The sequence below is a fragment of the Xanthomonas sp. NCPPB 2864 genome (assembly GCF_056675615.1).
In genome coordinates, this window is the sequence record NZ_JBWWVS010000003.1 from 230,687 (window position 1) to 288,357 (window position 57,671).

48 protein-coding genes (2 of these 48 running past the window's edge) are annotated in these 57,671 nt (G+C 66.4%); 30 read left to right on the top strand and 18 right to left on the bottom strand.

The features are described from left to right. Both AC1KVE_RS09305 and AC1KVE_RS09310 read right to left on the bottom strand, forming a co-directional pair. Positions 1-841: the 5' end (the start) of a TonB-dependent receptor gene (locus AC1KVE_RS09305; RefSeq protein ID WP_126965705.1), read on the bottom strand. The gene continues 1,850 nt to the left of window position 1, outside the view; the window shows 841 of its 2,691 coding nt (coding positions 1-841); its start codon is at positions 839-841; its stop codon lies beyond the left edge, outside the window. 362 nt (positions 842-1,203) lie between these two features. Next, entirely contained in the window at positions 1,204-2,589 is a 1,386-nt protein-coding gene (locus tag AC1KVE_RS09310) for a short-chain fatty acyl-CoA regulator family protein (protein ID WP_039520092.1), read from the bottom strand. A gap of 123 nt (positions 2,590-2,712) precedes the next feature. Between AC1KVE_RS09310 and AC1KVE_RS09315 the strand changes: the two genes are divergently transcribed. From AC1KVE_RS09315 to AC1KVE_RS09345, 7 genes are all read left to right on the top strand, one after another. Continuing rightward, the gene (locus AC1KVE_RS09315; protein WP_481092336.1) at positions 2,713-4,218 is read left to right on the top strand and encodes a CoA-acylating methylmalonate-semialdehyde dehydrogenase; all 1,506 of its coding nucleotides are present in this window, start codon (positions 2,713-2,715) and stop codon (positions 4,216-4,218) included. 10 nt (positions 4,219-4,228) lie between these two features. Beyond that, complete coding sequence (locus AC1KVE_RS09320; protein ID WP_481092337.1) at positions 4,229-5,410, top strand: acyl-CoA dehydrogenase family protein; 1,182 nt, start codon at positions 4,229-4,231, stop codon at positions 5,408-5,410. After that, positions 5,407-6,204: an enoyl-CoA hydratase gene (locus tag AC1KVE_RS09325; protein ID WP_184551570.1), complete on the top strand. Its 798-nt coding sequence runs from the start codon at positions 5,407-5,409 to the stop codon at positions 6,202-6,204. Before AC1KVE_RS09320 ends, AC1KVE_RS09325 begins: the two co-directional genes overlap by 4 nt. After that, a complete protein-coding gene (locus tag AC1KVE_RS09330) occupies positions 6,189-7,376 on the top strand; it encodes an enoyl-CoA hydratase/isomerase family protein (protein WP_481092338.1) in 1,188 nt (395 codons plus the stop codon). Before AC1KVE_RS09325 ends, AC1KVE_RS09330 begins: the two co-directional genes overlap by 16 nt. Before the next feature lie 158 nt (positions 7,377-7,534). Next, positions 7,535-8,437, top strand: a complete 903-nt coding sequence (gene mmsB, locus AC1KVE_RS09335) for a 3-hydroxyisobutyrate dehydrogenase (protein ID WP_184456463.1) — start codon at positions 7,535-7,537, stop codon at positions 8,435-8,437. A gap of 784 nt (positions 8,438-9,221) precedes the next feature. Then, positions 9,222-10,187 (top strand): cation diffusion facilitator family transporter, encoded by a 966-nt coding sequence (locus tag AC1KVE_RS09340; protein WP_102252403.1) that lies wholly within the window; start codon positions 9,222-9,224, stop codon positions 10,185-10,187. A gap of 171 nt (positions 10,188-10,358) precedes the next feature. Next, positions 10,359-11,642, top strand: a complete 1,284-nt coding sequence (locus AC1KVE_RS09345) for an aspartyl/asparaginyl beta-hydroxylase domain-containing protein (RefSeq protein WP_184455361.1) — start codon at positions 10,359-10,361, stop codon at positions 11,640-11,642. A 23-nt stretch (positions 11,643-11,665) separates the two neighbouring features. Here AC1KVE_RS09345 and AC1KVE_RS09350 read toward each other — a convergent pair whose 3' ends face one another. Continuing rightward, a complete protein-coding gene (locus AC1KVE_RS09350) occupies positions 11,666-13,168 on the bottom strand; it encodes a sulfotransferase family protein (protein ID WP_184455363.1) in 1,503 nt (500 codons plus the stop codon). Positions 13,169-13,329: 161 nt separating this feature from the next. Here AC1KVE_RS09350 and AC1KVE_RS09355 point away from each other — a divergent pair, with 161 nt between their 5' ends. From AC1KVE_RS09355 to AC1KVE_RS09365, 3 genes are all read left to right on the top strand, one after another. Beyond that, a complete protein-coding gene (locus tag AC1KVE_RS09355; RefSeq protein ID WP_046345877.1) occupies positions 13,330-13,788 on the top strand; it encodes a hypothetical protein in 459 nt (152 codons plus the stop codon). 40 nt (positions 13,789-13,828) lie between these two features. Beyond that, positions 13,829-15,412 (top strand): tetratricopeptide repeat-containing sulfotransferase family protein, encoded by a 1,584-nt coding sequence (locus AC1KVE_RS09360; protein WP_184455365.1) that lies wholly within the window; start codon positions 13,829-13,831, stop codon positions 15,410-15,412. 381 nt (positions 15,413-15,793) lie between these two features. Continuing rightward, positions 15,794-18,646 carry a TonB-dependent receptor gene (locus tag AC1KVE_RS09365; protein ID WP_184455366.1) on the top strand — a complete coding sequence of 951 codons (2,853 nt, stop codon included), beginning with the start codon at positions 15,794-15,796 and terminating at the stop codon, positions 18,644-18,646. 170 nt (positions 18,647-18,816) lie between these two features. On the opposite strand, the gene AC1KVE_RS09370 is transcribed toward AC1KVE_RS09365, so the two are convergent. After that, entirely contained in the window at positions 18,817-20,898 is a 2,082-nt protein-coding gene (locus AC1KVE_RS09370) for a 3-hydroxyacyl-CoA dehydrogenase NAD-binding domain-containing protein (protein WP_184455368.1), read from the bottom strand. A gap of 235 nt (positions 20,899-21,133) precedes the next feature. Between AC1KVE_RS09370 and rpoE the strand changes: the two genes are divergently transcribed. From rpoE to recO, 9 genes are all read left to right on the top strand, one after another. After that, positions 21,134-21,754, top strand: a complete 621-nt coding sequence (rpoE, locus tag AC1KVE_RS09375; protein ID WP_046342100.1) for an RNA polymerase sigma factor RpoE — start codon at positions 21,134-21,136, stop codon at positions 21,752-21,754. Further along, the gene (locus AC1KVE_RS09380; protein WP_481092339.1) at positions 21,751-22,641 is read left to right on the top strand and encodes a sigma-E factor negative regulatory protein; all 891 of its coding nucleotides are present in this window, start codon (positions 21,751-21,753) and stop codon (positions 22,639-22,641) included. Before rpoE ends, AC1KVE_RS09380 begins: the two co-directional genes overlap by 4 nt. A 109-nt stretch (positions 22,642-22,750) precedes the next feature. After that, on the top strand, positions 22,751-24,328 hold the full coding sequence (locus AC1KVE_RS09385; protein WP_184455372.1) for a DegQ family serine endoprotease: 1,578 nt from the start codon (positions 22,751-22,753) through the stop codon (positions 24,326-24,328). 489 nt (positions 24,329-24,817) lie between these two features. After that, the gene (lepA, locus tag AC1KVE_RS09390; protein WP_024938035.1) at positions 24,818-26,608 is read left to right on the top strand and encodes a translation elongation factor 4; all 1,791 of its coding nucleotides are present in this window, start codon (positions 24,818-24,820) and stop codon (positions 26,606-26,608) included. Positions 26,609-26,712: 104 nt separating this feature from the next. After that, positions 26,713-27,513: a signal peptidase I gene (lepB, locus tag AC1KVE_RS09395; protein WP_011036465.1), complete on the top strand. Its 801-nt coding sequence runs from the start codon at positions 26,713-26,715 to the stop codon at positions 27,511-27,513. After that, the gene (locus tag AC1KVE_RS09400) at positions 27,513-27,920 is read left to right on the top strand and encodes a DUF4845 domain-containing protein (protein WP_102581087.1); all 408 of its coding nucleotides are present in this window, start codon (positions 27,513-27,515) and stop codon (positions 27,918-27,920) included. Before lepB ends, AC1KVE_RS09400 begins: the two co-directional genes overlap by 1 nt. Beyond that, positions 27,910-28,590: a ribonuclease III gene (gene rnc, locus AC1KVE_RS09405; RefSeq protein WP_039511552.1), complete on the top strand. Its 681-nt coding sequence runs from the start codon at positions 27,910-27,912 to the stop codon at positions 28,588-28,590. The genes AC1KVE_RS09400 and rnc overlap by 11 nt, the downstream gene beginning before the upstream one ends. Further along, entirely contained in the window at positions 28,587-29,486 is a 900-nt protein-coding gene (gene era / locus AC1KVE_RS09410; protein WP_024938032.1) for a GTPase Era, read from the top strand. Before rnc ends, era begins: the two co-directional genes overlap by 4 nt. 247 nt (positions 29,487-29,733) lie before the next feature. Beyond that, entirely contained in the window at positions 29,734-30,456 is a 723-nt protein-coding gene (recO, locus tag AC1KVE_RS09415) for a DNA repair protein RecO (RefSeq protein WP_065031839.1), read from the top strand. A 185-nt stretch (positions 30,457-30,641) separates the two neighbouring features. On the opposite strand, the gene AC1KVE_RS09420 is transcribed toward recO, so the two are convergent. Continuing rightward, a complete protein-coding gene (locus tag AC1KVE_RS09420; RefSeq protein WP_104552925.1) occupies positions 30,642-31,364 on the bottom strand; it encodes a response regulator in 723 nt (240 codons plus the stop codon). Positions 31,365-31,521: 157 nt separating this feature from the next. On the opposite strand from AC1KVE_RS09420, the gene rlmD reads away from it, so the two are divergent. From rlmD to AC1KVE_RS09470, 10 genes are all read left to right on the top strand, one after another. Then, positions 31,522-32,856 carry a 23S rRNA (uracil(1939)-C(5))-methyltransferase RlmD gene (gene rlmD / locus AC1KVE_RS09425; protein ID WP_184455374.1) on the top strand — a complete coding sequence of 445 codons (1,335 nt, stop codon included), beginning with the start codon at positions 31,522-31,524 and terminating at the stop codon, positions 32,854-32,856. Between the two features lie 103 nt (positions 32,857-32,959). Further along, entirely contained in the window at positions 32,960-33,457 is a 498-nt protein-coding gene (locus AC1KVE_RS09430; protein ID WP_154831674.1) for a CYTH domain-containing protein, read from the top strand. A gap of 150 nt (positions 33,458-33,607) precedes the next feature. After that, on the top strand, positions 33,608-34,291 hold the full coding sequence (locus AC1KVE_RS09435; protein WP_024938026.1) for a DsbA family oxidoreductase: 684 nt from the start codon (positions 33,608-33,610) through the stop codon (positions 34,289-34,291). Between the two features lie 15 nt (positions 34,292-34,306). Further along, a complete protein-coding gene (locus AC1KVE_RS09440) occupies positions 34,307-35,347 on the top strand; it encodes an NAD(P)/FAD-dependent oxidoreductase (protein ID WP_456362933.1) in 1,041 nt (346 codons plus the stop codon). A gap of 186 nt (positions 35,348-35,533) precedes the next feature. Continuing rightward, positions 35,534-37,111, top strand: coding sequence for a cryptochrome/photolyase family protein (locus tag AC1KVE_RS09445; protein ID WP_481092340.1), 1,578 nt, complete (start codon positions 35,534-35,536; stop codon positions 37,109-37,111). Positions 37,112-37,250: 139 nt separating this feature from the next. Next, on the top strand, positions 37,251-38,255 hold the full coding sequence (gene nagZ / locus AC1KVE_RS09450; RefSeq protein WP_481092341.1) for a beta-N-acetylhexosaminidase: 1,005 nt from the start codon (positions 37,251-37,253) through the stop codon (positions 38,253-38,255). Beyond that, positions 38,255-38,809 carry a hypoxanthine-guanine phosphoribosyltransferase gene (locus tag AC1KVE_RS09455; RefSeq protein ID WP_016903731.1) on the top strand — a complete coding sequence of 185 codons (555 nt, stop codon included), beginning with the start codon at positions 38,255-38,257 and terminating at the stop codon, positions 38,807-38,809. The genes nagZ and AC1KVE_RS09455 overlap by 1 nt, the downstream gene beginning before the upstream one ends. An 86-nt stretch (positions 38,810-38,895) precedes the next feature. Next, positions 38,896-39,648, top strand: a complete 753-nt coding sequence (locus AC1KVE_RS09460) for an S-methyl-5'-thioinosine phosphorylase (RefSeq protein WP_039809937.1) — start codon at positions 38,896-38,898, stop codon at positions 39,646-39,648. An 87-nt stretch (positions 39,649-39,735) separates the two neighbouring features. Next, on the top strand, positions 39,736-39,942 hold the full coding sequence (gene cspE / locus AC1KVE_RS09465) for a transcription antiterminator/RNA stability regulator CspE (RefSeq protein ID WP_003488188.1): 207 nt from the start codon (positions 39,736-39,738) through the stop codon (positions 39,940-39,942). 94 nt (positions 39,943-40,036) lie between these two features. Further along, positions 40,037-41,302 (top strand): FAD-dependent oxidoreductase, encoded by a 1,266-nt coding sequence (locus AC1KVE_RS09470; protein ID WP_481092342.1) that lies wholly within the window; start codon positions 40,037-40,039, stop codon positions 41,300-41,302. Positions 41,303-41,334: 32 nt separating this feature from the next. Here AC1KVE_RS09470 and pdeM read toward each other — a convergent pair whose 3' ends face one another. The 11 genes from pdeM to AC1KVE_RS09525 all read right to left on the bottom strand — a co-directional run bounded on the left by pdeM (position 41,335) and on the right by AC1KVE_RS09525 (position 52,721). Further along, a complete protein-coding gene (gene pdeM / locus AC1KVE_RS09475) occupies positions 41,335-41,979 on the bottom strand; it encodes a ligase-associated DNA damage response endonuclease PdeM (protein WP_104576346.1) in 645 nt (214 codons plus the stop codon). Beyond that, positions 41,969-44,461, bottom strand: a complete 2,493-nt coding sequence (locus AC1KVE_RS09480; RefSeq protein ID WP_126965718.1) for a ligase-associated DNA damage response DEXH box helicase — start codon at positions 44,459-44,461, stop codon at positions 41,969-41,971. Before AC1KVE_RS09480 ends, pdeM begins: the two co-directional genes overlap by 11 nt. After that, on the bottom strand, positions 44,458-46,062 hold the full coding sequence (locus AC1KVE_RS09485) for an ATP-dependent DNA ligase (protein ID WP_481092343.1): 1,605 nt from the start codon (positions 46,060-46,062) through the stop codon (positions 44,458-44,460). Before AC1KVE_RS09485 ends, AC1KVE_RS09480 begins: the two co-directional genes overlap by 4 nt. Further along, positions 46,059-46,292, bottom strand: coding sequence for a hypothetical protein (locus AC1KVE_RS09490; protein ID WP_039528398.1), 234 nt, complete (start codon positions 46,290-46,292; stop codon positions 46,059-46,061). Before AC1KVE_RS09490 ends, AC1KVE_RS09485 begins: the two co-directional genes overlap by 4 nt. Beyond that, a complete protein-coding gene (locus AC1KVE_RS09495) occupies positions 46,289-47,299 on the bottom strand; it encodes a ligase-associated DNA damage response exonuclease (protein WP_046342116.1) in 1,011 nt (336 codons plus the stop codon). Before AC1KVE_RS09495 ends, AC1KVE_RS09490 begins: the two co-directional genes overlap by 4 nt. A 374-nt stretch (positions 47,300-47,673) precedes the next feature. After that, positions 47,674-48,039 carry a hypothetical protein gene (locus AC1KVE_RS09500; RefSeq protein ID WP_016903723.1) on the bottom strand — a complete coding sequence of 122 codons (366 nt, stop codon included), beginning with the start codon at positions 48,037-48,039 and terminating at the stop codon, positions 47,674-47,676. Continuing rightward, positions 48,036-48,593 (bottom strand): bactofilin family protein, encoded by a 558-nt coding sequence (locus AC1KVE_RS09505; RefSeq protein WP_039809913.1) that lies wholly within the window; start codon positions 48,591-48,593, stop codon positions 48,036-48,038. The genes AC1KVE_RS09500 and AC1KVE_RS09505 overlap by 4 nt, the downstream gene beginning before the upstream one ends. A 96-nt stretch (positions 48,594-48,689) precedes the next feature. Continuing rightward, on the bottom strand, positions 48,690-50,399 hold the full coding sequence (locus tag AC1KVE_RS09510; protein ID WP_481092344.1) for a diguanylate cyclase: 1,710 nt from the start codon (positions 50,397-50,399) through the stop codon (positions 48,690-48,692). Between the two features lie 116 nt (positions 50,400-50,515). Then, positions 50,516-50,842 (bottom strand): XAC1346 family secretion chaperone, encoded by a 327-nt coding sequence (locus AC1KVE_RS09515; protein ID WP_024938013.1) that lies wholly within the window; start codon positions 50,840-50,842, stop codon positions 50,516-50,518. Between the two features lie 239 nt (positions 50,843-51,081). Continuing rightward, complete coding sequence (locus tag AC1KVE_RS09520) at positions 51,082-51,423, bottom strand: hypothetical protein (protein ID WP_016904096.1); 342 nt, start codon at positions 51,421-51,423, stop codon at positions 51,082-51,084. A 122-nt stretch (positions 51,424-51,545) separates the two neighbouring features. Next, positions 51,546-52,721, bottom strand: a complete 1,176-nt coding sequence (locus AC1KVE_RS09525; RefSeq protein WP_024938012.1) for a thiolase family protein — start codon at positions 52,719-52,721, stop codon at positions 51,546-51,548. A 185-nt stretch (positions 52,722-52,906) separates the two neighbouring features. Between AC1KVE_RS09525 and AC1KVE_RS09530 the strand changes: the two genes are divergently transcribed. Beyond that, positions 52,907-55,762 carry a S8 family serine peptidase gene (locus tag AC1KVE_RS09530; RefSeq protein ID WP_481092345.1) on the top strand — a complete coding sequence of 952 codons (2,856 nt, stop codon included), beginning with the start codon at positions 52,907-52,909 and terminating at the stop codon, positions 55,760-55,762. 55 nt (positions 55,763-55,817) lie between these two features. Here the strand turns inward: AC1KVE_RS09530 and AC1KVE_RS09535 are convergent, their stop codons facing one another. Both AC1KVE_RS09535 and AC1KVE_RS09540 read right to left on the bottom strand, forming a co-directional pair. Continuing rightward, the gene (locus AC1KVE_RS09535) at positions 55,818-56,918 is read right to left on the bottom strand and encodes a Glu/Leu/Phe/Val dehydrogenase dimerization domain-containing protein (RefSeq protein WP_102581102.1); all 1,101 of its coding nucleotides are present in this window, start codon (positions 56,916-56,918) and stop codon (positions 55,818-55,820) included. A 155-nt stretch (positions 56,919-57,073) separates the two neighbouring features. Beyond that, positions 57,074-57,671, bottom strand: partial view of a 2OG-Fe(II) oxygenase gene (locus AC1KVE_RS09540; protein ID WP_481092346.1) — the end only. It continues 653 nt past the right edge of the window; the window shows 598 of its 1,251 coding nt (coding positions 654-1,251); its start codon lies off the right edge, out of view — the gene reads right to left on this strand; the stop codon is at positions 57,074-57,076.

Below are 57,671 nucleotides of genomic sequence, written 5' to 3' on the forward strand. Positions count from 1 at the left end.
TCGGGTCCACGCGGCCGTCGCCGTCCACATCGCGCGAGGTGGTGGCATCGGTATAGCCCCAGCTGCCGATCGAGGAGTTGGAGTTCTTCTGTTTCTGGTAGGTGGCACCCAGCGCAACCGCGAGGTTGTCGTTAATCTGGTGCACCCAGCTGGCACCGAAGCGGCTGCCCCACGGGGAATAGCCGTCCACGTCCTTGGCGTGGTCGTAGAACACCGGGCCGGCGGTGCCGACAAAGCCCGGGCCGGTGTAGTCCAGCGGGCTGATGGTGGAGATGTCCACCGTCGCGGCAAGGCCGCCGGCGACCAGGTCCGCCGACTGGGTCTTGTAGACCTTGACGGTGGAGACGATCTCGGTGGGAAACACTTCCCAGCGCACGGCGCGATTGGGCTCGGAGGAGGCGATTTCGCGCCCGTTGACGGTGCCCATGGTCATGCGCGGGCCAAGGCCACGCACGGTGGCCAGGCTCTCGTTGCCGCGGTCGCGGGTACCGTTGACGCCGGGCAGGCGCACCAGCGCTTCGGCGACGGTGACGTTGGGCATCTGGCCCATGTTGTCGGCGGAGATCACTTCCATGACGTGATCGGACATCTGCTTGGCCTGCACCGCCTGGTTCAGGCTGGCGCGCTGGCCGATCACGGTGATGTTGTCGAGCGTGACCGGCGGCGCAGCCGTGGTGGTGGCATCAGTGGCCGGCGGCGCGGCAGGCGCGCTGTCCTGTGCGTGCGCACTGAACGCGGTGGCCAGCACACAGGCGATGGTGGTGCAGAGAACGTCGCGCACGGGGGTGCGGCGCAGGCGCATGCGCCGGCTGGCCGGGTGGCCGGTGTGGTGAACGGGCATCGTTTGATCCCTCCCAGGACAAAGTTACCGAATGGACTAGTGGCCGCTGGTGCGGCGCTGTGGCGCGGCTGCGCGTTGGCGTGTCCAACGCGGGCATGGCGGTTGCTGCGGTGTGGAGCTGATTGATCGCTTGCGTGACGCTGCGACGATGGTCGATCGCCTTGACGTCCCCCTGTCCTGCATGTGTCCGCTTCAGGGTAGAAGCGCAAGTCATTCCATTCCAATGAAGCATTTTGCGGGAGCTATCTCGCGTTGGAATGCTGCAGTGCAGCGGTAGCGTCTGCCCGGTCACAGTTGCGGTGTGCGTGGCCTGTACCGCGGACCAAGGTTGCCTGGTCGGCGCGACGGAACGGGGTCTCGGCCTAGCGCGCGTTGGCAGATAATCGGGGCAAGGCCGGAAAGGCGCGCTGCACGCAGTCGTTGCGTTCGCAGGTCAGGCAGCCGGGGCCGATCGGCACCGCATCGTCCACCGCGTCCAGGTCCCAGCCGCGCGCATACACCAGTTGATCGGCATGGCGCAGGTCGCAGCCCATCGCTAACGCGAAGGTCTTGCGCGGGCGGCCGTAGCCGGGCGCGCCGCTGCTGACCTGGCGCGCCAGCCAGAAGTAGCGCCGGCCATCGGGCATGCGCGCGATCTGGGTCAGGATGCGGTCGGGCTGGTTGAAGGCCTCGTAGACGATCCACAGCGGGCAGGCGCCGCCGACATGCGAGAAGTGGAAATCGGTGGCCGAGTGGCGCTTGGACACGTTGCCGGCACGATCGACCCGCATGAAGAAGATCGGCAGCCCGGCGGCACCGCGCCGCTGCAAGGTGCTGAGGCGGTGGCAGACCGCCTCGAAGCCGACGCCGAAGCGATCGGCCAGCCATTCGATGTCGTAGCGCGAGCGCTGGGCGCTGCGCAGGAATTGGCCATACGGCATCACCAGTGCGCCGGCGAAATAGTTCGACAGCCCGATCCGTGACAACGCGATACGCTCGGCATCTTCGAAGCCGGCATCGGCGATGCGTGCGTCGAGCAAGGGCGCGCATTCCAGCAAGGCCAGTTGCGCGGCCATCTGGAAGGCCTGCTGGCCAGGGCGCAGATGCGCGGGCAGCCACAGCACGCGCGCCTGCGTATCCACACTGCGCTTGTCGCTGTGCAGATCGGGCGCGTCCTGCACCAGCAGGCCGTGGCGATCGGCCAGGCGTTGGCGCAGCCGCAGCGGCAGGTTGTCCGAGGTCAGGCCGAGTTCGGCATACAGCGCCTCGGCGCGCTCATCCAGTTCCGGCAGATAGTTGTGCGCGCGGTTGAAGTAATCGCGCACCTGCTCGCCCGGCGACAGCGAGGGCAGTGCGGCGTGGTCGGCGCCGATCTGTATTTCCAGTGCGGCGGTGCGCTCGAGCAGGTGCTGGTGGGCGCGGTGCAGGTCCAGCAGGGCCTGGGCCACCTGCGGCAGGTTGCCGGTGAGCACGCGCAGTTCGGCGGCCGAGAGGCTGTGGCCCAGGCTGCGCAGCGATTCGTCCAGCGGCTCGACCAGCGCGGCCGGGTCGTCCAGGTCGAGCAGGCCGTCCAGATCGCCCAGGGTGGCCTTGAGCCGCTGCTGGATTGCCAGGGTCAGGGGGCGCTGGTTGCGCTCGATCTGGTTGAGATAACTCGGCGACAGCCCGAGCCGGCGCGCCAGCTCCGCCTGGGTCAGGCCGTGGCGCTGGCGCAGCCGCTGCAGGCGCAGGCCGAGCTGGTGGCGGAGCGGGAGGGACGACTGCGGCATTCGCAAGATTCGCAAAATAGTGGCGGCAGCTTAGCGCGATTAAGCAGTCTCGGGCTGGGAATGCCAGGTCGCGGTGCGAACAATGCGAAGTATCCGTAGCGACCTTCTGCGAGCGACCCTGCAATGAGTGATTCCGTCCCGCGCGTTTCCCTGTTGATCGACGGCCAGTTGGTCACCTCCGCCAGCATCCACTGGCAGGACGTGGTCAACCCGGCCGATCAGTCGGTGCTGGCACAGGTGCCGTTCGCCACCACCGGCGAAGTGGCCGCGGCGGTGGCGGCGGCCAGCCAGGCCTTCGTGAGCTGGCGCAAGACCCCGATCGGCACGCGTGCGCGCATCTTCCTCAAATACCAGCAGCTGATCCGCGAGCACATGCCCGAGCTGGCCGCGCTGCTCAGCGCCGAGCAGGGCAAGACCCTGGCCGATGCCGAAGGCGATGTGTTCCGCGGGCTGGAAGTGGTGGAACACGCCGCGGCGATCGGCAACCTGCAGCTGGGCGAGCTGGCCAACAACGTCGCCAACGGCGTGGACACCTATAGCCTGCTGCAGCCGTTGGGCGTGTGCGCGGGCATCACCCCGTTCAACTTTCCGGCGATGATTCCGTTGTGGATGTTTCCGATGGCCATCGCCACCGGCAACACCTTCGTGCTCAAGCCATCCGAGCAGGACCCGATGGTGACCATGCGGCTGGTGGAACTGGCGCTGGAGGCGGGCATTCCCAAGGGCGTGCTCAATGTCGTGCACGGCGGCGAAGACGTGGTCAACGCGTTGTGCGACCACCCGGACATCAAGGCGCTGTCGTTTGTCGGCTCGACCAGGGTCGGCACGCACGTCTATCGGCGCGCCTCGCTGGCAGGCAAGCGCGTGCAATGCATGATGGGTGCGAAAAACCATGCCGTGGTGCTGCCGGACGCCAATCAGGAGCAGACGCTCAATGCGATGGTCGGCGCCGCCTTCGGTGCGGCCGGCCAGCGCTGCATGGCGGCGTCCACGCTGGTGCTGGTGGGCGAGGCGCGGCAATGGATTCCGGCGCTGGTGGCCAAGGCCAGGGGCCTGACCCTGGGCGCGGGCAATGCGCCGGGCACCGAGGTCGGGCCGCTGATCTCCTGCGCGGCGCGCGAGCGCGTGGAAGGCTTGATCGCCTCCGGCGTCGAGCAGGGCGCCACACTGGAACTGGATGGGCGCGCGCCCAGCGTGCCGGGCTTCGAGCAGGGCAACTTTGTCGGCCCGACGATCTTCTCCGGCGTGCGGCCGGGCATGCGCATCTACGACGAGGAAATCTTCGGCCCGGTGCTGGTGATCCTGGAGGCGGCCACGCTGGACGAGGCCATCGCCCTGGTCAATGCCAACCCCAATGGCAATGGCACCGCCTTGTTCACCCAGTCCGGTGCGGCGGCGCGGCGTTTTCAGGAAGACATCGACGTGGGCCAGGTCGGCATCAACGTGCCGATCCCGGTGCCGGTGCCGCTGTTCTCGTTCACCGGATCGCGTGCCTCCAAGCTCGGCGACCTGGGCCCGTACGGCAAGCAGGTGGTGATGTTCTACACCCAGACCAAGACCGTGACCGCGCGCTGGTTCGACGACGAAACGCTGGGCCACGGCGTCAACACCACCATCTCCCTCAAGTGACCTGATCGCCATGAATGCAGCCATCCAGCTACACGCCAATACGGCCGATTTGAATGACGAGCAGGAAGCCTTCCGCGCTGCCGCGCGCGACTTTGCCGACAAGGAACTCGCACCGCACGCCGCGCACTGGGATGCGGAAAGCCACTTCCCGCGCGAGGCGATCGCCAAGGCGGCCGAGCTGGGGTTCTGCGGGCTGTACACCGATGAGGGCGTGGGCGGCCTGGGCATGCGCCGGCTGGATGCCGCGGTGGTGTTCGAGGAACTGGCCACGGTCGATCCATCCACCTCGGCGTTCATCAGCATCCACAACATGGCCACCTGGTTGATCGCCAGTTACGGCAACGACGCGGTACGCGCGCAGTGGGGCGAGGCGATGACCAGCGGCGCCAAGCTGGGTTCGTACTGCCTCACCGAGCCGGGTGCCGGCTCGGACGCGGCCTCGCTCAAGACGCGTGCACAGCGCGATGGCGACAGCTACCTGCTCAACGGCAGCAAGGCCTTCATTTCCGGCGCGGGCGCCACCGATGTGCTGGTGGTGATGGCGCGCACCGGCGACGACGGCGCGCGCGGCATCAGCGCCTTCGTGGTGCCCGCCGATGCGCCCGGCATCAGCTACGGCCGCAAGGAAGAGAAAATGGGCTGGAACAGCCAGCCCACCCGCGGGGTGAGCTTCGAGAACGTGCGCATTCCGGCCGGCAATCTGCTGGGCAAGGAAGGCGAAGGTTTCAAGATGGCGATGAAGGCGCTGGACGGCGGCCGCATCAATATCGCCGCCTGTTCGTTGGGAGCGGCGCAAGGCGCGCTGGATGCCGCCCGCCGCTACATGGGCGAGCGCCGTCAGTTCGGCAAGAAGCTGGCCGATTTCCAGGCGCTGCGATTCAAACTGGCCGACATGGCCACGCAACTGGTGGCCGCGCGGCAGATGGTGCACACCGCTGCGCGCAAGCTCGATGCCGGCAGCCACGATGCCACCGTGTGGTGCGCGATGGCCAAGCGCTTCGCCACCGACGCCGGCTTTGCGATCTGCGACGATGCCTTGCAGATCCACGGCGGCTACGGCTATATCCGCGAGTATCCGATCGAGCGCCTGCTGCGCGACAGCCGCGTGCACCGCATCCTGGAAGGCACCAACGAGGTGATGCGCATGATCATTGCGCGCCACCTGCTCAACGGCGAGGAGGAATTGCGATGAGCGATTGGGCAACACGCACGCATACCGGTTTACATGTCGAACGCGACGGCCATGTCGCCATCGTCACCCTGCGCAATCCGCCGGCCAACACCTGGACCGTGCACAGTCTTGCAGCCTTGCGCGATCTGGTCCGCGCGCTGGATGCGGACCGCAGCATCTACGCGCTGGTGATCACTGGCGAAGGCGAGAAGTTCTTCAGTGCCGGCGCCGATCTCAAGCAGTTTGCCGATGGCGACAAGGCTGCTGCACGGGAAGCCGCGCGCCGCTTCGGCGAAGCTTTCGAAGCCTTGAGCGCGTTTCGCGGCGTGTCGATCGCCGCCATCAACGGCTATGCGATGGGCGGTGGCCTGGAGTGCGCGCTGGCCTGCGACCTGCGCATTGCCGAGCAGCACGCGCAGCTGGCCTTGCCGGAAGCCAGCGTCGGCTTGTTGCCGTGCGCCGGCGGCACCCAGAACCTGCCGCGCCTGGTCGGCGAGGGCTGGGCCAAGCGCATGATCCTGCTCGGCGAGCGTCTGGATGCCGCCACCGCGCACCGCATCGGCCTGGTGGAAGAGGTGGTGGGCACGGGCGAGTCGCGCGCCCTGGCCATTGCCTGGGCACAGCGCGCCGGCAAGCAGAGTCCGGCCAGCGTTGCGGCGTGCAAGCGCCTGGTGCAGTCCACCCGCCACGGCACGCATGCCGCCGCGCTGGTGGCAGAGCGCGAAGCCTTCGTCGACCTGTTCGAGCAGGCGGATCAGGCCGAGGGAGTGGCGGCCTTTCTCGAGAAGCGCGCACCGCAGTGGAGCAATGGCTGATGCTGGATGTGAGCCTCCCCGAAGAAGCCCCGGTGCTGTTCGAACAACGCGATTGCGCCGACGGGCATCGCATCGGTATCGCCACCTTGAATGCGCCCAGGACGCTCAACGGCCTGTCCCTGCAGATGACGCGCCTGCTGGATGCACAGTTGCGCATCTGGGCCGACGATACGCAGATTGCCTGCGTGGTGCTGCGTGGCGCAGGCGAGAAGGCGTTGTGCGCGGGTGGCGATCTGCATGGTCTGTACCAGAGCATGCGCGCGCATCGCGAGGCGGTGCCGGATGCGCAGCAACGTCGCGCGCAACCGCAGGGCAATGCGCACGCCGCTGCGTTCTTCGAAGAGGAATATCGGCTCGACCATCGCATCCACACCTACCCGAAGCCGCTGCTGTGCTGGGGCCACGGCATCGTCATGGGCGGCGGCATCGGCCTGATGTCCGGTGCCAGCCATCGCGTGGTCACCGAGCGCTCGCGGCTGGCGATGCCGGAGATCAGTGTCGGCCTGTTTCCCGACGTGGGTGGCAGCTGGTTGTTGCGCCGCGTGCCGCACGGCGCCGGATTGTTCCTGGCACTGACCGGCGCGCCGCTGGACGCCAGCGATGCCATTTATGCCGGGCTTGCGGATGTGCGCCTGGAGCATGCGCAATATGCGGCAGTGCTGGACGCCCTGGACGCGCATGCCTGGACAGGCGATGCCGATGAGGATCGCGCCCAGCTCGGCGCATTCCTGCACGGGATTGCGCAACCGCTGGAGCCGGGCCCGCTGCAGGTGCATGCGGCGCTGATCGCGCAATTGGTGGCAGGCCAGACGCTGCAGGAGGTAGTCGCCGCAATCCTGGCACTGCAAAGCGAAGATGCCTGGCTGCAGGCCGCGCGTGCAACGCTGGCCGCCGGCGCCCCCGGCTCGGCGCGCCTGGCCTGGGAGCTGCAACGTCACCCGGGCACCGGCACGCTGGCAGACACCTTTCGCACCGAGTACGTGGTGGCGCTGCATGCCGCCGCGCATGGCGACTTCGCCGAAGGCATTCGCGCGCTGTTGATCGACAAGGACCGCACGCCGCAGTGGCAGCCTGCCGCGCTCGAACAGGCCGATGCGCAATGGGCGGCGGCATTCCTGCAATCGCCCTGGCCGCCTGCACGGCATCCACTTGCCGATCTTGGTGCAGGTTGAGTCGCTGACACGCCGCTGCGAACGGTCTTGGCGGATGCGGACAATGAGCCGCATCCGCAGTGCAGGGCCGAGGAACGCCACTGCATCCGTTTGCCGCACTGCGCTGCGGCCGGGCACACCATTCAACGGCCGCGCCAGTCGGTGATGGCCGCCCAACCCTGGAAGACCACACCATGAGCAAGATCGCTTTTATCGGCCTGGGCAATATGGGCGGGCCGATGGCCGCCAACCTGAGCAAGGCCGGGCACCAGCTGCGGGTGTTCGATCTGGTGCCCGCTGCGCTGGATGCGGCAGTCGCTGCCGGCGCGCATGCCGCCAGCTCCGCACACGACACCCTGGCCGACGCCGAGATCGTGATCTCGATGCTGCCGGCCAGCCGCCATGTCGAAGCGCTGTACCTGGGCGAGGCCGGGATTCTGGCGCAGATTCCCGAAGGTGCCCTGGTAATCGACTGCAGCACCATCGCACCCGCCAGCGCACGCAAGCTCGCCGCCGAGGCGCAGGCGCGTGGCCTGGCGGTGCTGGATGCGCCGGTCTCCGGCGGGACGGCGGGTGCGGCGGCAGGCAGCCTGACGTTTATCGTCGGCGGCGCCGCGCAGGTATTGGAGCGCGCGCGGCCGGTGTTGCAGGCAATGGGCAAGAACATCTTCCACGTTGGCGACAACGGCGCCGGCCAGGTCGCCAAACTGTGCAACAACATGGCGCTGGGCGTGATCATGGCCGCCACCGGCGAGGCGCTGGCGCTCGGCGTTGCGCAGGGGCTGGACCCGGCGGTGCTGTCGCAGATGATGGCGGTCAGCACCGGACGCAGCTGGGCCACCGAAGTGTGCAATCCGTGGCCGGGCGTGTTGCCCAGCGCGCCGGCATCGCGCGGTTACAGCGGCGGCTTCGGCAACGATCTGATGCTCAAGGACCTGGGGCTGGTCGCCGAATCCGCAGTGCAGGCAGGCGTGTCGATTCCGCTCGGCGAGCTGGCGCGCAATCTGTACGCGATGAACAGCCAGGCCGGCAACGGTGCGCTGGATTTCTCCAGCGTGATCAAGCTGGTGGCCAAGGTTTGAGAGCGGCGAGCAAAAGTGTCTACGCCCACCGTCAAGTAGGTGCGGCTGGAGTGGTGATTCGTCTCTGTCTGGAGAGTTGATCGAACTAGGGGTGTCGGCTGTAGAGCGGATGATCTGCGGCTTGGCTGCGAGGTCCTTGCCCGCCCACCATCGCAGGACACGCCGCAAGTACGTCCTTGTAGGCTCTTACGCGGCATCCTTGCCGCGTAAGGTCCCGCGACGGTGGGCGGGCAAGGACCAGTCGAGTTGATCGGTGTGCATGGTGTTCAACAAAACAGCCGCAGCCGGTGCAGTGTCCTCGCCGCGCCCTCTACGCTGTGAGTTTGCTGCAGGCCCTTGCCCGCCCACCATCGCAGGACACGCCACAAGTACATCCTTGTAGGCTCTTACGCGGCATCCATGCCGCGTAAGGTCCCGCGACGGTGGGCGGGCAAGGACCAGTCACGATGGTCGGTACGCACGGTTGTAAGCAGGGGCAGGCGGTGCATGCAGCGCATGCAGCGCAGCCGTCCGACGAGGTGCGGTCTGATCGGCTTCTTTCTATCGAGCAACGTCACTGCCAATACGACATCACTCCACCCGCTAACGACAGCGCGGGTGGCCGACGCGTTGTCGCTATCGCTGCGGCGTTCGAGAGGTTCTGTTGGCCGCTCCAAGTCGCTACCCGCCCTGGGCAAAGGTGCAGCGCCGCGCTCGCGTGATGTGATGTCATCACGCCCGGGTGTAATAGTCTCCGCCATCGCGTGCGCCTAAGGTGCGCGCATTGCACGAGGCCACCGCATCCATGGGACACGACCACAACCACGCACCCAGCGACATCCGCCACGAGACACCGTTGTGGTGGGCGCTGGGACTGACCGCCACGTTCCTGCTGGCGGAAGTCATAGGTGCGTTCATCACCAACAGCCTGGCGCTACTGTCTGACGCCGCACATATGGCCACCGACACCGTCGGCCTGATGATCGCCCTGCTTGCCGTGCGCCTGAGCCGTCGTCCTGCCGATGCGCGCCGCACCTATGGCTATGTGCGGCTGGAAGCGCTCGGCGCGCTGGCAAACGGCGCGCTGTTGTTCGCAGTCGGCGCCTACATTCTCTGGGAGGCCGCGCAGCGCTTCCGCGCACCGCAGGATATTTCCTCCAGCGGCATGCTGCTGATCGCCGGCTTCGGCCTGGTGATCAATCTGATCGCCATGAAGTTGCTGCACGCCGGCAGCGGCGAGAGCCTGAACGTCAAGGGGGCCTATCTGGAGGTCTGGAGCGACATGCTTGGCTCGGTGGCGGTGATCATCGGCGCGTTGCTGATCCGCTGGACCGGTTGGCAGTGGATCGACCCGGTGCTGGCCGTGCTGATCGGCCTGTGGGTGCTGCCGCGCACCTGGGTGCTGCTGCGCGAGGCGATCAACGTGCTGCTGGAAGGCGTGCCCAAAGGCATCGATCTGCCGCAGGTGCAGCAGGCGCTGACCAGCTACCCCGGCGTCGAAGACGTGCACGACCTGCATGTCTGGGCACTGGCCTCCAGCACGCCCGCACTCACCGCACACGTGGTGGTCAGCGAAACCACCGACCGCGACCGCCTGCGCGACGCCCTCGCCGAGCTGCTGCACGCGCGTTTCGAGATCACCCACGTCACCTTGCAGGTGGAGAGCGGCGACTGCGGCACCGAGCCGTGTGGTGCGGTGCCGGCCGCGCAAGGCGCCGCGCATGACGATCACCGTGGTCACGCGCACTCGCACGGCGGCCACGCGCACTGACGCGGACCACGCCGCCAGTGGGCTTGTTCCCCGACTGGCGGCGGCATGGCGTTGCCTGGAGCAGGACCCAGTCAGGCCAGCCTGTCCGATCGAGGAAAGAGCCGTCCTGCTTCCTCGCTGCCGCCCAGGTCGTATGATCGAGCCGGGGAAGACTGCGAGGCCGGCGGCGCGATGGCGGTACAGATCGAACAACGCAACGAACGCATCGCCGCGCTGATCGCCGAGGCGGGCGCGGCAGCATCGGCCGGGCAATGGCAACAGGCCGAGCAATTGTGGACACAGGTGCGCCAGTTGGCGCCGACGCACCCGCAGGCTTTGTACAGCCTGGGCGTGCACGCCTACCAGCGCGGCGATGCAACGGCGGCGCTGGAATACCTGGCAGGCGCACGCGCAAGCAGCCCGGGCGATCCGATGATCGTGCTGACCATTGCGGTGGTGAAGCAGGCGCAAGGCGATGTGGATGGCGAATGGCAGGCCATCAGCGCGGCGCTGGCGCTGGATGCGTACTTCCTGCCCGGGCTGCTGGCAAAAGCCGCATTCCTGCAGGCACGCGGCCGTCCGCGCGCCGCCGCTAGTGTCTATCGCGATGCGCTGAAGGTCGCGCCGCCGGAGCCGCAATGGCCTGCGGTGTTGCGTCGCAAGCTGGCCCTGGCCACGCAGGCGGTGGAGCAGGACACGCTTGAGCTGGAAGCGCAATTGCGCGCCGTCCTGGACGCTCCTGGCATCGCCGTGGACGCCGCACTCGCAGGACGCTGGGCGGAAGCGGCCGCGATCGCATGCGGGCGCAGTCGCCCGTTCCATTCCCAATCCAACCGCTTGTACATCCCGCGATTGCCAGCCCTGCCGTTTCACCCGCCGGACGCGTTTCCCTGGATCGCTGCAGTACAGCGTCACACCGCGGCGATCGCGCAGGAACTGCGCGCCGTCATGCACGAAGACAAGGGCGGCTTTGCGCCGTACATCGCCTACGCGCCGGATCAGCCGGTCAATCAGTGGAAAGACCTCAACCATTCGCCAGCATGGAGTTCCTATCCGCTGTGGGCACATGGACAGCCGGTGGATGAACATCTGCGGCAGTGCCCGGCAACCGCCGCTGCGTTGGCATTGGTCGATGCGGCGCAGATCGACGGCGTGTGCCCGAACGCGATGTTTTCGGTGCTTGCGCCGCAGACGGTCATTCCGCCGCACCACGGCGAGACCAACGCACGTCTGGTAGCGCATCTTCCGTTGATCGTGCCGGAGGGCTGCAGCTTCCGGGTCGGTTACGACTGGCGGCAGTGGGAGGTCGGCAAGGTGCTGGTGTTCGACGACTCGATCGAGCATGAGGCACGCAACACGAGCGCGCAGCTGCGTGCGGTGCTGATCTTCGATGTCTGGAACCCGCTGCTGAGCCAGGAGGAGCGGCAGATGGTCAATGCCATGGAGACGGTGATTGCGCACCACCGTGCGGGGTGAGGTGGTGCCGGTAGTCGGCCGGTTCAGTCCGCAGGCATGATGCCGAACCGGGCAAGTGTGTCGCGCAGCGGAGCGAGCTGGGTCGCGTAGGGTTTCCAGCGTCCGGACGCATCGCCATGCAGGGGTTGGCGCACCTGCCAGTAGCTGGCTGTTTTGACGGCTCCAGGCGCCTTGTGGAAATCCAGGCAATCCGGTTCCCAGGGCAACTGCAAAAAGTCCAGCAGTGCGCGCAGGCTGGGCTCCGGCGCGGCGACAAAGGCGTCGTAGTCGAACGTGTGGATGCTGTCCGGATACAGCGACAGCCAATGCGCCATCAGTCGCTGGTAGGCGGCATAGAAATGCCCGATGTCCTCCAGCCGGCCCGCATAGTCAAAGCGTTGCGGATTGAGCTGCTGCATGAAGATCGACAGCCCGTTGTCCAGCGGGTGACGACGTGTGTGCACGATCCTGGCCGCCGGAAACAGCTGTTTGATCAGCCCGATCAGCAGAAAGTTGTCGGGGCGCTTGTCGGTGATGAAGCGCAGTTGCGCATGCCGGGGAACGGCCGCAGCCACGCGTTGACGATAGGCCGCGGCCAGCTGCGCCAGCGTGTGCGAGGACAGATGCTGCGCGGCTTGCGGGAATGGCGACAGCGACTGTGCAACCAGTCGCGGCAACGCATCCAGTTCGCCCCCTGCGGCGATGCACGAGTGGCGCGACAAGGCCTGTTCGATCAAGGTGGAGCCGGAGCGGAACATGCCGCAGATAAACAGTGCCGGCACCGCGTCGCCGACAGCATCCATGGGTGGTGGCTGGCGCGCGTCGCTTGCATCGGCAAATACCGCAGCGATGCTGTCGAACTGCTGCTGTGTGCGGATCGGGTCATAGCGCCGCGCATGTGCATGGCCATGCCGGTTGGCGGCACTGGCCGCAGCGAATGCTTGGCTGTGCAGGCCGAGGCGGTCGTAGGCATGGGCCAGTGCATGCAGCAGCGTGGCCGTCAACGCAGGATCCTGTCCCGCGACCGAGCCTGCCTGCGCAAGTGCAAGCAGGCGTGTGTCCTGCGCATGCGTGGGAGGATCCAGGTGCAGCAGGCGTGCGGTGGCTTGCAGCTGCAGCGCCCGTGTCTGGGCATCGACAGAAGGACTGGCGAGCAGCCGGCGATAGGCGGCGACCGCCTGGTCGCGTGCGCCCAGCTCTTCCTGCAGGTTGCCCAGATTGAGCAAGGCCGGGGCGTAGTCCGGCCGGCACTGCAGTGCCAGATCAAGTTCCTTCAGCGCTGCCGCCTCCTGATGTAGATGGTCGCTCAGCAACGCGGCGCGATTGAGATGGATTTGCTCCGGCAGCGCGGCACCGTGCTGCAATGCCTGCGCATAAGCGTCCAGTGCGGCGGATGCCTCGCCGGTCTGGCGCAGCAGATATCCCAGGTTGTACCAGGCATCGGCGCAGCGGGGCTGCGCCTGCAGGATGCGGCGATAGGCGGCGATCGCCTGCGCCAGATGGCCTTGTTGCAGTAAGCGTGCGGCGTGCTGCAAGGACGGGTCCAAGGCGTTTTCCAGGCATTCTTGCAGCGGGTGGGAGAGCTGCAGCTTAGGCGGCGCCAGCGGTGCGTTCAATCGCCCCGCGGCCGGACGGTGATGAGCGGTCTTTCCTGCGTTCGCCGCTTGCCTTGTATGCTCTGCTGCAATCGACGAGTGAAGATGCGCGCATGCACAAGCGAGTGGTGTTGGGGCTGACGGTGTTGAGCTGCGCCTGGGCGGCATCGGCGCAGGACGTGCCGACGCATCGCTGTGCCGCAGTACTCGATCCCTTGCCGCGGCTGGCCTGCTATGACGCCAGCTTCCCGCCAACGCAGGCGGTGCGGGCGGCGGAGGCGGACAGGGCAGTCAGGGCATTCGGCCGCAGCAGCCAACAGGCCTCGGCAGCGACAGGCGCGCAGCAGTCAGCGCCTGCGCAACTCACCGCAAAGGTGCTTGCAGTGGCGTATCAGCCAGACGGTACGCGCATCGTGTCGCTGGACAGTCGCCAGCGTTGGGCGCTGACGGAAGCGACCAGCCGCGGGCCGCTGGCCGACGGCGAGATCGTGGTGATCCGCAAGGCCGCAATGGGAAGCTACATGCTGGTGACCGCTGCCGGTGTGGCACTACGTGCCCGCCGCATCGACTAGCCAGGCCACCGACGGCATCGCAACAGACAGAAGAGAATGGATGACTGAGAGACCGCTACGCGCCCTGTTGCACAACGGGTATCAACTGCTGCGTCAGGGACGTTATGCCGAGGCAGCTGTGTTCGCCGACCGCGCCTGCGCAGAGCAGCCAGGCAATGCGCATCTGCTGGAGCTTGCCAGCGAAGCCCGGTTGGCCAACGGCGATCCGCAGGCCGCAGCCGACCGCATCGCACAGGCTGCGGCGGTTACAACGTCACCGCTCCCGCTATTGATCAAACACGCCAGTTTGCTGCTGCAGCTGCGTCGCCGCCGCGAGGCCCGGCTCGTCGCCGGCCAGGCACAGGCGCTGGCCGCCGCCGACGGCGCTGCATGGTGGCGGATCGGCGCGCTGTACAGCGGCTGCCACGAGGTGGCGGCCGCCCGTGATGCGTACCGGCATGCGATGACATTGCTGGGAGAACAGCCCGGCTTGCTGTACGACCTCGCCACCATGCAGTTCTTTGGCGGTGAATTCGATGCGGCTGAGCGCACCCTGGAGCGGCTATTGCAACTGGCACCCGGCACGGGAGATGCCTTGTACCTGCGCGCCACGCTCCGGCGCCAGACCGGGCAGCACAACCACCTGGACGATCTGCGTCACCGCTTGACCACGCTGTCGGAACCGTCCGCCCGAGCGGCCGGCCTATACGCCCTGAGCAAGGAGCTGGAGGACCTGGGCCAGCATGCGGAGTCGTTCGAGACATTGACCGCCGCAGCGGCCTGCAAGCGCAAGACTCTGCAGTACGACGTTGCTGCCGAGTGTGCGCATATTGCCCAGGTGCGCGACGCATACATCCCGGCTGCCTTGAGCGCACTGCAGCCCGGTCATGCGGGCGAGGGAGCGATCTTCATCGTCGGTTTGCCACGCTCCGGCACCACCTTGCTGGAGCGCCTGCTGATCCAGCGCGGCGGTGCACGCTCGGCCGGGGAGCTGATGGATTTCGGTGTGCTGCTCGGCAGTGCGACCTCCGGCGTACTGTCGACCAATCCCGAACTGACCGCCGCCCAGGCATCGCTGCAGATCGATTTCGCGGCGCTTGGGCAGGAGTATCTGCGCGGCGCCCGTGAGCTAGTGCACGACCATCCGGTGTTCATCGACAAGATGCCGGTCAATTACCTGTATTGCGGCATGATTGCTGCCGCGCTGCCACGCGCGCGCATCATCCATCTGGTGCGCGATCCGCTGGACACCTGTTATGCGATGTACAAGACCTTGTTCTACAACGCCTATCCGTTCTCGTACGCGCTCGATGAGCTCGCGGATTACTACCTGGCCTACCAACAGACCATGCGGCACTGGCATGCGGTGCTGCCCGGCGCCATTTTCGACGTGCACTACGAAGAGTTGGTGCGCGACACCGACCAGCAGATCACGCGGGTGCTGAGCTGGTGCGGGCTGGCGCGCAGCGACACCATCGCCGAACTGGAGCATGTGCCGTTCGTGACCGCGAGCGCGGCGCAGGTGCGCGGCGATGTCCACCAACGCTCGGTGCATAGCTCTCGCCGGCATCTGGACGGACTGCTGCCGTTGTTGAGGCGACTTCAGGCAGCTGGCGTGATCGTGCCCGGCACCGAAGTGGTGTAGCGATTGGCGCTGGCCGATCCACCGGTCCAATCCTTCGAGTGAGCGCGCCGCCGGCTCGCGAGCCACGAGCGAACACACGTGGCGGCATCGAGCCCTACATCAGACACCGGCGGCAAAGGGCCACTTTTGCCTGACTTCCGCACTGTTTTGGGGATTCGTCGCACCGATTCGGAGCATTTCTGAATGGCGCTTTAATTCTCCTCAACGTGGTCTTAACATCGGGTTGGCAACGTTTTTTCGGGCGCTCTTTCGTCCGGCCGTTCGCCAGTGTGGAAGCGCAGTTTGATGCGCTTGCCAACAACGTCGCAGCACGTGCCGGCATTGCCTCAGATGCCGATGCAGTGCGTCGCGCTCACCCGTTCGAACTTCTCGGAGAGAGAGATGAGATTGAAGACCACCAAGCTGCGCGACGCCATCCGGGTATCGCTCACGGTTGGCGCTGCCGCATTTGCCCTGTCGGGAACCGTGATCGCGCAGGAGCAGCCCTCGACGGAACTCAAGAGCCTGGACGCGATCAGTGTCACCGGTACGCGCATCAAGAGCCAGACGATGACTGCCTCCAGTCCGGTGGCAGAGATCAACAAGGAGGAATTCCAGTACACCGGCTCGACCAAGGTCGAAGATCTGATCAACCAGTACCCGCAGCTCTCGGCGAGCTTCGACAACTTCGCCAACAATGGCTCGCAGGGGTATGCGACCGTCGATCTGCGTGGATTGGGCGCGCAGCGCACCTTGACCCTGGTCAACGGCAGGCGCATTCCCAAAGGCATCGGCGAGAGTCCGGACATCAGCATCATTCCGGCAGCGCTGGTGCGCCGCGTGGACATCCTGACCGGCGGCGCCTCGGCGGTGTACGGCTCCGATGCCGTCGCCGGCGTGGTCAATTTCGTGCTCGACGACGAGTTCGAAGGTGTCAGTGTCGACATGGGCTACAACGCCTACCAGCACGACAACGGCAACACCTTGATGCGCGGTCTGATGGACGACGCCGGTTACGATTATCCGACTGGAAACTCCGGTTTCGACGGCATCTCCCGCAATGTAGACCTGGCCATCGGCGGCAGCTTCGGCGAAGCGGGGCATGCCACCGCATGGGCCACCTGGCGCGAGAACGATCCACTGCTGCAAGGCCAGCGCGATTACTCCGCATGCGCATTGAGCAACCGCGGCACCGCCTGCGGCGGCTCTGCCACCGCAGATCCGGCCAACTTCTACGTCGTCGCTCCGTCGGCTGGCGCGTTCTACGTGCAGCCCTCAGCCGGCGGCACCTGGTCGCAGGTCGCATCCCCGAATCTCTACAACTTCGCGCCGTTGAATTACTACCAGCGTCCGGATACGCGCTACACGGCCGGCACCAACATCAAGTACGAGGTCAACGAGCACTTCAAGCCCTATCTCGAAACCCTGTTCGTCAACCGCAAGAGTTCGACCCAGATCGCGCCGTCGGGCGCGTTTTTCACCGACCTCAACGTCAACTGCGCCACCTCGGTGATCGGTAGCCTGTGCAACGATGTGGGCATCACCGACGACGAGTTCACCGTCTACGTGGCCAAGCGCAACGTCGAAGGCGGCCCGCGCATCACCGACTCGGATACCAACAGTTTCAGCATCACCACCGGCGCCCAGGGCGACATCAACGACAACTGGTCGTACGACGCCTCGTTCACCTACAACCGCAGCACCACCAAGTCGGAAAACAGGAACGACTTCGTGACCACGCGCGTCCGCGATGCACTACTGGGCTGCCAGCCTGGTTCGTTCGATGGCTGCGTGCCCTACAGCGTGTGGACCGACAGTGTCACCGCAGCAGAGGCAGAGGCATTGCAGGGCGTGGGTATCGTCAACTACGAAACCTCGATGCGCGTGTTCAACGCCTATGTGACCGGCAATTTCGGCTACAGCCTGCCGTGGGCCGGCGATAACCCGATCAGTCTGGTCGGTGGTGTCGAGACCCGCAACGAGACCTTCAAGCGGGTGGCCGACAGCAACATGCAGACCGGCAACTTCACCGGCCTGGGTGGCCCGACCTCCAATGTGTCCGGCGACATCGGCGTCAAGGAACTGTTCCTCGAAGGCGCGGTGCCGCTGGTGGCGCAGGCCGGTAGCCTGGATCACCTCGACATGCAGCTTGGCTATCGCTATTCGGACTACGACACCTCCGGTGGCGTGAGTACCTACAAGGCCGGTCTGGGTGCAACATTCGTCGATGGTAAGTACCACCTGCGCGCCGGCTGGAACCGTGCGATCCGCGCTCCGAACGTGACCGAGCTGTATAACGAAAATACGATCGGGCTATGGAGCGGTAGCGACCCGTGCGCCGGTGCCAATCCGGTCTTCACCCAGGCCCAGTGCGCCAACACCGGTGTGACTGCGGCGCAATACGGCCGCGTTGCAGCCAACCCGGCCGGCCAGTACAACGAGATCGGCGGCGGCAATACGACATTGCAGCCGGAAACGGCCAATACCTGGACCGTCGGTTTTGCCGCCAGCCCGATCAAGGGGCTCGATCTGAGCGTGGATTACTACGACATCAAGATCGACGACGCGATCCGCAGCATCGGCTCTTCCAACATCCTTACCGCATGCGGCGTGACCGGTAATGCGGATATCTGCAGCCGCGTGCGCCGCAATGCCACCACGGGCGATCTGTTCCGCGGTAGCGACCCGGACGTGTCCGGTCTGATCCTCAATTCCCAGGATAATTTTGGTTCGCTGCATTTCCAGGGCGTGGATCTGACCGCATCGTATGCCTGGAGCGTCGGCGCCGGGCGCCTGACCGCCTCGATGATGGGCAGCTACGCCATCAAGCAGGAGTACGAGCCGGTTCCGGGTGTGCAGGAAGTGACCTACGACTGCGCGGGCGTGGTCAACGTGGCCTGCAACAGTGCCGAATGGCGGCATGTGCTGAGCACGCGCTACAGCTTCGATCGCTACACCGTCGGGCTGCGCTGGCGCTATATCGGTGAGCTGGATTACCAGAACACCGACGGCACCCGTGGCACAACCGACGTACGCCTGGTGAACCAGGGCAACAAGGTGTCGGCATACAACTACTTCGACCTGTCCGGTTCGATGCAGTTGGGCGATTACGTCACCTGGACCTTGGGCATCAACAACATCGCCGACAAGGAGCCGCCGCTGGTGGGCGGCAGCCTGACCTTCAACGGCAACTCGCTCGCCGGTTACGACCAGGCGGGTCGTTACTTCTTCACCAGTGTGGGTCTGCGTTTCTGAGGCACGTTGCAAGCTGGTAAAAACAACGGCGAGCCTCGGCTCGCCGTTGTTGTTTGTTGCCTGCGACCGCGTGTGTCGATGGCTTGCCGCGCTGCAACCTGCAGATCACCCCAGTCGCCGATCGCCCCCCGCTTGCGTGTCTGATCGACGTCGAAGACAGCGTCGACGGCTCACGCCACCGGTTCACGCAGCAACGGCGACCGCCAGCCCGGGCGCGGTGCGAAACGCTCGCCATAGCGCGCCTGCAGTGCCTGCAGACGTGCCAGCAAGGCGTCGGCGCCGACACTGCGGATGTGCTGGATCGGGCCGCCGCGGAACGGGGCAAAGCCGGTGCCGAAGATCACGCCGGCGTCGAGCAGGTCCGCATCGGCCACCACGCCGTCGTGCAGGCAGGCGACCGCTTCGTTGAGCAGCGGCAGGATCAGGCGATCTTCCAGGTCTGCCGGCGCCTCGTAGCCGCTGGCGACCTCGGGCTTGACCGCGCGCCCGTTCTCCCACTTGTACAGGCCCTGGCCGTCCTTCTTGCCGCGCTTGCCCGGCTCTACAGTGGCCAGCGCCGCCGGAATCGGCAGGTGCAGGAACGGTGCGAGCTCCGCGCCCACGCCGGCGGCAACGTCCAGCCCCACCGTGTCGATCAGTTCGATCGGCCCCATCGGCATGCCGAACTTCACCGCGGTCTTGTCCAGCACCGGGCCCGGTACGCCTTCGGCATAGGCGGTGGCCGCTTCGAGCAGGTACGGGAACAGCACGCGATTGACCAGGAAGCCCGGCGTGCCGGCCACCGGTACCGGGAACTTGTCCAGCGCCTTGCAGAATGCCGCCAGGCGCGCGACGTTGGCCGGATCCAGCCCGTCGTGCTGCACGATTTCCACCAGCGGCATCATCGATACCGGATTGAAGTAGTGCAGGCCGGCAAACTGCGACGGGCGCTGGATATGCCCGCGGAGCTCGGTCAACGGAATCGACGAGGTGTTGGTGGTCAGCAAGGCATCGGGCTTGAGCTGCGGCTCGATGGACTGATACAGCTCGCGCTTGGCCTGCGGGTTCTCGATGATCGCTTCGATCACCAGGTCCGCCTGCGCCACGCCCGCGCCGGCCAGGTCGCCACGCAGGCGCGCCGCCACCGCCGGCCGCTTGGCCTCGTCCTTGACGCGCTTGGCGAACAACTCGCCGCCGCGGCCCAGCGCCGTATCGATGAAGCGCTGCTCGCGATCCTGCAGCGTCACCTCGAAGCCCTTGTACGCCGCCCAGGCCGCGATATCGCCGCCCATCACGCCGGCGCCGACCACATGCACATGGCGGATCGGAGCCAGCGCCTCAGCGCCGGCATCCTTGCCGCCCAGTGCCTTCAGGCGCTCGGTGAGAAAGAAGATGCGGATCAGGTTGCGTGCGGTCGGCGTGCTGGCGAGCTTGACCACCGCCTTGCGCTCGGCCGCCAGGCGCGCCTGGATGCCGCTGCCGCCGGCCCGTTCCCACACGTTGATCAGGGCGTAGGGCGCCGGGTAATGCTCCTTGCGCGCCTTGCGTGCGACCTGCTTGCGCATCTGTGGCGCCAGCAGCTTGCGCGCGAGCAAGGTATTGGTGGCCCACGCGGTGGCGCGCTGCTTGAACGGGCGTTTGCTGCCGGTGAGCGCCAGCGCGGCCGCGACATCGACCAGCACTGCGGGCGCGGCGACCTTGTCGACCAGGCCCATCGCGCGTGCGGCCTTGGCCGCGACGGTGCGGCCGGTCAGCATCAGGTCCATCGCCGCCGGCGCGCCGATCAGGCGCGGCAAGCGGGCGCTGCCGCCCCAGCCGGGGAAGATGCCGAGCTTGGTTTCCGGCAGGCCGATGCGCGTGCCGATATCGTCGGAGGCCACGCGATACCGGCAGGCCAGCGCAATCTCGGTGCCGCCGCCCATGCAGAAGCCATGGATCGCCGCCACCGTGGGGCAGGGCAGTTCGGCCAGCTTCTGGAAGACGCTCTGGCCGCGATGGATCGCATCGTTGACGGTGCCCTTGCGGTCGAACTCCTGGAATTCCTTCAGGTCGGCGCCGGCGATGAAGCCGTTGGGCTTGCCCGAGCGCAGCACCACGCCCTTGGGCGGGTCCAGCGCCAGACGTTCGACCAGCGCGCCCAGCTCGAGCAGCACCTCCTGCGAAAACGCGTTGACCGGTGCGCCCTGGCGATCAAGGCTGAGCACGACCACGCCGTCCTCGCGCAGGTCGGCCTGCCAATGGCTGAATCGGAGCCCGTCGAAACCTGGAAGCATGCGTCTGGCCGTCCGGAGATATAAGGAAAGGTCGTTATCATCCAGAGGTTGTTTCCTTCACGTCAAATACCCATACCTGTCGGCAGGGCGGCGCGCGCCTCGTGCGAGGCGTCGCCAGTGGCGCATCGGTGCAGCTAGTCTGATGCGTGACGATCGTCCGGGTCGGTATGAACTTTTCTTTTCATTGGTTGTCTCATTGCCCGACTTCGGTGGGCTGACAGGAGTGCGGCCCGACATGGCCGAAGTCGATATACCTCAGGAGCTGGACCTGGAACTGGTCCGGCGTGTGCAGCGCGGCGAGAGCGCAGCGTTCGATGTGCTGGTGCGCAAATACCAGCACCGCATCGTTGCGTTGATCGGGCGCTACATCGCCGACTGGAGCGAGTGCCAGGACGTGGCCCAGGATACGTTTGTGCGCGCCTACCGCGCGATCAACAGTTTCCGTGGCGACTCCCAGTTCTATACCTGGTTGCACCGCATTGCCGTCAACACTGCCAAGAACCATCTGGTTGCGCACAACCGCCGCCCGCCCACCGACGATATCGAGATCAGCGATGCCGAACAGTTCGATGGTGCCACCCGCCTGCGCGATACCGACACTCCGGAGCGCGAATTGATGCGACAGGAGCTGGAACAAACGGTGATGCGTGCGGTCCAAGCCCTGCCGGAAGAACTTCGGTCGGCCATCACCCTGCGCGAGGTGGAGGGGCTGAGCTACGACGAAATCGCGCGAAAGATGGATTGCCCGATCGGAACGGTGCGCTCGCGCATCTTCCGGGCGCGCGAGGCCATCGACATCGAGCTGCGGCCTCTGTTGGAGACCGAAAGCGCCACCCGTGAGCGACACCGTGTATGAGCCATAACCCTGCCATGTCCACCACCGACAAGTTCGAGCGTCACTACCGTCAGCAGCTGTCTGCGCTGGTGGATGGCGAATTGAGCGCCGACGAGTCGCGCTTCCTGCTGCGCCGCCTGGCCCACGACGAGGAACTGGCCGGCTGCCACGAGCGTTGGCAGCTATGTGGCGATGTGCTGCGCGGTGCGGCCAGCGCGCCGGCACCGCTGGATTTTGCCGCGCGCGTGCGCAGTGCCATTGCCGATGAGCCGGTGCCGCAGGCGCAGCCATCCACGCGTCCGGTCACGCGCTGGCGCTGGGGGGGGGGCGCAGCGATCGCGGCATCGGTCGCTGCAATCGCCCTGTTCATGGCGCGCGAGCGCCTGCCCGAGACCGTACCGCCGGCCGAGCAGGTCCCGGTGTTCGCCACGACAGCGCAGCTGCCGGCGGCCACGCAGGCCCCCACCACGCCTGCAGCGCCGAAGGCTCCGGCCGAGCCCGGTCCGGTCGCTCCCGATGAGGTGGCCGCGCTGGCCGCAGCGGTGCCGGCCGCCGCGCTGGCATCCACGCGCCGTGGCGCGGCCACACGCAACCAGCAGGTCGCCCGCAGCGTCGCTTCGCGTCAGCAGCAGGTGCCGACCCGCATGCTGGCGTCCGCTGCTCCTGCTGCGACGACGGCTACGGCCGGTGCGGTGTCGCCATCGAATCCGTTCACGCATCCGGATACCACCTTGCAGGCACGCCCATGGCCGCGCGCGGCGCTGTCCGGTGCCGGTGAAAGTCCGCTCAATGCCAGCTTCCGCCAAGGCGGACAGGGCACCGCGTTCTATCCGTTCGAGCCTGCGCCGCAGGGTGTTGCCAGCCCCGCGCCCAACCGGCCGCTGCCGGTGCAGCCGCCGCAGGATTGATGCCGCCGCCGATCTTCATCCGTTCGGCGCCCTCCCTCCCGTTATCGTGCCGGACCCCTGCAGTGGCAGGGGCTTTGGCCCCTGTCGCCCTGCCATCGGAGGCAACCTGATGAACCATCGCATTCGCACCCAGATGTTCGGCCTGATCGCCATGACCCTGCCGCTGGCCGCCTGCGCGCAGCAGTCCGCGCCCACGGCCAAGGATGTTGCCCCGATTGCCGCCAACCGCAGCGCCACCCCGGCTCCGCAGCTGGTGGCCGGCTTGCCGGACTTCACCAATCTGGTCGAGCAGGTCGGCCCGGGTGTGGTCAATATCGAAACCACCATCACTCGCAAGGACGCCATGGCGCGCCAGCGGCGCGGTGGGCAGGACGGCGGCGCGATGCCCGGCGACGAGCAGATGCCGGATTTCTTCCGCCGCTTCTTCGGGCCGGATTTCCAGATGCCGGGCGGGCCGCGGCAGGGGCCGGGCCAGGGCGGCGATGACGATGGCGGCATCGCCGGCAAGTCGATGGGCTCGGGCTTCATCATTTCGGCCGACGGCTATGTGCTGACCAACCACCATGTGGTCGATGGCGCCAGCGAGGTCACCGTCAAGCTGACCGACCGCCGCGAGTTCAAGGCCAAGGTGGTCGGCAGCGACGAGCAGTTCGACGTGGCGCTGCTCAAGATCGAGGCCAAGGGCCTGCCGACGGTGCGCCTGGGCGATTCCAACACGCTCAAGCCGGGCCAGTGGGTGGTGGCGATCGGCTCGCCGTTCGGCCTGGACCACTCGGTCACCGCCGGCATCGTCAGTGCCACCGGGCGCAGTACTGGTGGGCAGGAACAGCGCTATGTACCGTTCATCCAGACCGATGTGGCGATCAACCAGGGCAACTCCGGCGGCCCGCTGCTCAACACGCGCGGCGAGGTTGTAGGCATCAATTCGCAGATCTTCTCCGCGTCGGGCGGCTACATGGGCATTAGCTTCGCGATCCCGATCGACCTGGCCTTCAGTGCTGCCGAGCAGATCAAGGCTACCGGCCACGTGAGTCGCGGGATGCTGGGCGTGCAGGTTGGTGCGATCGACTCGCTGAAGGCGCAGGGCCTGGGCCTGCCGGATACGCGCGGCGCGCTGGTCAACGACATTCCGCCCGGCAGCCCGGCGGGAAAGGCCGGGGTCGAAGTCGGCGATGTGATCACCGCGGTCAACGGCAAGCCGATCGATGTGGCCAGCGACCTGCCGCCGATGATCGGGCTGATGATGCCGGGTACCAAGGTCAAACTCGACGTCCTGCGCGATGGCAAGCAGCGTCAAGTGTCGGTCGTCCTGGCGCCGTTGCAGCAGGATGGTGGCGACAACGCTTCGCCGCGTACTGCAGCGGCCGACGCCAAGCCTGAAGCCCCGGCCAGTGTGGCGTTGCTGGGCTTGCAGGTGGTGGACCTGACCGCCGCCGAGCGGAGCCAGTTAGGCCTGGAAGCGGGCGAGGGCGTAAGGATTGCTGCGGTCACTGGGGCTGCGGCGCGCAGCACCCAGCCGCCGCTGTCGCCGGGCCTTGTCATTGCCCGTGTTGGCCGTACAAAGGTCGGTAGTGTTGCCGAGTTGAATCGCGCACTCAAGGCTTACAAAGCAGGTGATGTAATTATGCTGCTTGTGACAAATGGACAATCAACAAGCTACGTTGCCATCAAAACATTTACTGATTAATCAATCGGTTAGATAAGAAATAAGGTCGACCTTCGTCGACCTTATTTCTTGTGACCTCAGGCCGCGTAGACCCACCAACATCTCAGAGTTTTAGAGTCGCAGCAGTACATCTGGCCGCCACTAGCACTAACTTGTCACAAAACATCTGCATACGACTCAGAAAATCGATCTTGCATTTCCCGCGCGCTGTAATTTCCTTCGAGTTCGGACTTGAGATTAATCGTCGGCTCTTTCGTCTTTTGCTCGCCAGCCATTCCAGTGATAGCTGTAGAGAAAAAAAGAAGCGAAGCTAGAAGGAGTCTCGAATTGGACCTGGTCAAAGATACGTTCACTTCCATTCCTTAGTAGTTAACGGCAAATTTTATCTACTTAAAAACTGCCAGTTTGTCAAGGGATTTTTCTGAGCATCATGAGTGGCCAGCCGTGCGACAATGCTGCGTTACCCTGACGACGGCACCGCCGGCGCCCACCTCAATGTCCTCTGATTCAATGCGGAATATCCGCAACTTCTCCATCATCGCCCACGTCGACCACGGTAAATCCACCCTGGCCGACCGGATCATCCAGCTGTGCGGCGGCCTGCAGGCGCGCGAGATGGAGGCCCAGGTCCTGGACTCCAACCCGATCGAGCGCGAACGCGGCATCACCATCAAGGCGCAGTCGGTGTCCTTGCCGTATACGGCCAAGGACGGGCAGGTCTACCACCTGAACTTCATCGACACCCCCGGGCATGTGGACTTCTCCTATGAAGTCAGCCGCTCGCTGGCCGCCTGCGAAGGCGCGCTGCTGGTGGTGGATGCGGCCCAGGGCGTGGAAGCACAGTCGGTCGCCAACTGCTACACCGCGGTGGAGCAGGGCCTGGAAGTGGTGCCGGTGCTCAACAAGATCGACCTGCCGACCGCCGACATCGAGCGGGCCAAGGCCGAGATCGAAGCGGTGATCGGCATCGACGCCGAAGACGCGGTGGCGGTCAGCGCCAAGACCGGTCTGAACATCGATCTGGTGCTGGAAGCGATCGTGCAGCGGATTCCGCCGCCCAAGCCGCGCGACACCGACAAGCTGCAGGCGCTGATCATCGACTCCTGGTTCGACAACTACCTGGGCGTGGTGTCGCTGGTGCGCGTGATGCAGGGCGAGATCAAGCCGGGCAGCAAGATCCTGGTGATGTCCACCGGCCGTACTCATCTTGTCGACAAGGTCGGCGTGTTCACGCCCAAGCGCAAGGAGCTTGCCGCGCTGGGCGCCGGTGAAGTGGGCTGGATCAACGCCTCGATCAAGGACGTGCATGGCGCACCGGTCGGCGACACGCTGACCCTGGCGGCCGACCCGGCGCCGCATGCGCTGCCCGGTTTCCAGGAAATGCAGCCGCGCGTGTTCGCCGGCCTGTTTCCGGTCGATGCCGAGGATTACCCGGATCTGCGCGAGGCGCTGGACAAGCTGCGCCTGAACGATGCGGCGCTGCGCTTCGAGCCGGAAAGCTCCGAAGCGATGGGCTTCGGCTTCCGCTGCGGCTTCCTTGGCATGCTGCACATGGAGATCGTGCAGGAGCGGCTGGAGCGCGAGTACAACCTCAACCTGATCTCGACCGCGCCGACCGTGGTCTACGAAGTGCTGAAGACCGACGGCAGCATCATCCCGATGGACAATCCATCCAAGCTGCCGCCGCTCAACAACGTGGAAGAGATCCGCGAGCCGATCATCCGCGCCAACATCCTCACCCCGCCCGATTACGTCGGCAACATCATCACCTTGTGCGAGGAAAAGCGCGGCACCCAGATCGGCATCAACTACCTGGGCAGCCAGGTGCAGATCAGCTACGAGTTGCCGATGGCCGAAGTGGTGCTGGATTTCTTCGACAAGCTCAAGTCGGTCTCGCGCGGTTACGCCTCGCTGGATTACCACTTCCTGCGTTTCGATGCCGGCCCGTTCGTGCGCGTGGATACGCTGATCAATGGCGACAAGGTCGATGCGCTGTCGATCATCGTGCACCGCAGCTACGCCGACCGGCGCGGCCGCGAACTGTGCGAAAAGATGAAGGATCTGATCCCGCGGCAGATGTTCGACGTGGCGATCCAGGCCGCCGTGGGCTCGCAAATCATCTCGCGCTCCACGGTCAAGGCGATGCGCAAGAACGTGTTGGCCAAGTGCTATGGTGGCGACGTTTCGCGCAAGAAGAAGCTGCTCGAAAAGCAAAAAGAAGGCAAGAAGCGCATGAAGCAGGTCGGCCGCGTGGAGATTCCGCAGGAAGCCTTCCTGGCTGTCTTGCAGATGGATAAGTAGCAGGGATTCGGGAGTCGTGATTGGGGATTCGCAACGACTTGCCAGCTCCGTGCTTTTGCGAATTCCCAATCTCCAATCCCAAATCCCGTTCCGAAGGAACATCAATGAAATGGTTTGAAATTGCCCTGGTTGTGTTGACGCTGGGCACCGGCTTCATCTGGCTGCTGGACAAGCTGTTCCTGGCCAAGCGCCGCGCGGCACGCGCCGGTCTGCTGGACAGCGAGCCTGCCATCATCGACTACTCGCGCGCTTTCTTTCCGGTGCTGGCGGTGGTGTTGATCCTGCGCAGCTTCGTGGCCGAGCCGTACAAGATTCCGTCCAGTTCGATGATGCCCAATCTGCTGATCGGCGATTTCATCCTGGTCAACAAGTTCGCTTACGGTTTCCGTCTGCCGATCACCAATACCAAGTTCATCCCGACCGGCGAGCCCAAGCGCGGCGACGTGGTGGTGTTCAAGCCGCCGCATGCGCCGGACCAGAACTGGATCAAGCGCGTGGTGGGTCTGCCGGGCGACAAGATCGGCTTCCACGGCGATACGCTGTACATCAACGACAAGCCGATGCGCTACACGGTCAAGGGCGAATACATCGGCAAGGGCAAGGGCGCCGAGATGACCGGCACCACCTTGCTGGTCGAGGATTTGCCGGGCCGCACCCACACGGTGCTGGAGTGGGTCGATCGCAACATGCCGGCCGGGCAGGGCGACTGGACCGTGCCGGCGGACAGCTATTTCGTGATGGGGGATAATCGCGACAACAGCGAAGACAGCCGGTTCTGGACCCAGACGCACTTCCTGCCGGAAGCCAACCTGCGCGGCAAGGCGTTCCTGATCTGGCTCAATTGCGAAGGGTGGTTCTGCAAGGGGAGTTTCGATCCGTCGCGGATCGGGACCGGAATCCAGTAATGCACGCACGGCGTGCCGGGGGAAGCACAATGAAGCGCAAGCAAAGCGGTATGACGTTGACGTCGTTCGTGGTGGTGCTGGCGGTGGTGGGATTCGCGCTGTACATCGGAATGAAGCTGTTTCCGATGTACCAGGAATACTACGCAGTGCGTACGTCGATGAAGGGCCTGGCCAACGAAGGCGGCAGTGCCGACATGGATCCATCCAAGCTGCAGGACATGCTGTTCAAGCGTCTTGATATCAATGCATCCGAAAGCGTCAAGCGTGAGAACGTCAAGTTCGAACGCATCGAAGGTGGCTGGCGCATGAAGGTCAACTACGAAGTGCGTCGTGAGCTGGTCGGAAATCTCGACGTGGTCGGAAAGTTCGATACCACACAGGATCTGACGAGGCGTGGTGGCGAATAGGACTTTCCAGCGCGGCGATCCGATCGGGCATGCGTTTGCCGATCCGGGATTGCTCGCCCAGGCGCTGCGACACCGCAGCGCCGGGACACCGCATAACGAACGACTGGAATTTCTCGGCGACGGCATCGTCAACCTGCTGGTCGCCGAGGCGCTTTACCAGCGCTGGCCCAAGGCCGACGAAGGTGCATTGACCCGCGCGCGTGCCGAACTCGTACGCGAAGGGGCGCTGGCGGTGATCGGCCGCACCCTCAATCTGGGCGAGCGGCTGACGCTGGGGCCAGGCGAGCTGAAATCCGGCGGCCATCGACGTGATTCGATCCTGGCCGACGCAGTCGAGGCGATCGTCGCGGCGATCTATCTGGACTGCGGCTTCGAACGCTGCCGCGCGGTGGTGCTGCCGTGGTTCGAGCCCTCGCTGGCGGCGCTGCCGGTGGGCAAGGCAGAGAAAGACCCCAAGACCCGGCTGCAGGAATGGCTGCAGGCGCGGCAGCTGCCGTTGCCCACCTACGCGCTGATCAGCGAAAGCGGCGACGAACATGCCAAGCAGTTCCACGTCGCCTGCATCCTGGAACAGCCCGTCGCCCGCGCCGAAGGCCAGGGCAGCTCGCGTCGCCTCGCCGAGCAACAGGCGGCCACCCTTGTCATCGCACAACTGGATTCCAACACGTGAGCGAAACCTCTTCCCCCCACCGTAGCGGCAGCGTTGCGGTGATCGGCCGGCCCAATGTCGGCAAGTCCACCCTGACCAACGCCCTGGTTGGCGCCAAGGTCAGCATCGTGTCTAACCGGCCGCAGACCACGCGCCATCGGTTGCTGGGCATTGCCACCTTTCCCGAAGGGCAGTTGGTGCTGGTCGACACGCCCGGACTGCATCGCGAGCAGAAGCGCGCCATGAACCGGGTGATGAACCGCGCCGCGCGCGGCTCGCTGGAAGGCGTGGACGCGGCAGTGCTGGTGATCGAAGCCGGCCGCTGGGACGACGAAGACACCCTGGCCTTCAAGGTCCTGAGCGACGCCGGAGTGCCGGTGGTGCTGGTGGTCAACAAGGTCGACCGGCTCAAGGACAAGACCGCGCTGTTCCCGTTCCTGGCCCAGGTCAGCGAGGGGCGCACGTTCGCTGCGGTGCATCCGGTGTCGGCGCTCAAGCGCAAGGGCCTGGAGGCGCTGGTCGGCGACCTGCTCAAGCTGGTACCGGAGGCCGAAGCGATGTTCGGCGAGGACGAGATCACCGACCGCAGCCAGCGCTTTCTGGCCGGGGAACTGGTGCGTGAGCAGTTGATGCGTCAGCTCGGCGAAGAACTGCCATATGCCACCACGGTGGAGATCGAACGCTTTGCCGAAGATGGCGCGCTGCTGCGCATCGGCGCGGTGATCTGGGTCGAACGCGAAGGCCAGAAGGCGATCGTGATCGGCAAGGGCGGTACCCGCCTGAAGGACATCGGCGGCAAGGCGCGCCTGCAGATGGAGCGCCTGTTCGGTGCCAAGGTATTCCTGGAGACCTGGGTGCGCGTGCGCGAAGGCTGGTCGGACGACGAAGCGGCATTGAAGGCGTTCGGATACGAGTGAGGCCCTGGCTGGCGCCAGTGCCAGTGCCAGTGCCGTGCTGACAGCCTGTCGATGCGGTCGCCGGCACCGGCACGGACATGGGGCTGCGATGCAAGCGATGTCCCGATGCACCGGATCGCGCCTGGCCATTGCGGCTGCTGCCGTCGACGGTTGCGACCAAACTGCGCTGCCGGCAGCGGCTCACGGCGGTCATCGCTGCTGGCCGCTCTTGTGTCCTGCAATCGCGCTCCTTGCCGCATAACAGACCATGCTGATCGAACACGAACGCGGTTTCATCCTGCATGTGCGGGCCTGGCGCGAGACCAGCCTGCTGGTGGAAGTGCTGACCGAGCAGCATGGCCGGGTCGGGCTGTTGGCGCGTGGGGTGCACGGGCCTCGCAAGCAGGCCTTGCGGGCCGCGCTGCAGCCACTGCAGTTGATCCAGTTCACTGCGGTGCAACGCGGCGAACTGGCCCAGCTGCGTCAGGCCGAGGCGCTGGACACCGCCCCCCGCCTGGCGGGCGAATCCATGCTGGCCGGCTTCTACATCAGTGAACTGCTGCTGCGCCTGGCGCCGCGCAACGACCCGGTGCCAGAGTTGTTCGATTGCTATGCGCAGGCGCGTGCGCATCTGGCATCCGGCCTGCCGCTGGCCTGGGGGCTGCGCCAGTTCGAGCGCGATGTGCTCGATGGCCTGGGCTTTGCGTTCGATCTGCAGCACGACCGCGACGGCCAGCCGATCGACCCGGCGGCGCGTTACCGTCTCGATCCGCAGGAGGGCGCGCTGCGCGTACTGAGCGAGGCGGTCGCGCAGGACCGGCGCGACACCGTCACCGGTGCGGCGCTGCTGGCGTTGGGCCAGGACGTCATGCCGGCGGCCGACGACATGCCGGGCCTGCGTCGCAGCATGCGGGGCGTGCTGCTGCATCACCTGAGTGGACGCGGGCTCAAATCCTGGGAGATGCTCGAGGATCTGGCGCGGCGGCGTTGAGGGTCGCAAGGCAGGTCTACCAGTCTTGCGAGCAGTCGCCGGATGCGCGTTGAACTCCATGCGGAACCATCGTCATGCATGGTGCTCAATGTCACCAGTTCCGATCGCCAACGCTGCGCCGGGCCCAGGGACACCGCTGCAGTCCTCCTTCAGTGCAGCAGTGCAGCCACCGCTGCAGTCCTCCTTCAGTGCAGCAGTGCAGCCACCGCCGCATGGAACTGGGTCTGCGCCGTGCTGGAATGCGGGTCGCCGCGCAGCAGGCGCACTGCGCCGGCAAGCCGTGCCGCGCCGACAAAACCGCAGCTGGCCTGCAGCCGATGCAGATGGCTGCGCAGTGCCTGATCGTCGCTGACCTGCAAGGCCGAATCCACCGCGTCGCGAGTGCCCGGCAACTCGGCCAGGAACAATTCGCGCAGCGCGTTGAGATGGTGTTGCTGGCCGTTGAGCGCGCTGAGCGCGGCCGCTTCGTCCCAATCGCTGGCGGCAATGTCGATCACGCCCACCGGCGCCACGCTGTAGCGGCCGCGCGCCAGCCCACGACGCACCGCCTGCAGCAGGCGCTCGGAGGTCAGCGGCTTCACCAGTAGCTCCAGAAAACCATCGGACTGCAGGCTGCGTTGCATGACCATGCTGGTGTCCGCGGTATGGGCCAGTGCAGGCACGTCCGGGTGCAGCAGGCGCAGTGCGCGCAGCAGGCCGCTGCCGGTGCCATCGGGAAGATTGACGTCGATCAGCCACAGGTCGTGGCGACGCGCGCGCGCACGGTCCAGTGCCGACGACAGCGAGTCTGCACAATCCACATGGGCGGGAAGACCTTCCAGCACCGCCTGCAGAAAGCCACGGCTGATCGGGTCGTCCTCTACCAGCAAGAGGCGTGGTTGGGGTTCCTGGCGTGTCGCCATGTTCATGCTGCCTCCTTGTCAGCGATGCCGCGTCCTAGCAGCCGCGTGCAGCGGAAGTGTGCCTGTGTTTGCGGGGCACGACAATTGTTCCACCGCGCGAAGCGGCCGGGATCGGTCGCATCTGCGACAATACGCACCCTTTTTGCCCGCAGCTCGTCGCCACGTGGCCAGAACCCGAAACCGCTTCGACCGTACTCCGTTCCAGACCGCGATCACCGACCTCAGCCACGACGGGCGCGGTGTGGCCCGCCGCGATGGCGAGGGCGGCAAGGTCACCTTCATCAGTGGCGCCTTGCCCGGTGAGCTGGTGCGTGCCGAACCCACCGCGCGCAGCCGGCATTTTGACGAGGCCAGGACGGTGGAGGTGCTGGAGGCATCGCCGCAGCGGGTGACCCCGCGCTGCCCGCATTTCGGCGTCTGCGCCGGCTGCGTGCTGCAGCATCTGGAAGAGTCGCAGCAGATCGTGGCCAAGCAGCGCGTGCTGATGGACAACCTGGAGCGCATCGGCCACGTCACACCGCAGGCGGTGCTGCCGGCACTGGTCGGCGATACCTGGGGCTATCGGCGCAAGGGCCGCTTTTCGGTCCGTCGCGTCGAAAAGAAGGACAAGACCCTGGTCGGCTTTCGCGAGCTGGATCCGCGCTTCGTGGCCGATCTGTCGGTCTGCTACACGGTGATCCCGCAGATCGGCGAGAAGATTCCGCAGCTGGCGGCGCTGGTCGAAGGCCTGGATGGCAAGCGCGACGTCCCGCAGATCGAATTCATTGCCGGCGACGAGGCGGTGGTGTTGACCATCCGCCATCTGCAGCCGCTCAGCGAGCGCGACCTGCAGGCGCTGACCGCGTTCGCCCAGGCGCACGGCTTTGCGATCTTCCTGCAGCCCGGTGGCGTTGAGAGCGTGCATCCGCTATGGCCGCAGGAGGTGCCGCTGTCGTTCCGCCTGCCGCAGTGGGATGTGGAGCTGGCATTCCGGCCGCTGGATTTCATCCAGGTCAATGCCTCGCTCAACCAGAAGATGATCGCGCATGCGCTGGCGCTGCTCGACGCCGGGCCGGACGACCGCGTGCTGGATCTGTTCTGCGGGCTGGGCAATTTCACCCTGCCGCTGGCGCGCGGTGTGCGCGAAGTGGTCGGCGTGGAGGGCGATGCCGGGCTGGTGGCACGCGCCCGGGACAACGCGCAGCGCAACGGTCTGACCAATGCGCAGTTCCATGCGGCCGACCTGACCCAGGACCAGCGTAACGCGGCGTGGATGCGGCAGGGCTTCGACAAGCTGCTGCTGGACCCACCGCGCTCGGGCGCGCTGGAAGTGTTGCAGCAGCTGCCGCTGAAAAAATTCGAGCGCATCGTCTATGTGAGCTGCCACCCCGGCTCGCTGGCGCGCGACGCCGGTTACCTGGTCAACGAGCAGGGCTTCACGCTCAAGGCCGCCGGCGCGATGGACATGTTTCCGCATACCGCGCATGTGGAAAGCATCGCGGTGTTCGAGAGGCGGTGATTGGGGATTGGGCATTGGGGATTCGCAGGAGCGCATTCCCTAAGCCCGCCAGTTAGCCGCTGTGACCAATCCCCAATCCCGAATCTCTAATCCCCAAAATCCCATGCCCATCGAAATCGAACGCAAATTCCTGGTCACCGGCGAGGGCTGGCGCAGCGCCGCGCATGCGGTGATCCCGATGGCACAGGGCTATATCAACGATCAGGCGGCGTTGCGCAGCGGTGCGCAGAACGCATCGGTACGGGTGCGCATCCAGGGCGAGAGCGCGTTTCTCAATCTGAAATCGCGTGAGGTGGGGCATACCCGGCAGGAGTTCGAGTACCCAATTCCGGTGGTCGAGGCGCGTGCGCTGCTGGCGCTGTGTGTCGGCGGTCTGATCGACAAGCGCCGGCACCTGGTCCAGTACCAGGGGCATGTGTGGGAAGTGGACGAATTCCTCGGCGACAACGCCGGGCTGGTGGTGGCCGAGATCGAACTCGGCAATGCCGACGAGGCCTTCGCCAAACCCGAGTGGATCGGCGCCGAAGTCACCGACGATGTGCGCTACTACAACCTGGCACTGGCCTCGCATCCGTTCAAGCACTGGAGCGGGGATTTGTAAGTCGGGATTGGGGATTGGGCATTCGGGATTCGTAAAAGCTAACGCGATGCGTCGGAGTTGGGGCTGATTGCGTTGCGCCCCCCCAGTCCCTGCCTTGGTATTGGGTTTATGCTTTGCGAGTCCCCAATGACGAATCTCCAATCCCCGCCCATGCGCATCGATATCTGGTCTGACGTGGTCTGCCCCTGGTGCTGGATCGGCAAGCGCCGTTTCGAGCAGGCGGTGGCCGCACTCGGTGCGCAGGCACCGGCGCTGGACATCCATTACCACGCCTTCCAGCTGGACCCAGATGCTGGCCTGGAGCCGACCCCGCTGCGTGATGCGCTGGCGCAAAAGTTCGGCGGTGCCGCGCGCGTGGAGCAGATGCTGGCGCAGACCCAGGCCACTGCGCGCGCCGAAGGCCTGCCGTTCGATTTCGGGCGTGGGCAGGTGCAGGTCAGCACATTGCGCGCGCATCGGCTGATCTGGCTGGCCAGCCGCGAGGGCGATGTCCAGGCCGTGATCGAAGCGCTGTTCCATGCGCATTTTGCCGAAGGCCAAAACGTTGGTGCCACCGAAACGCTGGTCGCTGCCGGGTCCGCTGGCGGTCTGGACGAGGCCCGCGTGCGCGCGCTGCTGGACTCCGACGAAGGCGTCGTTGCCGTCGAGGCGCAGCTGGCGCAGGCCGCTGCGCTGGGAATCCGTGCGGTGCCCAGTTTCGTCATCGATGGACGCAGCCTGATCCAGGGCGCGCAGCCGCCGGAGAGCTTTGCGCAGGCACTGTTGCAGCTGGCCGCCGAATCGGCGCCGATCGGTGGTCCCGATGCCTGCGGGCCGGACGGCTGCGCGGTGTGAACGGCCGGCGGCGTGTTGCAACGGCCTGCCGCTGACGAGATGACGCGGCCCACTCCATCGAGGACGGTTGCGGTGATCGGCGCCGGGCTGGCAGGACTTGCCTGCGCGCAACGGCTGCAGGCTTCGGGATTGACCGTGACGTTGTTCGAGCAGGGCGACATGCCCGGCGGACGCATGCGCAGCTGTGGCGGCGCTGGCTGGCAGTGCGATCACGGCGCGCAGTATTTCACCGCCCGCGACCCGGCGTTTGCCGCAGTAGTGGAGGCATGGATTGCGCGCGGTGACGCGGCGGTCTGGCCTGCGCGCGTCGCCAGTTGGGATGGCACCGACCTGCGTGCGTCGCAGGGCGGGTTGACGCGCTTTGTCGGGGTGCCGGACATGGGCGCACCGGCGCGTGCGCTGGCGGCAGCCCTGAATATTCGGTTGGGCAGCTCTGTGCGATCGCTGCAGCGCAGTGGCGACACCTGGCAACTGCAGGTGGCAGAAGACCGAACGACACGCAACTGCCGCTTCGACATCGTGCTGCTGGCGGTACCGGCACCGCTTGCAGCTGCATTGCTGGCGGACGGCGCGCCCACGCTGGCGACGACGGCCGCCAACGCACGGATGCAGCCGGCCTGGGCGGTGGTGCTGCGTTTCGACATGCCGGTCGACCCCGGGTACGACGCATTGTTCGTCAACGCCGGCCCGTTGCGCTGGGTGGCACGCAACGCCAGCAAGCCGGGCAGGGATGGCGTGGAAACCTGGCTGCTGCATGCCACTGCCGACTGGAGTCGGGCGCATCTGGACGCAACGCCTGAAACGGTGACTGCCAGCGTGTTGCCCGCGTTGGCCGCGCTCGGCCTGCCCCTGCCGCAGTCCTGCGATGCGTATCGCTGGACGGTGGCCAGCACTGAGCCTGCCTTGCAGATCGGCTGTGCCTGGGATGCGCCGTTGAGCATCGGCATCTGCGGCGACTGGTTGGCCGGTGGCAAGGTCGAAGGGGCCTGGCAAAGCGGTGTGGCCTTGGCTGCGCGTGTGTGTGCCGGCGATGCCGCCTGCAGTGGGCAGGAGTGATGCGGTGGCATGCGCGGCGGGAGATATGCGCTGGCGTGTCGATGCAGAGCGCGTCTGCACGCCAGGCCGTTCGCCAACGCAAACGGGCCGCGCAGGCATGGCAGACCATGTGCCGCTATGCAGTGCGCGCGCGCGTGCAACCTCGATCGCTGCGATGCTTTGTGCGCGTGCACGCGTCCGGCATAGATGAGCAATCCTGACGCGACCGCAGCCGAGCGTCACCCGCAGCCAGCTGCACACACGCTGCGCCTGGTCCTGGGCGATCAGCTCAACCCGCAACACAGCTGGTTCGATGTCACCGATGCGGGCGTGGTCTACGTGCTGATGGAAGTGCGCGAGGAAACTGACTACGTGCTGCACCACGCGCAGAAGATCCTGGCGATCTTCGCGGCGATGCGCGCGTTTGCCGCGCGTCTGCGGCAGGCCGGTCATCGGGTGCGTTACGTGGCCATCGACAATCCCAGCAATCGGCAATCGATTCCCGCCAATCTGGACGCGCTGATCGCGCATTACCGCGCCAGCCAGCTGGAGTATCAGGCGCCAGACGAATGGCGGCTGGACGAAGCATTGCAGCACTGGTGCGCGCGGCAGCCGTTCGCCACGCGCATGGTCGACAGCGAACATTTCCTGACCGAGCGCGATGAGGTGGCCGGGTGTTTTCGCGCGGGCAGTCAATGGCGCATGGAAGTGTTCTATCGAAAGATGCGTCGCCGCCACCGGATCCTGCTCGATGCCGCAGGCGAGCCGGAAGGCGGGCGCTGGAATTTCGATCACGACAACCGTGCGCCATGGCCAGGCGATCCGCCCGCGCCGCAGGAGTGGCGCGCCGCGCACGATCACCGCGCGCTTTGGAGTGCCATCAAGGCAGCCGGGGTCCGTAGCTTCGGTGCGCCGAATGCCGATGCGCTGCCGTGGCCGCTGGATCGCGACGAAGCCTTGCAGCACCTGGATGCCTTCATCACGCATGCGTTGCCGCACTTTGGTCGCTACGAGGATGCGATGAGCACGCGCAGCCCGCGGCTGTTCCATTCGCTGCTGTCGTTCGCGCTCAACGTCAAGCTGCTGCATCCGCGCGAGGTGATCGCGCGCGCGGAGGCGGCCCTGCATGACGGGCATGCGCCGCTGGCATCGGTGGAAGGCTTCATCCGCCAGATCCTGGGCTGGCGCGAATACGTGCGCGGCGTGTATTGGTCGCAGATGCCCGGTTACGCGCTGTCCAATCGGCTCGACCAGCATGCGCCGCTGCCGCACTGGTTCTGGGACGGGCAGATCGGCATGCGCTGCCTGGCCGATGCGATCGGCAATTCGCTGACCAACGCGCATGCGCACCACATCCAGCGGCTGATGGTGATCGGCAATTTCGCGCTGCTGGCGGGGCTGGACCCGCAGGCCCTGCATCGCTGGTACCTGGGCATCTACATCGATGCGTTCGAGTGGGTGGAGCTGCCCAATACGGTCGGCATGAGCCAGTTCGCCGACGGCGGCCTGCTCGGCAGCAAGCCGTACATCAGCGGCGCGGCCTATATCGACCGCATGAGCGATTACTGCGGTGGCTGCCGCTATCAGCGCAAGGTGCGGGTGGGCCCGCAGGCCTGTCCGTACAACGCGCTGTACTGGGATTTCCTGGCGCGGCAGCGCACGCTGCTGGGCGCCAACGAGCGCCTGGCGCTGCCCTACCGGCAGCTCGACGCCATGGCACCGGAGGTACTGGAGCAGGTGCAGGCGCAGGCCGCGCACTGGCGGGCGAATCTGGAGGTGCTCTGAGCTGCAATCGAAGGGCAGTGGCGGGGCCGAGACGGCCGGAAACACGGGCCTGCCTGAATGCGCGATCTGACGCTGCAACGCGCATCTGCGACAATGCCGCGCTGCGCCAACCTGGCGCCTGGCCCGGGAGTCCCCCAACATGCTTCTGATCGGCGTTGCCGGTACCGAACTCAGCGCACAGGAACGCGACTGGCTGCAGCACGACGCGGTCGCCGGCGTGGTGCTGTTCAAGCGCAACTTCGCCTCGCGCACGCAGGTGGCCGAGCTGTCCGCGTCCATCCGCGCGGCCGCACCGCGCCCGGTGCTGATCTGCGTGGACCAGGAAGGCGGGCGCGTACAGCGCTTTCGCGACGGCTACAGCGCCCTGGCGCCGCTGCAGAGCTTCGGCGCGCAGTACGCGCAGGACCCGGAGGCCGCGCTCGCCGCGGCGCGCGCGCATGCGCAGCTGATGGCCAGCGAAGTGCGTGCCAGCGGCGTGGACCTGAGCTTCGCACCGGTGGTGGATCTAGGCCGTGGCAACCGCGCCATCGGCGATCGTGCCTTCAGCGACGATCCTCAGATCGTGGCCAGCTTCACCCGCGCCTATGTGCAGGCGCTGCACGGCGCCGGCATGGCCGCCACGCTCAAGCATTTCCCCGGCCACGGCACCGTACTGGAAGACACCCACGTCGACCATGCCAGCGACCCGCGTCCGCTGGAGGTCCTGCGGGCCGAAGATCTGCTGCCGTTTATGGCCGGCATCGAGGCCGGTGCCGACGCGGTGATGATGGCGCACGTGGTCTACCCGCAGGTCGCCCCGGAACCGGCCGGCTATTCGCCGCGCTGGATCGAGCAGATCCTGCGCGGGCAACTGGGCTTTCGCGGCGTGGTGTTCTCCGACGACATCGGCATGGCCGCCTCGTTCAGCGCCGGCGGCGTGGCGGGCCGGGTGCATGCGCATCTGGATGCCGGCTGCGACGTGGTGCTGGTCTGCCACCCGGAACTGGTCGACGAATCGCTGCAGGCCGTGCAAGGCCGCAGCCTCAACACCGCAGCATTGATCGGCCTGATCGGCCGCGGCGCGCTGGGCTGGGATGGCCTGCTCGCCGGCTCCGACGCCTCATTCACCACTCCCCTTTCCGCCTCTTTCGGAACAACTGCCTGATGTCCACGCTCACCATTTCCCAGGCCCTGGCCCAAGCCGATCTGCTGGTCGACCGCCCTGCCATCGATGCGGCGGTCGCCAGCATTGCCGACGCGATCGCGCGCGACTATGCCGGCGAAGTGCCGGTGTATCTCACCATCATGCACGGCGCGTTGCCGTTCTCCGGGCAGCTGGCGCTGGAGCTGGGCGCACGCGGCCAGGACCTGCAGTTCGATTACCTGCATGCCACCCGTTACCGCGGCGAAACCACCGGCGGCGAGCTGGTGTGGAAGCACCGTCCGGCCACTGCGCTGTTCGGTCGCCGGGTGATCCTGGTCGACGACATCCTCGACGAGGGCTACACGCTGCAGGGCGTGCGCCAGTGGTGCCTGGAGCAGGGCGCCACCGACGTGCGCGTGGCGGTGTTGACCGTCAAGCGTCACGACCGCTGCGTGCCCGGCGTGGCCGCCGACTACGTCGGCGTGGAAGTGGCCGACCGCTACGTGTTCGGCTTCGGCATGGACGTCAACGAGCAGCTGCGCGGCATTCCCGCCATCTACGCGATGAAGCAGTAACTGCCGCAGTTTGCCCGCGTCGCTGCGGGCAGCCCGGCGCGCAGGGCTGCGCGTCACCATCCTGTCCTTCGTTGCAGAGGTTGCTTGTGTCCTCCACTTCCATCGCATTGGCCGTCATCGGCGGCACCGGCGTCTACAAGCTCGCACAGCTGGATCAGGTGCAGACGCACGACATCGAAACACCGTATGGCGCGCCCTCCGGCCCGATCCGCGTGGGCATGTTGCTGGGCCACCGCGTGGCATTCCTGGCGCGCCATGGCGAAGGCCATTCGCTGCCGCCGCACAAGGTGAATTACCGCGCAAACATCGCTGCGCTGCAGCAAATCGGTGCTGCGCGGGTGCTGGCGCTCAATACCGTCGGCGGCATCACCGAGCAGTTCGGCCCACGCGTGCTGGCGTGCCCGGATCAGCTGATCGATTACACCTGGGGCCGCGTGTCCACCTTCTGCGAGGAGCCGGGCAGCGAGGTGCAGCACGTGGATTTCGGCCATCCGTATTCGCCGATGTTCCGCAGCAAGGTCATCGCCGCCGCCAAGGTGACCGGCGTCACGATGGTCGCCGGCGGATGTTACGGCGCAACCCAGGGGCCGCGACTGGAAACGATTGCAGAGATCGCCCGCATGCGTCGCGACGGCTGCGATCTGGTCGGTATGACCGGCATGCCCGAAGCGGCTCTTGCACGCGAAAAAGGCCTGGAATATGCATGTTTGGCGATCGTGGCCAACTGGGCGGCCGGCTGTGGCGACGCGCAGGAAATCACCATGGCGGAGGTGTTGGCCAACGTCGATGCCGCCTCGTCCGGATTGCCGGAGCTGATCGGCGAACTTGCACGCGGGTGATTGTCATCAGGGCATAAGCTTTGCATACTCGGCGCGTACGCATCGCCGTACACCACCCATTAATTATTGCAAAGGTCTCGCATCACCATGCCGAACGGTACCGTCAAGTGGTTCAACGACGCCAAGGGATTTGGCTTCATCTCACCGGAGGACGGCAGCGCCGATGTCTTCGCGCACTTCTCCGCGATCAACTCCAAGGGCTTCCGCAGCCTGCAGGAAGGCCAGCGCGTCAGTTATGACGTGACCCAGGGCCCCAAGGGTGCCCAGGCTTCGAACATCACGCCGGTCGAGTGATGTGACTCGATTGTGCGGTTGAAGAACCCCGCCACGGCGGGGTTTTTTTTGCATCGGCCCATGCGGGGTCGGTGCCGTCCAGGGAGCAAAGGACATGCAGCGAGCATTGCGCATTGCGGTAGTGGGTTATGGAACGGCGGGGCAGGCACTGGCGGTGCTGCTGGGCGCCGACGGCCACCGGCTGGACGTGTTCGAACGTGCCGCCACGCCAGGGCCGGTGGGAGCGGGCTTCCTGCTGCAGCCCAGCGGGTTGCAGGTGCTGTGGAAGATGGGCCTGCTGCCACAGGCGCTCGCGCATGGCGCACCGGTGCGCCGGCTGTATGGCGAAACGCCGTGCGGACGCGCGGTGATGGACATGCAGTACCGCGATCTGGATGCGCGGCTGATGGGCCTGGGCATGCAGCGCGGCGCCTTGTTTACGCTGTTGCGCGAGGCTTGGCCGGAGCACGCGCAGTTGCATGTGGATACCCGGATCACCGCGATCGATCACGACGGCGCGCGCGTGCAGGATCAGCGCGGGCACTGGCACGGCCCCTACGATCTGATCATTGCCGCCGATGGTTCTGCATCGAGCTTGCGCGCGCAGGCGCAGGGCACGCGGCTGGATCGGGTGTATCCGTGGGGTGCGTTGTGGTGCTTGCTGCCACGCGAGGACTGGCCGTTCGTCGATGAGTTGCGCCAGCGCTATATCGGCGCGCGCAAGATGATCGGCCTGCTGCCGGTGGGCACGCGCCCGGGCGACGCCACCCCACGGCTGAGTTTTTTCTGGAGCCTGCCGTGCAGCGATTTTGCCGCGTGGGAACAGCGCGGCATTGCCGCATGGCGGCAGGAGATTGCGCAGATGTGGCCGGATGCACATGCACGTCTGGAAACCGTGCAAGTGCATGGCGCATTGGCGCGTGCGAGTTATCGCGATGCGGTGGTCACGCGCTGGCATCGCGGCCGCTTCGTGCTGGCCGGCGATGCCGCGCATGCGATGAGTCCGCAGCTGGGGCAGGGCGTCAACATGGCGCTGCTGGATGCGTTGGCGCTGCGCGATGCCTTGCGGACCGGCGCCGATCTGGATGCGGCCTTGCAGCACTATCAGCGCGAGCGCCAGGCGCATGTGGCGATCTATCACCGCTGGAGCCGTTGGCTGACGCCGTTGTTCCAGTCCGAGCGCGATCTCTGGGCGCACGGGCGCGATCTGCTGCTGCGCCCGATGGGACGCGTGCCCGGCGGACGCGGGCATATGCTGCGGGTGCTCAGCGGCACCCAGCACGGCTGGTTCGGCAAGCTAGCACTGGCGCCGGACTTTGTGGACGCGTTGGCGCAACCGGTGCCGCGTGTTGCCGTCGACAAGGCCGAAGCGGCCGCATAGAAGAAGCGGCGGCCTACGCAGTGCCGCGCCCGCTAACGCACCGGCAATGCCAGCGCATCGTCTTCCACGCAGGCGACCAGGCGCTCGCCTTCGACCAGCGTTGGCACGATGCCCGCGGTGAAATGCGAGAACGCCGGCAGGATGGTGACGCGCTCGCGCAACCAGAACGCCGGCCAGCGACGCGACATGCCGGGCAGCGCAGCCAGCGGATGCAGGTGCCCGCACAGCACATGCCCGGTCGGATGCGGCAGCGGATCGTGGCGCAGCACGAAGGGGCCATCTTCGACCTGTTCGCCGGCCGCTTCGATATGCAGGTCGGCGCCCGCCAATGCGCGGTCATGATTGCCGCGGATGGCGATCACGCGCAACGCGCAATGGCGCTCGCGCCATGCGCTCCAGCGGCGATGCCAGGCCGCGCGCGGTACGGGGCCGTGCAGCAGGTCGCCTAGGATCCATAACGCGTCCACGTCGTGTTGCTCCAGCAGCGCATCCAGCCGCTCCAGATCGTGCGCGGTGCCGCCGGCCGGCATTCCGATGCCGGCGCGACGGAACACATCGGCCTTGCCCAGATGCAGGTCGGCGATCAGCAAGGCGCGTTGCGCCGGTCGATACAGCGCGCGTTCGCCGAGCAGTTCCACTGTTTCGCCAGCAAGCTGCAACTGCACGCTATCGCCCATGTTTACGCTCCAGTTGTTCGGCAGCGCGCAACACGCGGGCCTTCCAGTCTTCGGTACTCAGTTGGCCGCGCACGCGTTCGGCCCATAACGGAAACGACAATGGGGTGAGGCTGCGCGGTTTGCACAGGCGCAGTTCGCGCCGCGCGCAATCTTCCAGTGCATGCGCAAGCCGCGCCAGTTCGAGCTGGCCTTCGAACACTTCGCGCTCGGCCTGGGCAAGCAGCAGGTGATCTGGGTCGAAACGTTGCAACACGTCGTACAGCAATCCGCTGGAGGCCTGCAGCTGCCGCAGGCTGCGTGGTGCACGGCCAGGCAGCGATGGCGACAGCAAGCCGGCCACGCGCGCGATCTCGCGGAACTGGCGGCGTGCCAGTTCGCCCAGGTTGAGGCTGTCGCGCAGATCGGCAAACAGCCCCTCCGGCGACAGCAGCGCCTGCAGGACGCCCGCATCGAGTTCCACATCCTGCGCGGGCGACAGCACGAATCCGTAATCGTTGGCAGCAAAACTGAAGGTATTGCGCTGACGCCGGCCCCAGCGCGCTGCCAGCAACGCGGCCAGCCCTTCGTTGACTTGGCGGCCGGCGAACGGATACACGAACACGTGCCGGCCATCGCGCGCCTTGATGCTTTCCACCACCAAATGGTCCGGCCCGGGCAGCGAGGACAGCGAGGCCTGCAGGCGCAGCAACGGCGCCAGCGCCTGCATTTCCGGCGCGTCGCCGGGATCGGCAAACACCGCTTCGACCTCGCGCCCCAGGGCCGAGGACAACGGCATGCGCCCGCCCATCCATTTGGGCACCACGCCGCTGCCACCCTTGGCCACGCGCACGTAGGCGGTCATGTCTTCCAGCCGCACCAGCTCCAGCAAGCGGCCGGCAAACTGAAACCGATCGCCACGGCGCAGGCGGCCGACGAACTGCTCTTCCACCGCGCCCAGGCGGCCGCCGCGTAGGAACTGCACGCGCACGCTGCCGTCGCTGGTGATCGTGCCGATGGACAGGCGGTGCCGCAGCGCGACGCGCCGGTCGATGACCCGGTACACGCCTTCTTCGTCGCGCACGACCTTGTGGAAATCGGGGTAATGCGCCAGCGCACTGCCGCCCTGCACGATGAAGTCCAGTACCGCCTGCCAGGTGGCGTGATCCAGTGCCGCAAACGCATCGGTGCCGCGCACCTGCTCGAACAAGGCATCGGCCTGAAAACCGCCGCCCAATGCCAGGGTCACGCAGTGCTGCGCCAACACATCCAGCGACAGGCGCGGCGGCGGCCGTGCCTCGATCTGGCCATGTACGATGGCGCGCCGCGCGGCAGCGTATTCCACCAGTTCCAGTGCATGCGAGGGCACGCACACCACATGCCCGGATTCGCCCGGACGGTGGCGCGCGCGGCCGGCACGTTGCAGCAGGCGTGCAATGCCCTTGGGGCTGCCGACCTGCAGCACCTGATCGACAGCCGGGAAGTCCACGCCCAAATCCAGGCTGGACGTGGCGACCACACAACGCAGGCTGCCGTCGCGCAGGCCTTGCTCGGCCGCCGCGCGCAAGGACGGGTCCAGCGAGCCGTGATGCAACGCGAGCGTGGCCAGATCGTCCGGCCACACCGCACTCAAGGCCTGATGCCACAACTCGGCCTGGGCGCGCGTATTGGTGAACACCAGGCTGGTGCGCTGCTGCATGATCTTCTGCAGCACGCGCGCCAGCTGCGCCAGACCCAGATGCCCGGCCCACGGAAAGCGCTCGCCGCTGTCGGGCAGCAGCGTCTCCAGGGTCATCGCGCGGGGTTTGACGCCCGATACCAGCGCGGCATCGGGGCGATGTGGCAACAGCACGTCGCGCGCCTGAGCCAGGTTGCCCAGCGTTGCCGACAGGCCCCAGATGCGCAACTGCGGCGCCCAGCCACGCAGCCGCGCCAGGCACAGCTGCAGCAGCACGCCGCGCTTGTTGCCGAGCAGCTCATGCCATTCGTCGACGATCACGCAGCGCAGCGCCGACAGCTGCGGTGCGGTGTCGGGATACGACAACAGCAAGGCCAGCGATTCGGGCGTGGTGACCAGCACATCGAGCTTGCCGCTGCGCGCCAGCCGCTTGTCGCGCGCGCTGGCATCGCCGGTACGCAGGCCCACCTGCCAATCCAGCCCCAGGGCCTCCACCGGCTCGCGCAGCGCGCGTGCGGTATCGGCGGCGAGTGCGCGCAGGGGCGTGATCCACAGCACCTGCAGCGTGCGTTGCTGCTGGCGTCGCGCGGCCGTGGCGGGCTTGCTCGCCGGCTTGCGTCCACGCGTGGACAAGGCCTCCAGCAGCGGCCCACCGAAGGCTGCCAGCGTCTTGCCGCTGCCGGTGGGGGTATGCAGCAAGCCGGACTCGCCCGCGAGATAGCGCTTCCACACATCGCGTTGAAACGGCAACGGCGCCCAACCGCGCTGCGCGAACCAGGCACGCCATTGTTGCAAGGGCGTGCCGCGTGTCTGCGCGGCAGCACTCACCGTGCCAACGCCTGCAGGCTGCTCAGGTGATCTGCCTCACTCATCGGCTTGTCCTGTCGCCAGCGCAGGATGCGCGGGAAGCGCACCGCAATGCCGGACTTGTGCCGCGCGCTGCGGTTGACCGCTTCGAACCCCAGTTCGAAGACATGGTGCGCGGTGACCGCACGCACCGGGCCGAAGCGTTCGGTGGTGTTGGCGCGGATCCAGCGATCCAGCTGCAGGATCTCCTTGTCGTCCAGCCCCGAGTAGGCCTTGGCGATCGGCACCAGCTGGCCCTCGTGCCACAGCCCGAAGGTGTAGTCGGTATACAGCGTGCTGCGGCGGCCATGGCCGGCCTGTGCGTACAGCAGCACCGCATCGATGGTGAGCGGGTCGATCTTCCATTTCCACCAGTCGCCGCGCCGGCGGCCGGATTGGTAGCTCGAGCTGGCGCGCTTGAGCATCAGCCCTTCCACGCCGCGCTCGCGCGCATCCAGCCGCAGCTGCGCGGCCACCTGCCAGTCGCCGGCCTTTACCAGCGGCGAGGCAACGATGCGCGGGTCGGCGAGCGTACTCAGCACGCCTTCCAGCAATGCGCGACGCTCCTGCAAGGGGCGCTCGCGCAAATCCTCTCCATCCAGCTCGAGCAGATCGTAGGCAACCACGCGCGCCGGCGCCGCCGCCAATGTCTTCGGCCCGGGCTTGAGCCGCTGGATGCGCGTCTGCAAGGCGGTGAACGGCATCGGCAAGGGCTGCTCCGGTTGCCAGGCCAGCAATTCGCCATCGATGACCGTGCCGTCGGGCAACTGCAGCGCGGCCTGTTCGATCTCCGGGAAACGGCCATCCAGGCGTTCCTCGCCACGCGACCACAACGCCGCTTCGCCGGCGCGCCGGATCAGCTGCAGGCGAATGCCGTCCCATTTCCATTCCAGCAACCAGTCATCGACCGCGCCCAGCGTCTCGACCTCGGCTTCGAGTGGCGAGGCGAGAAAGAACGGGTAGGGCTGCTGCCGATCGCCGGGCAGTTCCTCGGCGGTCAGCAGGTTGGCCAGATAGCCCGGATGCGGCCGCCAGCTGCCGAGCATGCGCTGTGCAATGCGCGCGATCTCTATCCCGGACATCTCCGCCAGCGCCTGCTGCACCAGTCGCTGCGACACCCCCACGCGCAGGGCGCCGGTGAGCAGTTTGTTGAACACCAGGCGCTCGTCGAAGGCCAGGCTGCGCCACGCCTGCACGATGCAGGCCTTGCGCACTTCCACGTCCTGGTTGGCGATCGGCAGCAACCGCTGTTCGATCCACTCGGCCAGCGGCAGATCGGCCGCCTCGGCGATCGGGTCGTCCAGCAACAAGGCCAGGGTCTCGGCCAGATCGCCGACATGGTCGTAGCTGTCGGCCACCAGCCAGTCGGCGATGCCGGCGGTGTCGGTGATCCATTCGCGCAGTTCGCCGCTGCTGGCGATGCGCATGCGCGTGCTGGCCACCTTGCCACCCGCCAGCAGGTACAGCGCCCACGCCGCATCGAACGGTGGCGCACTGCGGAAATACGCGACCAAGGCTGCACGCTTGTCGAGCGTGCCGGTGCTGCGATCCAGGGTGCGGTACAACGCGGCAAATCGCTTCACGCCGGGCCCTGCAGCTTGGTGCGGTTGTCGGCAGCACGCAGTTCCAGCGCGCGCCGCGTAAATGCGCCCAGACAGCGCGGGCGCCGGTAAGGCCGTGGCGGCCCGATCACCGCCGCCGGCAATGCGCGGTGCACGCGAAATGCCAATGCGTGGCGACGGAACGCGAGTGCGCCGGTCAAGCGGATCCGTGGGCGCGCGCGCGCATAACGACGTGCAGGCAGGGGGTTCATTCCTCGGCTCCGAAATCGGTACGGAAGGCTTCGGCAGCCACGCCGCGTTCCAGCAGGTGCTGGATCAAGGCATCGGTGTTGCCGTGGGTGGCGATCACCCGCCGTGCGCCGGTGTCTTCGATGGTGCGTAGCAGGTCCGGCCAGTCGGCATGATCGGACACCACGAAACCGCGGTCATAGTTGCGTCGCCGGCGATTGCCGCGAATGCGCATCCAGCCCGATGCAAAACCCTGTTGCGCGTGCCGGAAGCGACGGATCCAGGCGCTGCCGGCCGCCGATGGCGGCGCCAGGACCAGTTGCCCGGCGTAGTCGGCGCCACGCGCATGGTCGCTGACCGGTTGGGTGTCCAGCATCGGGATGCCGGCTTGGCGATACACCTCCACACCCACCGCGATCGCGCCATGCAGCAAGGCCGGTTGCGTATCCCAGGCGCGCAATTCGGCCAGCACACGTTGCGCCTTGCCCAAGGCATAGCAATACAGAATGGCGGCCTCGCCGCGCTCGGCACATTCGTGGCGCCAGGCGACGATATCGGCCGCGACATCGGCGGTATCCGGCCAGCGATACACCGGCAGCCCGAAGGTCGCTTCGGTGATGAAGGTATCGCAGGGCACCACTTCGAACGGTTTGCAGGTGGGATCGTGCTGGCGCTTGTAGTCGCCCGATGCAACCCAGACTTCGCCATCCACCTCGATGCGCACCTGCGCCGAGCCGAGCACATGCCCGGCCGGATGCAACGACACCCGCGCGCGTCCCAGTTCGAAGGCTTCGCCGTCGGCATGCGTGTGATAGACCTGCTCGCCCAGGCGCCACTGCAGGATTGGCAAGCTCTCGTGCGTGCAGTGATATTCGCCCATGCCGCTGCGTGCGTGGTCGCCATGCCCATGCGTGATCACCGCACGTGGCACCGGCCGCCAGGGATCGATATGGAAGTCGCCCTGCGGGCAATACAGGCCTTCGGGGCCAAGCACCACCAGATCGCCAAGTTGTCCGTTGCCGTTGCGCATGCGGCAACTCTGGCCAAGCCGGTGTGCAGATCCTGAGAATGGGAATGGCACGCATCGACGCACCACTGCGGCAAGGCCTGCAGATCGCAATCGCTAGTCGAGCCAGTGCGCGATCAAGGCAAGGCCATCGACTCGAGCAAGCGCCTGGAGTGGCATGAACTGTCCGTCAATGCAGCACGCCCGCCGCCAGTTCGCACCATTGCGCATCGAATAATCAGTCAGCACTCTGAAATCGAACACCCACGCAGGCGCTGGCCCGCATCATCCGCCGCGATTCCCGATTCCCGATTCCCGATTCCCGATTCCCGATTCCCGACTCCCGATTCCCGACTCCCGACTCCCGACTCCCGAATCCCGATTCCCCGCCCCAAACCCTAATGCCGCGACCGCCGCCCAGGCGAACGCACCGCAGTCGCCTCCACCGCCAGCGTAAAGCCGCGCTCCTCGCCGCCCTGCATTGCGCCGACATCCACGACCTGGCGCCGAATCTCCTCGCCCTTGCCGTTACGCACCACCACCACCACGGTGTATTCCCATGGATCGCCATCGGCGGGATGGCGAATGGTGCCGTCGACCTTGAGCGGCACGATCGGTGCCGGTTGTGCGTGCTGCGCCGCCGCCGAGTCGAAGCGCAGGTGGTGCTTGCACGCAGGGCAGACGCTGGCGCTTTCCAGGATCGTCGCCTTGCAGTGCGGGCAGCTGCGCGTGGCACCGGGCGTGCCCGGGCGGGGCGCACTCATGTGGCGTCGCTGTCTCCGCTGACGACCGGCTTGGCCGCAACGACCGGTTTGCCGGTGTCCTCGCCCCAGCCGAAATCGGCCTGGCCGCGCATGCGCGCACCCGAGGCCACGGTCAGGCTGCCGGCCTTGACGTCGCCGACCAGCACGCCGGAGGTCTGCAGCTCCACCTGCGCGGCCGATTCGATATTGCCCTCCAGCTCTCCGGCGATGATCACCTTGTTGGCGCGCACGCCGCCGTTGAGCTTGGCGCCGCGCTCGATGGTGAGATCGCCCTTGACGTTGACATCGCCCTTGAAGCGGCCGGCCAGACGCACGTGACCGGCGCCCTCGATCTTGCCTTCGATGCTGATGTCGGCGGCGATCAGCGATTCCTTGGCTTCGCTCTGGCGCTGCGGTGTGGCCGCGGCGGGTGCGGCGCTCGGTGGCGCGGCGGCGGGCACCGGGGGTGCCGGGCTGGCCTCGGCAGTGAACAGCCGCCCATCGGCAGCCGGGACCTCAGGGGCTGCGGGAACGCCGTCTTTCTTGTTGGGACCTTGATCGCGCCACATCGACATCGGACTGTCTCGCTCGGGGGTCAAGACCGACTATCGCCGCGCGGACCGATCTTTTGTGTGACGGGTTACGCAAACCAGCACCGATGGCGCGCGTGCTCAGTCCACTGCGGGCGTGGCGGCGCCATGCCGCTCGACCCGGTTACGGCCGCCGTGCTTGGCGACATACAGGGCTGCATCGGCCTTCTGGATCAGGCTGGCCCCCAGTTCGCCATCGACCGGGAAGCTGGCCACACCGATCGAGGCCGTCACCCGCGGCAACGAACGCGGGCCGTCGCTGACTGCCAGGGCCGCGATGTGGCCGCGAATGTCCTCGGCCACGCGCAGCGCCTCGACGCCATCGGCCTCGGGAAGAATGACCGTGAACTCTTCGCCGCCGTAGCGGCAGGCGACGTCTTCGGCACGCAGCCGGGTCAGCAGCAACTCGCCCAGCGCCGCCAGCAGCAGATCGCCGCCGGCGTGGCCCTGGCTGTCGTTGAATTGCTTGAAGTGGTCCACGTCCAGCATCAGCACCGACAACGGCAGGCCGCGGCGTGCGCAGCGCGCCAGTTCGTGGCTGAGCGATTCTTCCAGATAGCGGCGGTTGTACAGCCCGGTCAGCGGGTCGCGAATCGACTGCCGGCGCAGCGATTCGCGCAGGCGCAGATTGCTCAGCGCCAGCGACAGCTGTTCGGCGGCCGCCTCGGCGATTTCCAGGCGGGGCATCGGCCCCGGACCCGGCGAAGACAGGAACAGGAAGCCGAGCTGGGTGCCTTGCGCGGACATCGGCAGGCATGCGGTGGTGACGGCGCTGCCGGGCTCGGGCGTACCGATGTGCGCGCACAGCGCATCCCGGCCCAGGTCGTCGACGATGTGCGGCTGTCCACGGCGCAGCGCCCAGCACTCTTCAGGCAGCAGATGTGGCGCGCTGTGCACCAACGGCTCGCCCCAATGGCTGATCGCTTCGGCGCGATCCTGCGAGGCACGCAGCAGATACACGCTTCCGGCAACGCCCGGCAGCAGGCTGGCCAGGGTGCGACTGCTCACCATCAGCGCCTCTTCTGCGCTGATGCAGCTTTGCAACAGGCCGGTATAGCGGCTGAGAAGATTGAGATCGGCGGTACTGCGTTGCAGCGCAACGACGCTGTCGCCCAACTCGCGATTGGCCTGCGCTGCCAGTTTCTCGGCCTGCGAGCGATGCCGCAGTTCGCGCATCAGCAAGGCATAGACGATACCGACCACCGCCAGCCCGAACGGGATGCCGGCCAGTGCCAGCACCAGCAGCAAGGCCGCACTTTGTCGGCTGCTTTCGGCGCGCTGGGTCAGCAGCTCCTGCTCGCGTTGCACCATGGTCAGCGCCTGCTCGCGGATCGCGCTGGTGGTGCGGAAGGCGGTCTGCCGGATGCCCGCGCGGGCCGGCTCCAGGCCCTGCTGCGCGTACACGTCGAGCACGTGCTGGATCTGCTGCAGGCGCGTTTCCACCAGTCGCTGCAAGGTGTCCAGGTGCTGCACCTGGTCGGGATTGTCGGCAATCAGGCGACGCAGGTTGTCGAGCAGGATCGGCAGGCGCTCGACGCTGGTCTGATAGTCGAGCAGATAGGCATCGTTGCCGGTGAGCAGAAAGCCGCGCTGCGCCGATTCGGCGTCCAGCACGCGCGCCTGGATCTCGTCGACCCGGCCAATCACTTCATGCGTATGCGAGACGAGTGCTGCATCGGCCAACGAGCGACGGGCACCGACAAAGATGCCGATACCGATGGCGATGAAGATCAGGGCAGAGAACGCCAGCGCCAGCTGGTTGCGGCGGCGCGCAGTAAAAGAGGAGGGCATGGACGAATGCTAGCCTGCCAGCCTCGACAACACGAGGTCGCCGTTGGCGGGAAACAAGCGCGCCGGCCCAATTTGGCCGGCGCGTTCGCAAACTGCTGATACGGTCACACGGTCAATCAATGCTGCTGATGTTCGGCGTCGTGCTTGTCGGCGTTCTGCTCGGCCTTGTTGGCCATCTCGCGGGTCTTGTCGGCAGTGGCGTCTGCGGCATTGGCGGTTGCGCGGCTCGCATCGGCGGCCAGTTCGCGTGCAGCCACGCGTGCATCGGCGGTGGCGGCCTTGGCCTGCACGGCGGCGCGATCGGCAGCTTGTTCGGTCGCAGCCGCAGCGTGCTTGGCAGCGGAGGCGGCATCGCGTTGCGCCTGCTCGGCGTCAGGGCCCTGGCAAGCGGCGAGGGTGAGAGCGGCGATGGCGCTCAGCGACAGCATGCGGATCGTCTTCATGGGTGGTCCTGTTCCTGTTCCGGTGTTGGAAGAGCGAGCTTATGCACGGGCCGATGCAGCCGGCGTCAATGCGCGGCCGGCCATTCAGCCAACGGGCGGCATGCACCGTGCACGTCGCGACAGGGAGCCGCTCCGGTGCAGGAACGGCAACGCTGGCCAGGCGCCTATAAATCGCGGGCAAAGAAAAAGCCGCTGGAAACCAGCGGCTTTTTCCGAACTCGCTTGGAGCTAAGAAGTGATTACTTCTTGGCTTCTTCGGCGGTGTCCTTAGCAGCTTCGGCGGTGTTCTCAGCCGTCTTGGCAGCGTCGGCAGCCTGCTCAGCAGCAGCGTCGGTGGCGGCGCCGGAAGCAGCCTGGGCAGCGTCAGCAGCGGTATCAGCCGAAGCAGCGGCGGTGTTGGCAGCAGCCTGAGCGGCGTCAGCCGACTGCGAGCCCGAGGCAGCAGCCTGGTCAGCAGCGGTCTGAGCGTCGGCAGCAGCTTCGTTAGCCGAAGCAGCAGCGTCCTGAGCCTGTTCCGGCTTCGAGCAAGCGGTCAGGGCCAGGCCCAGAGCCATTGCGATCAGCAGCTTGTTAATGGTCATTGTTTCAATCCTCGTCGTTAGATTAGGCAACGCGCTATTGCGCGCCCCCGACATGATGACGGTCCAAAGACCAGTGTCAAGCGTGCGCGCATTCAGTTTTGCAAAATCGCCGTTAAAAACAATTAAATCAATTCGATAGCGATGGCAGTCGCCTCGCCGCCGCCGATGCACAGGGTCGCGATTCCGCGCTTGCCACCGCGCGTGCGCAACGCATTCACCAATGTCACCACCAGGCGGGCACCGGATGCGCCGATCGGATGCCCCAAAGCGCAGGCACCGCCGTTGACGTTGACCTTGTCGTGCGAAATGCCCAGCTCGGCGATCGGCGTCATCGCCACCACCGCGAATGCTTCGTTGATTTCGAACAGATCCACCTCGTCCAGTTGCCAGCCGATCTTGCCGATCAACTTCTGGATGGCAGCGACCGGCGCAGTGGTGAACCACTCAGGTTCCTGCGAGTGGGTGACATGCCCCACGATGCGCGCCAACGGTGCGATGCCACGCCGCTGCGCCTCGTCTGCGCCCATCAGCACGGTGATCGCCGCGCCATCGGAGATGCTGGACGAGCTGGCGGCGGTGACGCTGCCGTCCTTCTTGAAGGCCGGCTTCAGGGTCGGGATCTTGGCGATGTCGGATTTGGCCGGTTGCTCGTCGCTGTCGACGACCACCTCGCCCTTGCGTGTGGCCACGGTGACCGGAACGATTTCATCGGCGAACGCGCCGCTGCGCTGGGCAGCCTGCGCGCGTTCGACCGAGGCGATCGCAAACGCATCCTGATCGGCGCGGCTGAAACCGAACTTCTCGGCGGTGGCCTCGCCGAACACGCCCATCGCCTGGCCGTCGTAAGGGTTGGTCAGACCATCCCAGGCCATGTGGTCGACCGCCTGGAAGTTGCCGTAGCGGTTGCCGGTGCGCGAATTGGGCAGCAGATGCGGCGCATTGCTCATCGACTCCATGCCGCCGGCGACCACGATGCTGGCCGAGCCTGCCTTGATCAGATCGTGTCCGAACATGATCGCCTTCATGCCCGAGCCGCACACCTTGTTGATGGTGGTGGCGCCGGTGGAGGTGGGGATGCCTGCGGCAATCGCCGCCTGACGTGCGGGCGCCTGGCCCAGGTTGGCCGGCAGGACGCAGCCAACGATGACTTCTGAAATGTCGGCCGGCGCGACGCCGGACTGCGCCAGCGCGCCGCGGATCGCAGTGGCGGCGAGCGTCGGCGCCGGCACACCGTTGAATTGACCAAGGAACGAGCCGATGGCAGTGCGTTTGGCAGCAACGATGACGATGTCGGACATAAAGGAGATACCGTTTAAAGTGAAACGATTATCTGCCTCATGCTCGGTTCGCGCCAGCACGCCCCCGGCGCTGCGACATTCGCTACGCAATCAGCTGCGACAGCCGTGTGAGGATGCAGTATAAAGACGGCGTTCGGGCCCAGGATTGGGCCCTATCCATGGAATGGGTTCGGGGAGAGCATCAAATGAACAAGACAGACGTCGCCAGGACTGTCCTGGCCTCGGCGTTGGCCGTGGCGTTGACCGCGTGTGGCGGCGGTGGTGGGGGCGGTGGTATCCGTCCGAGTACACCGACGGCACCGCCACCGACGTCGCCACCGCCGCCACCGCCGCCGACTTCACCGCCACCGCCACCGCCTCCGCCGCCGGTGGTGGCACCGCCGACGACCCCGGAACCCGCATTCGACGCGCATCTGGCGCTGACCAACGCACGCGCTGCGCAGGCATTGGGGTTCACCGGTGCGGGCTATCGCATCGGCGTGATCGATACCGGCATCAATTCCAATCATCCGGCCTTGCAGGGGCGGGTCAGCGACAGCTTCATCTATGTGGATCCGCGTACCAACAATGTCGCTGCGGGCGATGTGGTGGGCCACGGCACGGTGGTCGCGCAGCTGGCAGCCGGGCGCGCAGTGGGCCAGTGGCCGGGCGGCATTGCCAGCGGCGCCGGCCTGGTGTCGGCACGCATCATCAGCGACGAAGCGCCGGACGATGACGGCAGCGGTCAGGGCAACGAGGTCGATGGCCCGCTTGGCCTGGGTCCGGTGCATGCCGATCTGATCAGTGCCGGCGTGCGCATCATGAACAATTCCTGGGGCGGGCTGTATTGGAACGACCCGGCGGTGACCAACCAGATTGCGCAGGAATACCGGCCGTTCGTCATCGGCAACGATGGGTTGGTGGTGTTCGCGTCGGGTAACGAATCGCGAGCGCAACCCTCCGATACCGCCGCGCTGCCCAGCCAGCTGGGCCCGAATGGCACGCTGCCTGCCGCCGATCTGGAACGCGGCTGGCTGGTCGTTGCTGCGCTGGATACCGCCAATCCCACGCAGCTGGCCTCGTACTCCAATGCCTGTGGCGTGGCGATGCGCTATTGCCTGGTGGCACCGGGCACCTCGATGTTCCTCGACCCCGATGCGACCGCCAGCAATATCCGCTACTTCTACGGCAGCGGCACCTCGTTTGCGGCGCCGTTGGTCTCCGGTGCGGCTGCGCTGGTGTGGCAGGCGTTTCCGTACTTCAGCAACGATCTGGTGCGGCAGACGCTATTGGGAACGGCCACCGATCTGGGTGCGGCCGGCGTCGACCCGACCTTCGGCTACGGCCTGCTCAATGTCGGCAAGGCGGTGCTGGGGCCGGCGCGCTTTGGTTGGGGCACGGTGGATGTCACCGTCAACACCTTGCGTTCCACCTGGGCCAACGACATCAGTGGCACGGGTGGTCTGACCAAACGCGGCACCGGTACGCTGGTGTTGAGCAGTGGCGCCAATACGTTCAACGGCGACACCCAGGTGCTGGGCGGCACCTTGCAGACGGCCAGTCTGCAGAGTGCGCGCGTTGGCATCGCCAATGGTGCGACGTTGATCGGTGCGGGCAGGATCGGCGGACGCGTCGATAACGCCGGCACCCTGCAGGTCAACAGTGCGACGCTGTCGATCGCGGGCAACTACACGCAGGCCAGCAACGGTCGCCTTGCCTTGAACGTGGGCGACCGGGTGAACGTGACCGGGACCGCGACGATTGCAGGTGATCTGCAAGTGCTCGGCCGCCGCGATTACGTGGTCGACAACGCGACCTACACGCTGTTGCAGGCCAGCAGCGGATTGCAGGGCACGTTCGACACGCTCAGCCGCGGCGCGGCCGTGACCTTCCTGGATGCCTCGCTGACGTACGACAGCAATACGGCTTACCTTGCCTTGCGCAGCTTGAATGCCACCGCCGTCGCCGCCACGCTGGGTATGACCGGCACGGCAGCGATGGATTCGGCAATCCGCGTCGAGCAGGCGTTCCAGCAGGTGGATGCGCAGCAACTGCAGGGCACTGGCGGCATCAGCAGCGGGTTCATCCGCGCCGCAGCGGCGTTGCAGCAGTCGCCGGATGCCAAGGCTGCCGCCGATTCGCTGCGCAGTCTGTCCGGGCGTGCGCATGCCGAGTCGGCAGCGACGACCTTCGACACCATCGATCTGGGGCGGCGTGCGTTGGCCTCGCATTTCGACGGCTTGTCGCAGCAGCCGCGCATGCTGGGCGTCTGGCAGCGTGCGCTCGGCGGGCCGGGCGAAGGTGGCGTGACCACCGCAGGATTCGCCACCTCCGGCTGGATGATGGGCAACGACCTGCGCCTGGCGTCGGGCGCAGTCACCGGCTTTGCCTTCGGCGAAACGCGCTCCAACAGCCTGGGCGATCTGGACGGTGCACGTGGGCGCGATCGGCAGGTGCAGGGGCAGCTGTACTGGGGCACCACGCTGGGGTCGGCGTACACGCTGAGCCAGTTGGGTTTCGGCAACGTCAACCGGCAGATCGAGCGCAGCCTGCAGTTGGGCGAAGACCGCAGCAGTGCCTTCAGCGACTACAGCGGCAGTTACCTCAGCGGCAACCTGGAAACCGGGTATCGCCTGGGTGGCGCGCGCGCCAGCCTGACGCCCTACATGGGGCTGGATTATGTGCGTCTGCGCAGCGAGGGATTCCGCGAAAGCGGCGGCGACGGCTTCGGCTTGCGTGCCGATGCCAGCACCTCCTCGCGCACCCAGGTGCTGGCCGGCCTGCGTTCGTCCTATCGCTGGCGCGGCGTGCAGCTCGGCGGTTATGCCGAATGGCAGCAGGCGTTGAGCAGCGACGGCCTGACGCTGGATGCCAGCTTCATCGGCGTGAACGCATGGGCGCCGTTGCGCGGCATGCAGCCGGCGCGCTCGGGTGGTCTGTTCGGCATCACCGCGGCCGCGCCGTTGGGGCCGCAGAGCCAGTTGCGCTTCGGCTACGACCAGCGGGTGGGCGAGCGTGGGGACGATCGCGCGCTGAGCCTGCGTTACAGCGCCGATTTCTGATCGGCGCGCCTGATCGGTGGTTCATCTGTCCAGGCAAGATGCCTGGACAGGTGGGTCACTCTCCGCGCAGCTTGTGCAGGAAGCGCGGTGCGGTGCGGCCCAGCGGCAGTTTGAGCTTGCTGATGGCCTCGATACGCGCCTCGGCAATCTGGTCGGCCGCCTGCTGCGGCGCGACACCCAAGCGGGAGGACAGGTCGAAGACCTTTTCCAGGTTGTGATAGATGCTGCGGATCAGGCGCATCGCGCGTTCGCGGTTGTAGCCGTCGATCTCCAGCGACACGTTCATTACGCCACCGGCATTGACCACATAATCGGGCGCATACAGGATGCCGCGCCTGTGCAGCTCTTCGCCAATGGCGGCGCTGGCGAGCTGGTTGTTGGCGGTGCCACAGATGATCTTGGCCTTCAGCCGCGGCAACGTGTCTTCGTTGATCGCGCCTTCCAGCGCGCAGGGTGCGAATACATCGGCCGGCACCTGGTAGATCTCCTCGATGCTGACCGCTTCGGCACCGTATTCGGCCACCGCGCGATCCACCAGCGCCGGGTTCAGATCGGCCACATAGAGTTTGGCGCCGCGCTCCTTGAGCAGCTTCACCAGCTCCATGCCGATATGGCCCAGGCCCTGGATCGCGATGCTGGTCTTGCCGACTTCCTCGTGGCCGAGCCTGCGATTGAGCGAGGCCATCAACGCCTGCAACGCACCGTAGGCGGTGAACGGGGCCGGATCGCCAGAGCCGCGATGCACCTGGTGCACGCCGGTGACGTACTCGCTCTCCAGATAGATCTGTTCCATGTCGTTGACGTCGGTGCCGACGTCTTCGGAGGTGATGTAGCGCCCGCCCAGGGTGTCGACAAAACGGCCGAATGCGCGGAACAGCGCCTCGCTCTTGTCACTTTTGGGGTCGCCGATGATCACCGCCTTGCCGCCGCCGACATTCAATCCCGCCAGCGCGTTCTTGTAGGTCATGGTGCGGCTGAGCCGCAGCGCATCGTCCAGCGCCGCCTCGCTATTGGGGTAGGGGCGCATGCGCACGCCACCCAGCGCGGGCCCGAGACGGGTGCTGTGCAGCGCGATGATCGCTTTCAGGCCGGCGTCGCGGTTGTGACAGAAAATCACCTGCTCGTGGCCGGTGGTGTCGAGGGTTTCGAAAAGCATCGAAGGCTCCGCGGGGCTGCGTGATGTGCCTTCCCTGAGGCCGGGCCGGAACCCGTGCAATGGGAAACAAAAACGCGACGTCTGCAGACCCTGTCCGATCACGTCGCGCTGCAACATTTTAAACCACGTCGGCGGGGGCTAGTGTATGAATCTGTTCACCAATGCCGATAGCGCTGCTGCCGGAACCACAGCGTTCCCAGCCATTTGCTCCCTGCGCTGACCGGCAGGCCGGCGTGCAGCGAGTCGGGGTCGGGGCGGCCATCGGCATGCAGATTGTCGAAGCACACCACCGACCCGGCACGTGGGCGCACGCGTACGCCCACGACCGGGAAGTCGGTGTCGCCACCCGCGTCGACGTCGTTGAGGTAGACACAGGCGGTGCGCAGGCGATTGCCGGCAGTGGGGCGGTCGGCCGCGATCGTGCCGGGCGGCAGGTAGTCGCGATGCGCGCGGTACTGCTCACCCGGCGCGTAGCACAGCACCGATAGCGCTTCGGCATGGGTCAGCGGCAGCTGCGCACAGGCCGCCACGCGCGCCTGCGCCGCACGCGCGGCAAAGTCTTCGAGGATGGGGTCCAGGGTGGCGCCGCGGCTGGTGCGGATCGGCGCGCGGCGCGTGCGCGCATCGTCGGGGTCGACCACCTCGGAGGCGCGCAGATGCGGCCGCGCCAGCAACATCAACAGGCGGCACTCGTCGGCAGACAGCACGCCGCAGACTTCTTCGATCATGGGCGCGTCGTGGCGGCGCGTTGCG

What these genes read in the sequence shown, in the direction of transcription:
- AC1KVE_RS09520 (WP_016904096.1), bottom strand. Translation starts at nt 51,423, where the DNA reads ATGACCATTAACAAGCTGCTGATCGCAATGGCTCTGGGCCTGGCCCTG.
- AC1KVE_RS09525 (WP_024938012.1), bottom strand. Translation starts at nt 52,721, where the DNA reads ATGTCCGACATCGTCATCGTTGCTGCCAAACGCACTGCCATCGGCTCG.
- AC1KVE_RS09495 (WP_046342116.1), bottom strand. Translation starts at nt 47,299, where the DNA reads ATGCGCAACGGCAACGGACAACTTGGCGATCTGGTGGTGCTTGGCCCC.
- lepA (WP_024938035.1), top strand. Translation starts at nt 24,818, where the DNA reads ATGCGGAATATCCGCAACTTCTCCATCATCGCCCACGTCGACCACGGT.
- AC1KVE_RS09490 (WP_039528398.1), bottom strand. Translation starts at nt 46,292, where the DNA reads ATGAACCCCCTGCCTGCACGTCGTTATGCGCGCGCGCGCCCACGGATC.
- AC1KVE_RS09325 (WP_184551570.1), top strand. Translation starts at nt 5,407, where the DNA reads ATGAGCGATTGGGCAACACGCACGCATACCGGTTTACATGTCGAACGC.
- AC1KVE_RS09455 (WP_016903731.1), top strand. Translation starts at nt 38,255, where the DNA reads ATGTCCACGCTCACCATTTCCCAGGCCCTGGCCCAAGCCGATCTGCTG.
- AC1KVE_RS09445 (WP_481092340.1), top strand. Translation starts at nt 35,534, where the DNA reads ATGAGCAATCCTGACGCGACCGCAGCCGAGCGTCACCCGCAGCCAGCT.
- AC1KVE_RS09435 (WP_024938026.1), top strand. Translation starts at nt 33,608, where the DNA reads ATGCGCATCGATATCTGGTCTGACGTGGTCTGCCCCTGGTGCTGGATC.
- nagZ (WP_481092341.1), top strand. Translation starts at nt 37,251, where the DNA reads ATGCTTCTGATCGGCGTTGCCGGTACCGAACTCAGCGCACAGGAACGC.
- AC1KVE_RS09505 (WP_039809913.1), bottom strand. Translation starts at nt 48,593, where the DNA reads ATGTCGATGTGGCGCGATCAAGGTCCCAACAAGAAAGACGGCGTTCCC.
- AC1KVE_RS09380 (WP_481092339.1), top strand. Translation starts at nt 21,751, where the DNA reads ATGAGCCATAACCCTGCCATGTCCACCACCGACAAGTTCGAGCGTCAC.
- AC1KVE_RS09470 (WP_481092342.1), top strand. Translation starts at nt 40,037, where the DNA reads ATGCAGCGAGCATTGCGCATTGCGGTAGTGGGTTATGGAACGGCGGGG.
- AC1KVE_RS09420 (WP_104552925.1), bottom strand. Translation starts at nt 31,364, where the DNA reads ATGAACATGGCGACACGCCAGGAACCCCAACCACGCCTCTTGCTGGTA.
- recO (WP_065031839.1), top strand. Translation starts at nt 29,734, where the DNA reads ATGCTGATCGAACACGAACGCGGTTTCATCCTGCATGTGCGGGCCTGG.
- AC1KVE_RS09315 (WP_481092336.1), top strand. Translation starts at nt 2,713, where the DNA reads ATGAGTGATTCCGTCCCGCGCGTTTCCCTGTTGATCGACGGCCAGTTG.
- AC1KVE_RS09385 (WP_184455372.1), top strand. Translation starts at nt 22,751, where the DNA reads ATGAACCATCGCATTCGCACCCAGATGTTCGGCCTGATCGCCATGACC.
- AC1KVE_RS09530 (WP_481092345.1), top strand. Translation starts at nt 52,907, where the DNA reads ATGAACAAGACAGACGTCGCCAGGACTGTCCTGGCCTCGGCGTTGGCC.
- AC1KVE_RS09310 (WP_039520092.1), bottom strand. Translation starts at nt 2,589, where the DNA reads ATGCCGCAGTCGTCCCTCCCGCTCCGCCACCAGCTCGGCCTGCGCCTG.
- lepB (WP_011036465.1), top strand. Translation starts at nt 26,713, where the DNA reads ATGAAATGGTTTGAAATTGCCCTGGTTGTGTTGACGCTGGGCACCGGC.
- AC1KVE_RS09340 (WP_102252403.1), top strand. Translation starts at nt 9,222, where the DNA reads ATGGGACACGACCACAACCACGCACCCAGCGACATCCGCCACGAGACA.
- AC1KVE_RS09360 (WP_184455365.1), top strand. Translation starts at nt 13,829, where the DNA reads ATGACTGAGAGACCGCTACGCGCCCTGTTGCACAACGGGTATCAACTG.
- rpoE (WP_046342100.1), top strand. Translation starts at nt 21,134, where the DNA reads ATGGCCGAAGTCGATATACCTCAGGAGCTGGACCTGGAACTGGTCCGG.
- pdeM (WP_104576346.1), bottom strand. Translation starts at nt 41,979, where the DNA reads ATGGGCGATAGCGTGCAGTTGCAGCTTGCTGGCGAAACAGTGGAACTG.
- AC1KVE_RS09365 (WP_184455366.1), top strand. Translation starts at nt 15,794, where the DNA reads ATGAGATTGAAGACCACCAAGCTGCGCGACGCCATCCGGGTATCGCTC.
- cspE (WP_003488188.1), top strand. Translation starts at nt 39,736, where the DNA reads ATGCCGAACGGTACCGTCAAGTGGTTCAACGACGCCAAGGGATTTGGC.
- AC1KVE_RS09320 (WP_481092337.1), top strand. Translation starts at nt 4,229, where the DNA reads ATGAATGCAGCCATCCAGCTACACGCCAATACGGCCGATTTGAATGAC.
- AC1KVE_RS09430 (WP_154831674.1), top strand. Translation starts at nt 32,960, where the DNA reads ATGCCCATCGAAATCGAACGCAAATTCCTGGTCACCGGCGAGGGCTGG.
- AC1KVE_RS09355 (WP_046345877.1), top strand. Translation starts at nt 13,330, where the DNA reads ATGCACAAGCGAGTGGTGTTGGGGCTGACGGTGTTGAGCTGCGCCTGG.
- AC1KVE_RS09400 (WP_102581087.1), top strand. Translation starts at nt 27,513, where the DNA reads ATGCACGCACGGCGTGCCGGGGGAAGCACAATGAAGCGCAAGCAAAGC.
- AC1KVE_RS09500 (WP_016903723.1), bottom strand. Translation starts at nt 48,039, where the DNA reads ATGAGTGCGCCCCGCCCGGGCACGCCCGGTGCCACGCGCAGCTGCCCG.
- AC1KVE_RS09535 (WP_102581102.1), bottom strand. Translation starts at nt 56,918, where the DNA reads ATGCTTTTCGAAACCCTCGACACCACCGGCCACGAGCAGGTGATTTTC.
- AC1KVE_RS09370 (WP_184455368.1), bottom strand. Translation starts at nt 20,898, where the DNA reads ATGCTTCCAGGTTTCGACGGGCTCCGATTCAGCCATTGGCAGGCCGAC.
- AC1KVE_RS09515 (WP_024938013.1), bottom strand. Translation starts at nt 50,842, where the DNA reads ATGAAGACGATCCGCATGCTGTCGCTGAGCGCCATCGCCGCTCTCACC.
- AC1KVE_RS09510 (WP_481092344.1), bottom strand. Translation starts at nt 50,399, where the DNA reads ATGCCCTCCTCTTTTACTGCGCGCCGCCGCAACCAGCTGGCGCTGGCG.
- AC1KVE_RS09345 (WP_184455361.1), top strand. Translation starts at nt 10,359, where the DNA reads ATGGCGGTACAGATCGAACAACGCAACGAACGCATCGCCGCGCTGATC.